Origin of the sequence: Brevundimonas sp. VNH65 (assembly GCF_049445955.1) — a bacterium.
Classification (GTDB): domain Bacteria; phylum Pseudomonadota; class Alphaproteobacteria; order Caulobacterales; family Caulobacteraceae; genus Brevundimonas.
Genome location: NZ_JBMSDX010000013.1, coordinates 1 through 53000 on the forward strand (window position 1 = coordinate 1; position 53000 = coordinate 53000).

Consider the following 53000-nt stretch of genomic DNA (forward strand, 5'->3'; position numbering starts at 1 on the left):
CCGGCCTCCTGCTCCCGCAGGATCCCGATGATCTGCTCTTCCGTGAACCGTGACCGCTTCATTCTGTCCGTCCTTTCGAGGGGCGGACTCTAGCTATTCCTGGAGGAGTTTCAGGGGGTCACGTCATAGGCTGCGAGGATCAGGAACGAGCCATGCATGCCGTTCTGGGCGTCGTAGGCAAGCGACGGACCTATTAGGAACCTAATATCCGATCCGCATCCGTCGCCTAACGGCAGGTGCCGACCAAAAAAGAAAAACGAGTCCGATTTCAAGGAGATAGAGATCCGGCCAACAATCTGAAATTGCTTGACTAAATATATTCTTTCACTATGATGTGGCTGCGTCTTAGCAAAGCGGACCTTGAGTCCGTGGCGCAAGCGACTGAGCAGCCGAGCAGCGATGTTCGGCTGTCTCTATTTCACCCGAGCCTTTTGATACCGTCCCGAGACGGGCTAACCAGCGTGTTTCTCAGGCTAGTCGGTATCTCGTCGCAAAGTGTGCCGAGCCGGTATTGCTCTTGCCAAGGCTCCAACTCGTTCCGTTCGGCTTTGATTTTGAGGAACGCCGAGTAAGCGACCAAGTCGGCTATCTGAGTGAAATGACAGTGCTTTGAGTTCTTCTCGTTGGCGTCCTTAAAGAACATACTCAGCGGGAGGTTTTTGGACGAATGGCCCTCGTCCCAGCCATCAGCTTGGCGGCTACCCGTTGGAAGATAGACCTGAGCCTGACGGTATAGCTTTCGGTATTCCGGGTGACCCTGATCGAAGAACGCCATCGCATTCACTTGTCGATTCGCGCTCTGGGTTCTCATCCTTTGCATGAGGGCATAAAGCGCCGCCTCAAGTCGCGTTCGGCCATATAGAGCGGTGGCCTCGCGCCGGGCGGACGTCACCATTATGGAAGCTGGCGGAAGGACCTGATCCAAGTTTCTCAGGATGCTTCGGTATACGCCGCTCGCCTTGGCCCTATCGAAATTGTGGAGACCTTTGTAGAAATTGCCGCGACCAGAAATCAGTTTATTTCCGTGAAGCTCTTTCGATGGCGGAATCTTCACTTCAGCGTTCATCAAACGTCGCCATTCTCTGGCGATGCGTAATCGATCCGGCCAAACTATATGCCATTCGCCTTCAACCATCCGCATCATAGGGATGGTGATGGCGGCGAGCACATACGACCGTTGATCGTTGGACTCGTCGATGTAGAAGACGTCGATGCCGTTTCGGGCCAATTTCATCGTCAAAGGATGAAACCAGATGACCTACGTGTCGAGCGAAACGCAGTTCGACAAATTCCGCGACCCAGCCCGTGAGCTAGAGTGCGACGAAGATGAAGCCGCCGTTGATGAATAAGGTGCGGAAGGTAGCGACCGCGCCGAAGCCGGATTCGGAGCTGGAGAAATGATCGCCCTGGCCGTCGCTGCGGTGCTGGCCCTTCAGAGCGGCGAGTGGACCGCCTTCGGGCAAATGAGTTGCGGTACATGGCTCGCTGGCCGCTCTAGTTCAGAGGCGGAGGCTCGGGCTTATGTCCTAGGCTTTTGGAGCGGTCGGAACTCTGGCCTCGGTCTCAGCGTCGGCCATTCGACCGACACAGACGGCATCGTCGAGGAAGTGCGGGAAACTTGCCGGGCTGAGCCCTCGCTGTCGCTGGTGACGGCCACATGGCGGGCATATGAGCGGTTGCGGTCGGAGGACCGCTGAATCCGCAGGGCTTGCCAAATTCGCATCCGCCCCGGACTTGTCGTGAGAACATAGACGGAACATAATCGGTGATGCCCGCCGCCGTCGTCGCCATCGATCTGGTCTTTTCGCGCCCGGAAACCACCCTGGCCGTCACGCGCGGCGCGGCGCGGCTGATGGTGGACATGGGCTATGCGCCCCTTCTCGAGGTCTGCCTGCCCAACGGGCGGCGCGCCGACGTCATGGCCATCGGGCCGAAGGGCGACTTCGTCATCTGCGAGGTGAAGTCGGGCGTCGAGGACTATCGCGTCGACCGCAAATGGCCCGACTACGCCCCCTATTGCGACGCCTTCTTCTTCGCCGTCGCGCCCGAGTTTCCGCAGGGCCTGCTGCCTGACGAACCGGGCCTGATCGTCGCCGACGCCTTCGGCGGCGCCGTCCTGCGCGACGCGCCGGTCACGCCGCTGGCGCCGGCCCGTCGAAAGGCCCTGACGATCGCCTTCGCGCGCCTCGGGGCGATGCGCGGCATGCGGGACTGAGGTGCGAGTCCCCGATCAGCGCGGGGCGCGCTTGGCCAGGATGCGCTGCAGGGTGCGGCGGTGCATGCCCAGACGGCGCGCCGTCTCCGAGACATTGTGGTCGCACAGCTCATAGACCCGCTGGATATGCTCCCAGCGCACACGGTCCGCGCTCATCGGATTCTCCGGCGGCTCCGGCGCCGCGTCGCCGGTCGCCAGCAGGGCCTTGACCACATCGTCGGCGTCGGCCGGCTTGGACAGATAGTCGACGGCCCCGGCCTTGATCGCGGCCACCGCCGTGGCGATGGCGCCGTAGCCGGTCAGCATGACGATGCGGGCGTCCTCGCGCCGGTCGCGCACCGCCTCGACCACCTTCAGCCCATTGCCGTCGTCCAGTCGCATGTCCAGCACGGCGAAGGCCGGGGCGCCGGACTTCAGCGCCTCGGTGGCCTCGGCGACGGAGGCGACGGCGGTCACCTGAAATCCGCGCGACTCCAGGGCGCGGCCCATGCGGGTGCGCAGCGCCTGGTCATCGTCGAGCAGCAGCAGGCTTCGGTCGGGAAGGGCCGCGATGCGGGCCTCGATGGCGTCCTGAACGTCGGTCATGCCTTTCAAGTCGCCCTCCCGGCGCCCCGGGTCAAGACTCGCGGCGATCTGTCGCGAGTCCGGACAGAAGGGCGACCGCCTCGTCGCCGGCGGCCTCCAGGGCCCCGCGCGGCCAGCGCACCGTGACCCGGGCCCCCCGCGTCGGCCCCGGCGGACCTTCGCCGCCCGCCACCGAGACCCGCCCGCCGCTGCGCTCCAGCAGGGTGCGGGCGATGAAGAAGCCCAGCCCCATGCCGCCCTGGCTGGGCGCGACCGGGATCAGGGGCGCCGCATCGGCGGCCGGGCGACGACCGGGCCGGCGGGCCGCCGCCGTGGCCGCCGCCCGCAGCTGGGCCGCCAACACACGCCGCGCCTTGCCGTGCGGACGACTGGTCACATAGGGCTCGCCCAGACGCGGCAGGATATCGGCGGCGAAGCCCGGACCGTCGTCCAGCACCTCGACCGACAGACCGCGCTCGTCGATCCGCGCCGTGACCGACACCCGGCGGTTGGCGAAATCGGCGGCGTTCTCGACCAGGGCGGACAGGCCGTGGACCACCTCGGGCAACCGCCGCACCTGCAACGCGCCGTCGCCGCCCTCGACCTCGGCCCGGATGTCCAGGTCGAATCCCAGATGCGGCTCGACCACCTCGGCCAGCAGGGCCTTCAACCCGATGGTGCGATACAGGGTGTCGTCGCCTTCCGGCCGTTGCGACAGGCGGGTCAGGATCTCGCGGCACCGATCGGCCTGCTGCAGCAGCAGGGCCGCATCCTCGGCCACCGGGGTGCCGGCCTTGGCCTCGCGCAGCATCTCCTTGGCCACGACCTGGATGGTGGCCAGCGGCGTGCCCAGCTCATGCGCCGCCGCCGCCGCCAGGCCGCCGAGCGCCGCCAGCCTCTGCTCGCGTTGCAGCACGTCCTGGGTGGTGGCCAGGGCCAGTTCCAGCTTCTCCGCATCCGCCGCCACCCGCCAGGCGTAGGCCGAGGTGAAGACCACGCCGGTCACCAGCGCCATGCCGAGGCCCAGGCGATAGAGCCCCGGAAGCACCAGCTCCGTCCCCGCCACCCAGGGCAGGGGCATGGACCAGAAGGACAGCACGCCGGTGGCCAGCAGCACCATCAGTCCCAGCAGGATCGCCTGCCGCCCCGGCAGGGAGGCCGCCGCCACCGTCACCGGCGCCACCAGCAGGATGCAGAAGGGGTTCTCCAGCCCCCCGGTCAGGGCCAGCAAGGTCGACAGCTGCAGAATGTCGAAACCCAGATGCAGGGCCGTCAGCCGGCCGTTCGGCGCATGGCTGTCGGCGCGCCGAAGCTGGAACAGCGAGACCAGGTTCACCGCCGCCCCGACCCCGATGGCGATCATGCATTCCAGCAGCGGCATGGGGAAATGCAGCAGGTCGTGGGCCATGAAGACCGTCAGCGTCTGGCCGAACAGGGCCAGCCACCGCAGGATGATCAGGGTGCGCAGCGACAATCCCCGCCCGCGCCGCGGCAGATCGCGCCAGGCGCGCGCGCCGGCCTCTTGGGTGTCTTCGATCGCCTGCGTCGTCACGTCCGGTCCGTCGTTTCGCGGGGCGCTTCAACCGCGACCCGCTCCGTCCTATAGACCCCCTATAGCCCCCCCGACGCCCCCTGTCCGCGTCGCCGATGTCGCCCTCTTCAGCCCGCGAGCCGTCATGCCCCGTCGTTCGATCCTCCTGTTCGCCGCCGCCTGCGTGATCCTGGCGGCGGTCGTGGCCGTAGGGACAGTCTATGTCGCCGGTCAGCGCGCGCCCGCCGGGGCGCCTGACGCCGTCGCTTCCGGCCAGCCCGCCGTGGGCGGTGATTTCCAGCTGGTCGATCAGGACGGCCGCGCGGTCGACCAGACCCTTCTGAACGGCAAATGGAGCCTGGTCTTCTTCGGCTTCACCTACTGCCCTGACTACTGCCCCACGACCCTGGGCACGCTGGCGGCAGTGCGTGAACAGTTGGGCGATCAGGCTGAGAACCTGCAGATCGTGTTCGTCAGCATCGACCCCGCGCGCGACACGCCCCAGGCGCTGAAGGACTATCTGTCGTCGGACGGGTTTCCGCCGAACGTCATCGGCCTGACCGGAACGGCGGATCAGGTCGCCCAGGCCGCCCGCGCCTATCGAGCCTACTATCAGAAGGTCGGAGAAGGAGAGGGCTATACGATGAACCATTCCCTGACCATCTATCTGATGGGGCCGGACGGTCGCTTCAGGTCCGCCTTGAACCACGACCTTGGACCGGACCGCTCCGCCGAGATCATTCGTCGGGCCATGTCGCGCGGATGACGACGCGATCCCGTCAAATCCCTGTCGTCAAATCGTAAAGCCGGACTGATAACCCTCCGCCCACGGCCGATCGGGCGAGGGGGCGGACAATGGTCAAGACCGGCAAGACGGACAAGCGCCCCCGGCCCCGTCATCAAGGGCCGCTGGCGCAGTCGCCCAGCCACCTCATGCATCGCGCCCTGCAACTGGCGCTCGACATCTATGCCGAGGAAGCCGGTCCGGAAGGTCCGACCCAGCGACAGTTCGCCGTCATGGAGGCGGTGGCGGCGCGCGAAGGCCTGACCCAGACTGATCTGGTCCGCGCCACCGGCATCGATCGCTCCACCCTGGCTGACCTGGTGTCGCGCATGACCACCAAGGGGCTGCTGGCCCGCGAGCGGTCGACGATCGACGCTCGCGCCAAGGCCGTACGCCTCTCGCCTGAAGGACTGGCCCTGCTGGAGGCGGCGCGCCCGCGCGTGGCCCTGGCCGACAAACGCCTGTTGGCCCTGCTGCCCAAGGGGCGGCGCGAGGTGTTCCTGGAACTGCTGTCCGAACTGGCGGCCACGGCGGATGCGGCGCCCGAACTGGCCAAGGCCGAGATCAAGGCGGCCAAGAAGGCGGCCAAGGAAGCCAGAAAGGCCGAGAAACTGGCCCGGCGCGGCGCACCCGCCAAGGAGTCCGGCAAGAAGCCCAAGTCCGGAAAGTCCAGGAAGGACAAGGTCGCGCCCCTCGCCGACGCAGCTCCGCCGGAGTCAGAGCCGGATTCTGGGCCGGAGTCTGGGCCGGGGACTGCCGACGCCTGATCCCTGTACCGCCCGACCTCAGCGGCGCGCCAGGGCGTCAGCCAAAGCCGCCCGGGCGACATCCGGCTGAACCATCGGGAAGAAGTGCGTCCCGTCCGTGACCACCTCGACCCGCCGTCCCTGACGCCAATCGGGTCCGGCGTGACAGGTGGACCCGATCTCTCCCTTGAGGATGCGCACGCGGCCGCCGACCCGATCCAGCGCCTTCCAGGGATCATGACCTTGCACGGCGTAGTTCGACGCCTCCCATTCGGGCGCACAGGCCAGCGTCAGACCGCCCTCTGGGTCCTCAACCAGCCCGTCCTCCAGATAGTCGGCCAGCATGGCGTCCGGCCAGTTCCGGAACGCGCCGCGTCCGCGATAGGCGAGGAAAGCCTGATCCCGGTCGTCAAATCGCCTGCGACGCCTCAGGGCCCCGGTCACCAGGGGAATGCGCTCCGGCAACCGCCGCAGCACAGGCAGGCGGAAGGCCAGGGCCGCGCCCCGGCTCCAGATCACCGGATCCAGCAGGACCAGGTCCGCGACGCGATCGGGCCGTCGCGCCGCCGCCAGCAGGCCCGAGGTGCCGCCCATCGAATGTCCGGCCAGGATCGGCGGCGGGCCGCCGATTGTATCCAGCAGGGCCGCCAGATCCTCGGCATGATCGTCCCAGCCCCGCCGCGCCGCCGTCGAGGTCGACAGGACGGTCCGGCCATGACCGCGCAGGTCGGGGGCGAGAATCCGGTGCGCCTCCGCCAGCGGACGCAACAGCTCCAGATAGGTGCGGGCGTTGAAGCCGTTGGCGTGGACGAAGATCAGGCCGAACGGCCGATCCGGATCGCCCAGATCGAGCGCGGCCATCCGCCCTCCGCGCGCGGGCAGGTCGAACGTGAGCCGTCGGACATCCTCGACCATAGACGGGTCGGCTCAGGCGGCCTGGGCGGGCCGACAGGCCGGGCAACGCCCATGGCCTTCGATGGTCGTCCGCTCCAGCGCATATCCGGCGGCGCCGGCGGCGCGCGTGAAGGCGTCGCCCAGGGGCGCGGCCACCTCCTCCGTCGCCCCGCAGCAGTCGCAGATCAGGAACGCCGCCGCATGGGCATGGGCGTCAGGACCGGTGCAGGCGACATAGGCGCTGATCGACGCGATCCGATGGGCCATGCCCTTGCGTTCAAGGAACTCCAGGGCGCGATAGACCGTCGGGGGCTTGGCCGCCTGCCCATCCTCGCCGAAGCGGGCGATCAGGTCGTAGGCCTTGACCGGCTCACCGGCCGCCAGCAGCAGCTCCAGCACCCGGCGCCGCGGCGCGGTCATGCGATCCCCGTCCTCGGCGCAGCGTCGCTCGGCCGCCTCCAGCGCCTGGCTGACGGCGTCGGCGCCGGGCGAAAGAGGCGGATGGTCGTGGCCGCAGGTCGATCCCATGTCCCACAGCTAAGGGGTCCGGTCCGTCGCCGCAACCGGCTCCGTTTGCCGCCGCGCGCGGCATCGGCTATGGACCCCGACCTTTCGCCTTCACGCGCCGTCCGCAGAGACGCCTCAGAGACCAAAGCTCCATGACCGACGCCACCGCCAATCCGACCGGCCTGACCGGCAATGTCCTGTTCTACGTCCAGCCCGAGCCGGTGACGGCCGAACAGCACGGCGACCTGGGCGTGAACCCGGTCGACCAGCCCTACGCCTTCATGGGCAAGTCGCACCTCGTGCCCCTGACCGTGACCGAATTCGCCCCGGCGGCCCTTTCCTATCCGGTCATCTTCGTCGGCGAGGCCAAACAGCCGGTGGCGGTCATGGGCCTGTCCGACGGCGAGAACTTCTTCGTCGAACCGTCGGGCGCGGTGCGCGGCGACTGCTACATCCCGGCTTACGCCCGTCGCTATCCGTTCGTGTTCGCCAACGACCAGGAACAGGGCCGCATGATCCTGTGCATCGACCGCGCCGCCCCCTTCCTGGCCAAGGGCGGCCAGGTGCCGCTGTTCGAGAACGGCCAGCCGACGGCCTACGTCAACAGCGCGATGGAGTTCTGCAACAACTTCGAGCAGGAACGTCAGCGCACCGAGTCCTTCATCGCCCTGCTCACCGAACTGGACCTGTTCGACACCCGTGAGGCGGTCTTCACGCCCCGCGACGCCAACGGCAATCCCGGACAACCGCAGAAGCTGGCGGACTACATCGCCGTCTCGGAAGACAAGCTGAAGGCCCTGTCGCCCGAGAAGCTGGCCGAACTGCGCGACAACGGCGCCCTGGGCCAGATCTACGCCCATCTGACGTCGCTGCTCGGCTGGGACAAGCTGATCGCCCTGGCCTTCCAGCGGGCCAACGCCACGCCGGCCGGCAACGCCTGAGGTTCAGCAAATCGCGACAATCGAGGCCCCGCCGGCGACGGCGGGGTCTTTCTTTGTTTCAGCGGCGGCTGAACAGCGCCCGGGTCAGGCAGGAAAAGACCAGGCGCCCTCCTTCGTCGAGCAGATCATGCTGGGCGATGACGATGCCCTTTTCGTCGCCGACGGGATCCTTGCCCATCACCGTCATGCGGCCGCGCAGCAGCTCTCCTGCGGGCGGGTTGCGCATGTAACGCAGTCCGTCCACCGCCAGCACCTTGGACTGGGCCCAGCCCGCCGCCTTTTCGACGGCCAGCCGCGACCACAGGGCGTAGATCATGGCGTCGGGCGCGCCATAGGCGACGTCCCAACCGGGGGCGAACCTTTCGGCGAAGGCCTCCAGACCCGCCTCGTCGACGGCGACGGCGCCGAGTTGCAGCACCTGGCCGACCTCGACGTCCTCGAAATGCACGTGCAGGGGTTCGCTCATGGGACCGGCCGAAACTGTTGTGGGCGTCAGGGTTCTTCTGACACGCGCACCAGCAGCTTTCCATCGTGATCGCCGGTGAACAGGCGATTGAGCGACGTCACGGCGCCGTCCAGGCCGTCATCGACATGCACCTTCCACTTCACCCGTCCGTCGGCGAGCCAGGGCCCCATCTCCGCCACCATTTCCTTGGCCCGCGGCGAATAGTCCATGACCAGGAAGCCCTGGACCTGCAGCCGGTGGGTGATCAGACGCGAGAAATCCGGCGACGGCGGGCGTCGCGTGGCGTTGTAGGCCGACACCAGGCCACAGACCGCCATCCGGCCGTGGACCTTCAGCCGGTTGAACACGGCGAACATGATGTCGCCGCCCACATTCTCGAAGTTCAGATCCACACCATCCGGCGCCAGCCGGTCCAGGGCCTCGCCGACGTCTTCGGACTTGTAGTCGATAGCGGCGTCGAACCCGAGCTGGTCCGTCAGCCAGGCGCACTTGGCGGCGCCGCCGGCGATGCCGATGACCCGGGCGCCCCGCTGTTTGGCGATCTGGCCGGCGATGGAGCCCACCGCCCCGGCGGCCGCCGAGATCACCAGGGTCTCGCCGGCCTTGGCCTTCAGCACGTCGGTGACGCCGAAATAGGCGGTCATGCCGGTCATGCCGAGGACCGACATATTGGCGGTCAGCGGCAGGCCCGGGGCACGATGCACACGGCTGGCCGCGACGGCGGGAATGGCGGCGTAGTCGGCCCAGCCGCCTGCGGCCGTGGTCACCAGATCCCCGACCTGAAACCGCTCCGAGTTCGAGGCCTCGACGACGCCCAGCGTCAGTCCCCGCATCACGGAGCCGAGAGCCACGGGCGGAAGATAGCCCTCGGAATCGTTCATCCAGGTGCGATTGGTCGGATCGAGCGACAGATAGATGGTCCGGATCAGGATTTCGCCGTCCCCGGCGGTGGGAACGGCCGTCTCGACCAGTTCCAGGTCGCCGTCCTGGATCAGGCCTTGCGGCCGGGCGCGCAGCACCCACTGACGATTGACGGCGGCCATGTTCATCTCCCTGACGGCTCGGTCCTTATTGAAGACCCACATTGGCGACTGGTCGTGGGCTTGTCGAGCGCACGAAAAAGGGCGGACCCTGAGGTCCGCCCGAAGTCGCATCATCGAGAATGAGGCGCGGAGGCGACAGATCGGCGGGGGAGCCGATCAAGTCGGGGGCGTCGCCGCCTCCGCATCTGGGTAACGTCGTCGCGTGACGACCGTTCCCGTGACGCGCGAAGATTTCGCGACGACCGCTTCCGTCAGGCCGCCTCGCGCTGGCGCGACGGATGGAAGAACAGGGCCTGGCTGATCGCCGCCTTCACCGTCTCCGGCTGGAAGGGTTTGGTGATCAGGAAGGTCGGCTCGGGACGTTCACCGGTCAGCAGTCGCTCGGGGAAGGCGGTGATGAAGATCACCGGCACGTCGAACTGCTTGAGGATGTCCTTCACCGCGTCGATGCCCGACGATCCGTCGGCCAGCTGGATGTCGGCCAGCACCAGGCCGGGACGATGCCGCTGGACGGCCTCGACCGCCTCATCATGGGTGGTCGCCGTCGCGCTGACATTATGGCCGAGGTCGCGAACCAGGCTCTCGATATCGGCCGAGATGATCGCCTCGTCCTCGATGATCAGAACGTCGGTCGCCAGTTCGGCGTCGATTTCGGCCTGCGCCGAGGCGATCAGCGTCTCCACCTCGCTGACCGGCGCCGACAGGATCTGCGCCGCCTCCGAGGCCGTGAATCCCTCCAGCGCCGTCAACAGGAAAGCCTGGCGCGAACGGGGCGCGATCTTCAGCAGCCGCAGGGTCGGATCGCCCGTTTGGGCGCGCGTCTCTCCTCCCGACGCATCCTCAAGGCGCGCGCCGGAGGTCGACCAGATGGCGTGAAACACCTGATACAGGGCCACGCGAGGCGTAAGCTCCGACGACAGCTGCATCTCTCCGGCCGCCAGGGCCTCGAGAGCGACACGCACATAGTTGTCGCCGGTCGCCTGATCTCCGGTGAGGGCGCGCGCGTAGCGGCGCACATAGGGCAGGTGCGGCGCGAGTCTGGCCAATAGGCTCATGTCTAGTTTTCCCCGACAAAATAGGGTCCGCGGCCGCCGAAACGGCGACGCTGACCTGTGCGAAACGTGGAGTTTGCGTCTCGGTTCCCGCCGGGACGATCAACCTTCGCCATAAAATGCGTCCCGTTTCGGAACCGACCGGCGGCGACGTCGTTGTTTGGCCTTAGAATGCGGCGGCGAGCGACGACCTGTTCGGCGTTTCTCAACCCCGCGCAACGGGTGGCGACTGAAAGATTCCATGATCGATTCCCCTGGCCCCACGTCCCGGCGCAAGGCGACGACGCCCGACGCCCCGGCGGATGAGGAGACACGCCTGCGTCAGCAGGCCATCGGCGTGAAACTGCGCCACATGTTCGACGAGGTGGTCAACGAACCCATCCCGGACGAGTTCCTCGATATCCTCAGGCGCGCCGACGCCAAGTCCGTCGACGGCGAGAGCGAGGCCTGATGCGTTCGACCTCTGCGGCGCCCAAGCCGCCGTCCGAAGACGATGACCGGTTCAAGCGCGAATTGACCGTCCTGATCCCCCATATGCGCGCCTTCGCCCGCACCCTCACCGGCGACCCCACGGCGGCGGACGACCTGGCGCAGGACGCCCTGATGAAGGCGTGGGACGCCCGCGCCAGCTATCAGATGGGCACCAATATGAAGGCCTGGACCTTCATGATCCTGCGCAACCAGTTCTATTCGGAGAAGCGGCGGTCCTGGCGCATGTCCCAACTCGATCAGGAGGCGGCCGAGCGCACCCTCGTGGCCGTGGACGACCCCGAGGCGCCGGTCGCGCTCGACGAACTCCGCCAGGCGTTGAACAGCCTGCCGGAAGAGCAACGCGAGGCCCTCATCCTGGTCGGCGCCGGCGGCTTCGCCTATGAGGAGGCGGCCGAAATCTGCCAATGCGCCGTCGGTACGGTCAAAAGCCGCGTCAGCCGCGCCCGACGGGCGGTGCAGGCCCTGCTGGAGCAGGGTGACTACGGTCGCGACGGCCGCGCCGCAGGCGACGCCATGAGCTCCATCCTCGCCGCCGCCGATCGCCTCAGCTCCGCCGCACGGCAGGACTGAGGTGGCCGAACCCGCGCGACGCCCGGGCGGCGGCCTCGCGCGCCGGATCAAGCGCGCCCTGTTCGGCCGCCGCCGGGATGAGGCTCGTGTGCAGGGCGTCCGGTTCCGCCTCGGCCTGGCCATGGCCCTGGCCCTGCTGCCGATCCTGTTCCTGGGCGTCGTACAGGCCCAGAGCGACTTCCGGCGGCAGGCGGCGGATCGCCAGTCGGACCTGCAACTCGCCGCCGCGCGCGCAGCGGTGGCCGCCAAGGCGCGGATCGACGGGGCCGCCGTCCTGCTCGAGGCCCTGAGTCCCGACGCCCTGGGCCCCTATTGCGCGCCCCGGTTGTCGGCCCTGATCGCCCGGTTGGAGGATTATGACGCCCTCATCCGCCTGTCGGCGGACGGGCACACGGTCTGCACCTCGCGCGAGGCCTCGCTTCCTCCGGCCGACCCCGCTGTGATCCGCTCACGCGCCTGGTTCAATCGTGTGCGCGCCGGCGAGAACCTGGCGGTCGAGCGGTCCATTTCGGCCAACGTCACGGAACCGGCCCTGGTCGTGGCCGTGCGCGCTCAGCGCCCGCTCGGCCGGTTCGACGGCGCCATGACCGCGCTCATTCCCCTGTCCAGCCTGCGCCCCGACGTCGGGGACAAGGCCCTCCCGCCCGGCTCAGAAGCAGCGCTGACGGATGCACAGGGTGTTATCCTGACGGCCACCGATCCTCGCGCATTTGACCTCAAGGACGGGGGGTCCATCCGCGGCTGGGTCGAGCGGGCCCGTGTCGAGGGGTCGTCCCTGTTCGAAGCCGGCGACGCCTCGGGACAGCATCGGGTCTACGCCGGCGCGGCCCTGGCCGGGCGCGACGTCTATGTGCTGCTGTCGGCCCCGGCGCCGGGACTGTTGTCATGGGCCCGCCTGAATCCCATCAGCGCGGTCCTTATGCCGCTCGCCGCCTGGTTCACCGCCTTCGCCGCGGTCATGCTGGTGTCCGAGCGCATCGTGGTCCGCTGGTTGAACTACCTGGAACGGATCGCGGCGATCTTCGCCCGGGGCCGGTTCAATGTGCGGCCGGTCCAGGCCCGGCACGCCCCGGCGGAAATCCGCCGTCTGGCGGCGACGCTGGACGATCTGGCCGACAACATCACCGCCCGCGACCGCACGATCCGCGACGCCCTGGATGAAAAGGACGCGCTGATGCGCGAGATCCATCACCGGGTGAAGAACAACCTGCAGATCATATCGTCCATGCTGTCGATGCAGCAGCGGGCGGTGTCTGACGAGGGGGCCAGGGCGGCGCTCAGCGACACGCGGCAGCGGATTTCGGCCCTCGCCCTGATCTATCGCACCCTGTACCAGTCCGAGAACGTGCGCTACGCCGACGCGCGGGACTTCCTCAACGATCTGGTGGGACAGCTGGTCTCCGCCGGCATGGCGCGCGGACCGGTGGTGGCCAGTTCGGTGCGGTCCGACAGTCTGGTCATCGATCCCGACAAGCTGGCGCCCATCGCCCTGTGGCTGGTGGAGGCGGTGTCCAACGCCCAGAAACACGCCTTCGCCGAGCGCGGCGGACGACTGGAAGTCAGGTTTCGGGTCGACGGCGACACCAGCGTCCTGGAGGTCGAGGATGACGGCCCCGGCGTGGCCGAGGGCGAGGCGTCGGCCGGCGTCGGACGCACCCTCATGGGCGCCTTCGCCAAACAGCTGCGCGGCGTCGCCGAACTCGTCCCCGCGCCCGACGGCGGCTCGATCGCCCGCCTGACGTTCGCGACGCCCGAGGCCGTGGTTCCGGCCGATCCGTCCGACCTCGTCGGCGGGGTGTGACCGGGAACCCGCCGACGCGCCTGACGTTCTGGCACCACGGGCGCATCTCACGCGCCGTCTGACTTCATTCGGAGCCTTTCAAATGCGCAAGACCCTCGTTCTACTGGCCGCCGGCCTGGCCCTGACCACCGCCGCCTGCAACACCGTCGCCGGCGTCGGCCGCGACACCCAGGCCGCCGGCCAGGCCGTCACCGACGCGGCCAACGACGCCGCCAACTGATCCGCCGTACGAGCGGACACTGGAGACCCCCGTCGCCCCGCGGCGGGGGTTTTTGGCGTCCCGCGTCCAAGGTCCGTGTTCACCTGGACACCGAGGCCGGCGCTCGCCCGGCAAACGACTGCTTTCGCCTTCGCCGGCCGCTCGCTAAGCTCCGCTGACAGGGTCGCGCAGACGGCCCGCGCATGGCGCGCAGGGGGAACAGATGTCGATCGATAACCACAAGTCTGGCCAGGACGCGTCCGGCCCCGCGAAGGGCGAGCCCTCGCTGCGCACCGTCGTCGGGGCCTCGGCGGCCGGCACGGCCTTCGAATGGTACGACTTCTTCATCTTCGGGTCTCTAACCACCATCATCGCCCGCCACTTCTACGCCGATGTCGGAGAGGCGACCGGCTACATCCTGGCCCTGCTGACCTTCGGGGTCGGCTTCGTGGTCCGCCCCCTCGGCGCCCTTGTGTTCGGCTGGTTCGGCGACCGGGTCGGGCGCAAGACAACCTTCCTGTCCACCATCATCCTCATGGGGGTGGCGACAGTGGCGATCGGCCTCCTGCCCGACTATGACGCCATCGGCATCCTGGCCCCCATCCTGCTGTTGTTCATGCGGGTGTTGCAGGGCTTCGCCCTGGGCGGGGAGTACGGCGGCGCCGCCATCTATGTCGCCGAGCATGCGCCGGACCATCAACGCGGCTACCTGACCAGCTGGATCAACACCACGGCGGCGCTGGGGCTGATCGGCGCCCTGGCGGTGATCCTGGGCGTCCGGGCGATCGTCGGCGTGGAGGCGTTCGACGCCTGGGGCTGGCGCATTCCCTTCCTGCTGTCGGCCTTCCTGCTGGCCATCTCGCTGTGGATCCGGCTCAAGCTGCACGAGAGCCCGGCCTTCAAGCGGATGGAGGCGGAAGGCGCCGGCCGACGCGCGCCCTTCCGCGAGGCCTTCCTGACCTGGAAGAACGGCCGGTTCGTTCTGATCGCCCTGGTCTGCATCATGTTCGCCCAGGGCGCCGTCTGGTACGCGGGCTATTTCTACACCCGCTTCTTCATGGAGCGGGTGCTGAAGGTCGATGTCGGCACGGTCGACCAGTTGATCCTGGCCATCACCGTCGCCTCGGCCGGCTTCTACGTCTTCTTCGGCTGGTTGTCGGACCGGGTCGGGCGCAAGTCGGTCATGGTCGGCGGCATGGTGCTGGCGCTGATCGCCTTCTTCCCCGGCTTTCAGGCCCTGACCCGCGCCGCCAACCCGGCCCTGGCCGAGGCGCAGGCGCGGGCGCCCGTCGTGGTGATCGCCGATCCCTCGGCTTGTGCGGTGCAGTTCGATCCGGTCGGCAAGGCCGCCTTCGCCTCCTCCTGCGACATCGCCAAGTCGGTGCTGTCCAACGCAGGCGTCAGCTATGAGAACCGGGCGGCCGAGCCCGGCTCCATCGCCCTGGTCCGCATCGGATCCACCGAAGTCGCATCCGTCGAAGGCGCGGGCCTGGCTCCCGCCGAGCTGAAGGCGGCGCGGACAGGCGTCGAGACACGGCTCAAGGCGGCGCTTGTCGCGGCGGGCTATCCGGAAAAGGCGGATCCCGCACGTCTGAACTGGTGGGCGACGTTCGGCGTCCTGATGATCTTCATCATCGCCGCGACCGCCCTCTACGGCCCGCAGGCCGCAGCCCTTGTCGAGCTCTTTCCGACGCGGGTGCGGTATACGGCGATGAGCCTGCCCTACAACATCGGCACGGGCTGGGTCGGGGGGCTGCTCCCCGCCGCCTCCTTCGCCCTCGTGGCCTGGTCCGGGAACATCTATTTCGGCCTCTGGTACGCTGTCGCCTTCACCGGCGTGGCGGCCATCGCGGCCCTGATCTTTCTGCCGGAAACGAAGGGACGGAATCTGGATGCGATCGGCGAGGACGCCTGATCCTCGCCTGACGTCTTTTTGCGTGACCTGACGCGGCGTCAGGGCGTTATGCCTTGGCTGACCGCTCGCCGAGGACGACCCGATGAACACCGCCGCCCGTGACGCCGGACTGAAGCTGCTGAAGGAACACGCCCTGATCGCGGGCGAGGCCGTTCCGGCCTCCGGCGCCCGGATCGCCGTGGACGATCCCGCGACCGGCGAGGTGATCGGCCACGTCCCCGACCTCGGCGCCGCCGAGACCGAGCGCGCGGTGCGGGCCGCTCACGACGCCTTTCCCGACTGGTCACGCTCCGACCCGCACCGGCGCGCCGCCTTCCTGCGCGAATGGGCGCGTCTGATCGACGACAACACCGAGGGGCTCGGCGCCCTGATGGCGCTGGAGAACGGCAAGCCGTTCGAGGAGGCCAAGGGCGAGGTCGCCTACGCCAACAGTTTCCTGAAATGGTTCGCGGGCGAGGCCGAGCGGCTGATCGGCGAGACCCAGGACAGTCCGCTGGGCCATGTCATCCTGACCTTCAGACAGGCGGTCGGTCCCTGCGCCCTCATCACCCCGTGGAACTTCCCGGCGGCCATGCTGACCAGGAAACTCGGCCCTGCCTTCGCCGCCGGCTGCACCGCCGTGGTCAAGCCGGCCAGCCAGACCCCCTTCACCGCCATCGCCCTGGCCGAACTGGCCTATCAGGCGGGCCTGCCCAGAGGGGCGCTGAGCGTCATCACCGGCGATGCGGCCACCATCGGCGGCGTCCTGACCGCCTCGCCCCTGATCCGCAAACTGTCCTTCACCGGCTCGACCCCGATCGGGCGGTTGCTGGCCGAACAGTCGGCGGGGACGTTGAAGCGGGTGTCGATGGAGCTGGGCGGGGCGGCTCCCCTGATCGTCTTCGCCGACGCCGACCTCGACCTGGCCGTGGCCGAGACCATCAAGGGCAAGTTCCGCAACTCGGGCCAGACCTGCGTCTGCCCCAACCGCGTCTATGTCGAGGCTTCGGTCGCCGAGGCCTATGCGACCCGACTGGCCGCCGAGGTGGCGAAGATACCAGTCGGCCCGGCCTTCGAACCCGGCGTCAAGGTCGGCCCCCTGATCGAGGACAAGGCCATCGCCAAGGTCGAGGACCATCTGCAGAAGGTCCAGGCCTCGGGCGGCCGCATCCTGACCGGCGGGGCGCGCCATGATCTCGGCGGCCGTTTCTTCCAGCCGACGGTGACCCTGGGCGGCGACGATGAACTGTTCCGGCGCGAGGAGACCTTCGGACCCCTGATCCCCGTCTTCCCGTTCGAAACCGAGGCCGAGGTCATGGACAAGGCCAACGACAGCGAGTTCGGCCTGGCTTCCTATCTGTTCACCCGCGACCTCGACCGCGCCATGCGGATCGGCCGCCACATCGAGGCCGGGATGATCGGCGTCAACACCGGCCTGATCTCCACGGCCGTCGCTCCCTTCGGCGGCGTCAAGTCGTCCGGCTACGGCCGCGAGGGCTCGATCCACGGCATCGACGAATATGTCGATGTCAAACAGGTGACCCTGGCCCTGAAGTAGAGAGCGTCAATCCGCCGTCTCCAGATCGGTCTTCAGCCGGTCCAGCAGGCCGACCGCCCGCGCCGCGTGCGGACCGATCCAGCGGTCGTGGATGTGCTTGATCGGCAGCGGATTCAGATGGTTCCACCGCTCCCGTCCCTGGCGCTGGACGATGATCAGGGCGGCGCCCTCCAGCACCTTCAGATGCTGCATGACCGTGCACCGATCCAGCGGCTGAAACTGCGCGCACAGGGCGCCGGTGGTCTTCGGCGCATCCTTCAAGGCGTCAAGCATGGCGCGGCGCACTCCCGCCGACAGGGCCTTGAACACCCGGTCCTGATTAGCCTCGCTTGACATGTTATAAGATTATAACATTATGCGGCCCGAACAAGGAGCCCTGACCGATGGAACTCAAGTTCAAGGTGTCCGCCCGCGTCGCCCGCCCGGTGCATGAGGTCTTCGAGGCCGTGGCCGATCCGGCGAAACTGTCGGGCTATTTCACCACCGGCGGCGCCGTCGGCCGACTGGAGACGGGCGCCACCGTCCAGTGGGAGTTCGCTGACTTCCCCGGCGCCTTTCCGGTGAAGGTGGTGGAAGTCGAGACCGACCGACGCATCGTGCTCGAGTGGGAAGCCAACGACGGCCCACCGCAAGACGGCGCAGCCACGGCGGGCGCCGCCTACATGACCACGGTGGTCATGACCTTCGAGCCACTGGACGGCGACAGCCGCACCCTGGTCACGATCGAGGAGAGCGGCTGGCGTGAGACGGAGACCGGGCTGAAGGCCGCCTTCGGCAACTGCATGGGCTGGTCCCAGATGCTCGCAGCCATGAAGGCCTGGGTCGAGCATGGCCTCAACCTGGCCGAAGGCATGTACGTCTGAGGCCTAGACCGGCAACGCCCCACGCTTCACCACCGTCCGCATGGCCACGCTGGACGACACCCGCGTCACCCCGGGGATGCGGGTCAGTTCGCGCGAGTGGACCCGCTCCAGATCATCGACGTCCCGCACCACCAGCCGCAGCAGATAGTCCGAGCCGCCGGTCATCAGATAGCATTCCACCACCTCGGGCACGGTGGCGATGGCGGTCTCGAAGGCGGTGAGGGCGCTCTCGGCCTGGCTGGACAGGGTGACGGTGACGAAGACGCTGATCGGCAGGCCCACGGCCCGCTCGTTTATGATGGCGGCATAGCGGCTGATGACCCCGGTCTGCTCCAGGGCGCGCAACCGGCGCAGACAGGCGCTTTCCGACAGATTGACCGTGCGGGCCAGGTCCGCGTTCGACATCCGGCCGTCACCCTGAAGAGCGCGAAGCATCTTCCGGTCGGTGATGTCGAGCTGAACGGCGGAAACGGTCTTCATGGGCAAACCTGACGCAATATTCTGCACATTTACGCCGATCACTCGCCGAAAAGAACAGGAACCTGCAATCTGATCATCGCTAGAAGTCGCTCAACCCTCACATCGCCCGCCCATCGGCGCGGCCGGACCGGAGACCTCTGATGCGTGTCGGCGTTCCCAAGGAAATCAAGACCAACGAACACCGGGTCGGCCTGACCCCCACAGCGGTGCGCGAGTATGTCGCTCACGGTCACCAGGTGCAGGTGCAGACCGGCGCCGGCCTGGGCGCCGGCTTCACCGACGACGATTTCAAGCGCGCGGGCGCCGAGATCGTCGCTGACGCCGCCTCCATCTTCGCGACCAACGACATGATCGTGAAGGTCAAGGAGCCCCAGAAGGTCGAGTGGGAGATGCTGCGCGAGGACCAGATCCTCTACACCTACCTGCACCTCGCCCCCGATCCGGAACAGACCAAAGGCCTGATCGCCTCGAAATGCGCCGCCGTCGCCTATGAGACGGTCACCGATGCGCGCGGCGGCCTGCCCTTGCTGGCGCCGATGTCGGAAGTGGCGGGACGGATCGCTGTCTTCTCGGCCGCCGAGACCCTGCTGAAGCACAACGGCGGCATGGGCCTGCTGTTCTGCGGCGTGCCGGGCGTGGCGCCGGCGCGGGTTCTGGTGCTGGGCGGCGGCGTCGTCGGCCTGAACGCGGCGCGCATGGCCATGGGCCTGGGCGCCGAGGTCGTGGTGCTGGAGCGGTCGATCCCGCGCATGGCCTATATCGACGAACTGACCGGGGGCCGGGTCATCACCCGCTATTCCTCGATCGGGGCCATCGAGGAGGAGATCGTCAAGGCCGACGTGGTGATCGGCGCGGTCCTGGTGCCCGGCGCCGAGGCCCCCAAGCTGGTCAAACGCGAGCACCTGAAGAAGATGAAGCCGGGCTCGGTCCTGGTGGACGTGGCCATCGACCAGGGCGGCTGTTTCGAGACCTCGAAGCCGACGACCCACGAAGACCCGACCTATGTGATCGACGGCGTGGTGCACTACTGCGTGGCCAACATGCCGGGCGCGGCGCCGCGCACCAGCTCGGAAGCCCTGAACAACGCCACCCTCCCCTTCGGCCTGGCCCTGGCCGACCATGGGCTGGAGGCGCTGAAGAAGGACCCGCATCTGGCGCGCGGCCTGAACGTGCTGCGCGGCGAACTGACCTATCCTGCGGTCGCCGAAGCCTTGGGCCTGCCCTGGAGCGATCCGTTCGGCGTCTGGGCGCGCGGCTGAGCTTGATCCCCTGCGAGACGGCGGATAGGTCGGCGGCATGCTGATCCTCGCCGCCGTCATCGCCGTCGCCTCGCAGACCGCATCAGAGCCTCCGGTCGAGTGGGCGCGGCGGCCGCCGATCGAATATCCCGCGCGCGCGCTCAGCCGGGATGTGCGGCGCGGGCACGTGCGGCTGTCCTGCCGGTTCGAGGCGTCCATCGCCACGGAGTGCACGATCGTGGAGGAAACGCCGCAGGGCGAGGGCTTCGGGCCCGAAGCCCTGCGCGCCGTTCGCCGGGGCGTCGCCGCTCCGGGGACGGAGGGCGTCCGCGCCGTCCGCCTCGACTTCGTCCTGGGCTAAACCGGGATCAGTCCGCGCCCACGGCGTGCAACGCCGCGCCGTGGCGACGCAACCAGGCGCGGAACGGCCGATGGTCGCCGACCAGACGCTCCACCACGCTCCAATAGGCCGGGCTGTGGTCGCCGTGGACCAGATGCGCCACCTCATGGGCGGCCAGATAGTCGAGCACGGCGGGCGGAGCCAGGACGACACGCCACGAATAGCGGATCGAGCGATTGTGCGGGCTGCAGGAACCCCATCGGCTGCGCGTGTCGACGATCGACAGACGGACCGGGCGCTGGCCCAGCGTCCGCAAATGGACCTCCGTCCGCTCCGTCAGGGTCTGGCGGGCCAGCCGCTTCAGCAGGTTCTCGACCCGACGCGCGAAGGCCTCGCCCTCGCCGCCCGAGCGGATCACGGGGCCGTCGGCCGCCTCGACCAGCCGGGCCGCGCCGGAGGTCCCGGTCGCCTCCAGGCGAGTGGGCCGCCCCTGAACCGGGATCACCGCGCCCGGGGCCAGCGGCATGCCCTCGACGCGCGCCGACAGCCGTTCGGAGATCCAGTCGGCCCGGCTCCGGGCGAAATCGACGGCCTGGGCCAGCATCCGCTCGCGCGGCGCCACAATGACCGCCTCGCCTGCCCGGGCGTCGATACGGACCGAGATACGCCGGGCGCGCGGGTTCACCGAAAGGCGCAACGCCCCGGCTTTTCCCGGCGACAGGGCCTCAAGCGGCAGTCTTTGGCCGTGCCGATACGAGCTGTTCATTCTTGGCGATGAAGTCGGTGACGCGGGGATAGATCTCCTCGCGGAAGCGGCGGCCGTTGAAGACGCCGTAATGGCCGACGCCCGGTTGCACATAGAGCAGACGCTGGTCCTCCGGAACATTGGGACACAGGCCGTGGGCGGCCTGGGTCTGGCCGACCCCGGAGATGTCGTCCTTCTCGCCCTCGACGGTGCACAGGCCGATGTCGCTGATGGCCGACAGATCGACGGGCCTGCCGCGATGCTCCAGCTCGCCCTTGGCCAGGGCGTATTTCTGGAACACCAGGTCGATGGTCTGGAGGTAGAATTCCTCGGTCAGATCCAGAACGGCCAGATACTCGTCGTAGAACTGCTCGTGCTTCTCGACCCCGTCGCCGTCGCCGGCGACCAGATGACGGAAGTACTCGTGATGGGCGTCGCGGTGCCGCTCCTCGTTCATCGACATGAAGCTGTAGAGCTGCACGAACCCCGGATAGACCCGCCGCCCGACGCCCGGATAGGGCAGGGGCACGGTGTGGATCATGTTCGAGCTGAACCAGGCGAACGGCTTCTGCTCGGCCAGTTCATTGGTCACCGTCGGCGACAGCCGCGCGTCGATCGGCGACCCCATGAAGGTCATGGAGGCCGGACGGTTTGGATCGTTCTCGGCCGCCATCACGGCGGCGGCGGCCAGGACCGGCGGCCCGGGCTGGCACACGGCCACCACATGGGCGCGCGGACCGATCTGGCCCAGCATCTCGCGCACATAATCGACATAGTCGTAGAAGTCGAACCGGCCTTCCAGAACCGGCACCTGACGGGCGTTCTCCCAGTCCGTCACATAGACGTCGTGGTCCTGGATGAAAGCCTCGACCGTGCCGCGCAGCAGGGTGGCGTAGTGGCCCGACAAGGGCGCCACGATCAGCACCGAGGGCGCAGAAGACGGTTTTCCCGCCCGCTTGAGATCGCCGACATGGCGGGCGAACCGCACCAGCTTGACCCACGGGCTCTGCCAGACCACCTGCTGGACGGTGCGAACGGGCTTGCCGTTCACCGTCACGACCTCCAGACCCCAGTCCGGCTTGCCGTAGCGCCGCGTCACGCTCTCGAACAGCTCCGCCGAGGCGTAGGCCGTGCGGCCGATGGCGGTCTGGGACAGCGGATTGAATGGCGAGGTCCAGAACTGGCGAGCGGCCTGGGCGCCCAGGCGCCAGGGCTGGGCCGAAACATAGGCGAGTTCGTGAAGGGCGTAGAGCATGACGATCCGGAACGCCGCCCCGAAACGGGGCCTGAACGTCGATCATACATGATGACGCATGTGCGAAAGATCAATTTCGTAGGGATTGATTCCCGCACGCCTGGGCGTCCCTCTAGTCCCGTCTCGCGCGCCGTCGCGCCAGCCGGTCGGCCAGGGCCTCGGCATGACGTAATGTGAAGGTCAGGGCGGCGGGCGAGCCGCGCCGGGCCCCGACATTGTCCGCAACCTGGGCGCCGCGTTCACCGATCGGCATGGCCGGGCCGGTCGTGGTGTCGATCGCCGTCTGACGCTCGATCTCGGCGTTCAACTCCGCGCCCATCAGGATGATCTGCACGGAGATCCACATCCACAGCAGAAAACCCATGAAGGCCGCCAGCGGGCCGTAGGAATCCGTCCGCACGAAGGTGGTCAGGAACCAGCTGAACACGAACGACACCGCCACGCTGGCCGCCGCCGCGAACAGGGCGCCGGGCGTCAGCCACCGCCAGCGCGCCTTCTGCCGGCACGGCCCGAAGCGATAGATCAGGGTCAGGGCGGCGGTGTAGCCCACGAACAGGACCGGCCACCTCAGCCAGTCGAACAGGATCCAGTCGTTCGTCAGCCCGAAGACGGCCAGCACCACCGGCACCCCGACCACCAGCGTGCTGGTCAGCAGCACCGCCGTCAGGCCCGACAGGGTGAAGGCCAGGCACAGCAGGTTGTAGTGGACCAGATTGCGCCGCTCGACCTCGTGGTAGGCGACGTTCAGCCCGTAGAACAGGGTCTTGATCCCGCCGTTGGCCGTCCACAGCGACAGCAGCAGGGTCCAGGCCAGGGTGAAGGTCATCTGGCCGGTCGAATTCTCGGCCAGTCGCTGCATCTGCGCGCCGAGGAACTCGGCCACCCCCTGGGGCAGGACGGAATAGAGGAACTGCAGCCGCGCCCAGGCCTCGTTCGGATCGGCGAACAGCCCATAGATGGTGACGAAGGCCGCCAGGGTCGGGAACATCGACAGCAGCAGAAAAAAGGTCACCCCGCCGGCGAAGAAGCCCACCCGGTCGCCGAAATAGGCGCCGCCCGTCCGCCACAGGATGTCGGTCCAGCCCTTGCGCGGAATCTGCTCCGGCCTCTGGGCCATCCGCCCCCGCCCCGGCTCCCGCGCTTCGTAATCCTCGGGCGCCGGCGGTTTGGGCGGCAGGATTTCCGGCCGCTCGGGCCTCAGCTCCACCCCGAATTTGTGTCCCTGACTATAGAGCAGATGCGCCGCCGTCGCCCCGGCCGCCAGCCCACCCAGGCCGGCCGCCAACCAACGCCAGCCGGGAATGCGCAGGGTCGTTTTCCGAGAGGATCGCATGGCCCGAGAACGGCTCAGCTTCATCCCCGTTCCCCTGTTGTCGTGCACGATCCGACAAGGATCGCATCCAACGGCGCGACCTGATAGTCAGCGCCCCATGACCGACCCCATCACGCCGAAATCGGGCGACGGCCCGACCCTGCTGACCGTATGGAAGGGTGCCCAGGCCCGGCTCAAGACCGGCAAGATCGACAGCCCCTCCATCGACGCCCGTCTGCTGGTCGAGGCGGCGACCGGTGCCACGCGCATGGACATCCTCACCGACCCTTACCGTGCGGTGACGCCCGATCAGTCGGCGACGCTGGACGCCTATGTCGAGCGCCGCCTGCGTCGCGAGCCCGTGTCGCGCATCCTGGGCCGCAAGGGGTTCTGGAAGATCATGCTGAACGTCACGCCCGACGTCCTCAGCCCCCGCCCCGACACCGAGACCCTGATCGACGTGGCCGTCCTGGCCCACACGAAGAACGAGGCCTTCACCGTCGCCGACCTGGGCACGGGCTCGGGCGCCATCCTGCTGGCCATCCTGGCCGAGCGTCCCGCAGCCACCGGCGTGGGCACCGATATCTCGTTCGAAGCCATCGCCGTCGCACGCGACAACGCCGCAGAGTTGGAGCTGGACAATCGCGCCACCTTCCTGCGCACCGAATGGGCGACCGGTTTCGGCGACGGCAGCTTCGACCTGGTCGTCTCCAACCCGCCCTACATCCCGTCCGCCGACATCCCCGGCCTGGATCCGGAGGTGCGCGACCACGACCCGCACCTGGCCCTGGACGGCGGCCCCGACGGACTGGAGGCCTATCGCCAGCTGGCCCCGGAGATCGCCCGCGTGCTCAAACCCGGCGGCGTCTTCGCCGTGGAGATCGGCTGGGATCAGGGTCCGCAGGTCAAGGCCCTGTTCGAGGCCCAGGGCTTCACGGGCGTCAAGGTCGTCAAGGACCTGGGCGACCGCGACCGCGTGGTCACCAACGGCCCGGACCCGCGCGTCAATCCGATTCCCCAGGACTAGGGACGCTACCGCTTGCGACGCGGCCGCCCGCTGCCTGAGCGTCGAAACCACGCTCGGCTTCAAGGGCAACAAACCCCTTGGAATGGGGCGTGAGGCGCGCTATGGCAGGTCGTCTCCCACCCAAGCGCAATCGATTCAGGCAGATCGCCTGACGTTTCCGCGTCCTGGACAGTGACGGTCGGCGCTCAGTTCCTGCGCCGGCGGACCACAGGGCGACGACAGGTTCCGAACAATCGCACCGGGGATAGGCCCCGAACGAACGGAATGACGAACAGGGCCCGGTCCTCCTCCCGACGGCCGCCCCGCACCAGCACGGTAAGCTCGCATGAGAGATTTCAAGGGCATGAAGCGTCAGCGCGGACGCAACCGGAACAAGTCCGGCGGCGCCAACGCGAACAACGCCAACCCCAACCGGTCCTGGGACTCGCAAGGTCCCGAGAACATCAAGGTCCGGGGCAACGCCCAGACCGTCTATGAACGCTATTTGCAACTGTGGCGCGACGCGTCCAGCTCGGGCGACCGCGTTCTGGCCGAGAACTATCTGCAGCACGCCGAACACTATTTCCGCGTTCTGCGGGCGCTCCAGCCGGCCCGGCCGGTGTCCGAGATCGCCGCGCGCGAACTGTCGAACCAGGGTTTCGACATCGATTTCGAGGATGAATCGGGCGCCCAGGCCGCCGCCTTCCTCGCCGCACAGCAGGCCGCTGAGCGCACCGCCCAGCAGCAGCAGGAGGCGCGGGAGGCCCGCGAAGCCCGGGAGGCGTCCCGCGAGGCCGGCCGCGAAGCTTCGCGCGGCGAAGGCGACGACCGGGACGCGCGCGCCGAGGGCGACGAAACCCAGGGCGACGGTCGTCGCCGCGAAACCCGCCGCGAACGCTGGGAACGTCGTCGCGAGGAGCGCAATCGCCGCTTCGAGACCGAGGCCGGCGGCTCGGATGGAGCGGACTCCGAGGACGGCGCCGAGACGTCCGAGACAAAGGATGCGACCGCCGCGGATGAAGCTCCCCGGGTCGAGGCCGACGCCCCGCCGGCCCGCACCGAGCGTCCCCGCCGCAGCCGCATGCCGCGCGAAGGCGATGCGGACGACGAGGCGCCGGCCGCCCTGCCGGGTTTCCTGACCCGCTCCACCGCGCCTGAAGCCCCTGCCGAAGACGGCGACGCCTCGCCTGCCCCCCGTCGCCGCACAACGCGCAAGAAGGCCGAGGCTGCGCCGACCGAAGACTGAGGCGGTGACACAACTTTAGGTTTAACCGGCGCGCAATCTTTGCGGGTCACACTCCTCCCCAGTCTTTGGGGGAGATGAGTTATGACGACCGACCATCAGCCTGTGCGTCCGAAGGCTTGGCCTGGAGCGCCCGAGCCCTGGCGACAGGAAGAGGCGCAGGCGTTCCGAACCCCTCTGAACGCCGTGATCGTCCTGGCTGACACGCTGCTGTCTGACGCCGACCAACCGTTGACGGACAGGCAGGCGGAAGCCGTCGCGGCAATCCGCACCGCCGGCCTCCGCCTCCTGGGTCTGGTCGAAACGCCCCAAGACGAGTCCGATCCGGATTTCGGCACCTCGGCTTCGGACCTTGCGCCCGAAATCGTCGACCCGGCCCGGATGATCCGGCGCCTCCACGACATCCTGCGGGCGCGGATCGAGGCGCGAGGAGCGACGCTCTGCGAGCCCGTCGTCCTCACCGACGACTGCGCCGCCGCCGACCGAACCCTGCTTCGCCGCATCGTCTACGCCCAGACGGCCCGTGTCCTTGCGGCGTGCCGCCGGGGGGCCGAGATCGCCACGGAGGTGCGGCGCGGCCGCGACTTCATCGAGATCGCGATCGCGGCGCGACAGCCGACGTCGCCCCGGCGGTCGGCCTCATCCAGCGCCCCGTTCACATCGACCGTCCCCGACGAGGCGCCGCCCTTGCGCGGAATCGGTCTCTCGGCCGCACGACGGCTGGCCCTGAGCCTGAACGGTCGACTGGAACACGGCCGTCTCTCCAGCCATGTCCATGGCGACTTCGACCCTGGCCTGGTGCTGATGTTGCCGCCGGCCACGCGACCTGCCGCTCCCACCCGACCAGGAGCCCAAGGACGTCAACGCCCCCTGATTCTCTACATCGAAGATCACCCGGCCAATGTTCTCGTGATGCGACGGGTGCTGGACGCCCTCTGCCCTTGCGACCTCTATGTCGGCGAAACCGGATCCCTGGGTCTGGCCATGGCCGGGGATCTGCGTCCGGACGTCATCCTGCTCGACCTCAATCTCCCGGATCTCGACGGCTTTCAGGTGAAGTCGCGCCTGTCCGGCGATCCCGCCACCCGAGACATTCCCGTCATCGCGGTGACGGCCAATGCGGGACCTGATGATCTGAAGGCGGGGCTGCACGCCGGCTTCCTCGACTATGTGACCAAGCCGATCGACATCGCCGCCCTGGTCGCCGCCCTCGCCCTGGCGCTCGGGCCGGATCGCATCGGGCGGCGGCGGGCGGCCTGACGGAACCTTTCCGGCCCGTCGCATCGCTTCGCGTCTCGCCGCTTTCGTCCTAGTGTCTGAACATGCCCTTCGTTCCGACCCCGCTTCCCGTCCGCACGCTTCTGGCCGCGACCCTCGCCGTCACCGCCCTCTCCGCCTGCGCGACGGCCGTCGAGGCGCCGCCGCCGCCCCCTCCGCCGCCCGGAGCCGGCGCGGTCGATCGCCTGGACTGGCGCGGCATCATCACCGCCATCGATCGCGACCGGTATCAGCGGCGCGACGCCGCCTGGACCCTGGCGCTTGAACAGGCGCAGCGCCAGCGCGGCTCCGGCGACCTCGCCTCCGTCGGCGATCTCATCCGCCCGCGCGCGACGCGCGGTCGCGTCGCCCCGCCGCCGGGCGACTATCGCTGTCGCACCGTCAAACTGGGCTCCCAGGGCGGGGAAGACGGCCTGGGCTATGTGGTCTACGGCTGGTTCGCCTGCCGCATCGAACAGACGCCGCGCGGCCTGAAATTCTCCAAGCTCACGGGATCGCAGCGCCCCTCTGGCCTGCTGTTCCCCGAAGACGACCGCCACATGATCCTGCTGGGGTCGCTGGCCCTCGCCGCCGAACCGCCGGCCAATTCCTACGGTCGAACCCCGGATCGCGACCTGGTCGCCGTTCTGGAGCGTATCGGCGAGGCCCGCTGGCGTCTGGTCCTGCCCTGGCCGCAGAATGAGTCGAACCTCGATCTGATCGAGCTGGTCCCGGCCTGATGCAGGCGCAGGCCGCTTGACCCGGAACATCGCCGTCGTCGGGGCCGGCCCCGCCGGACTGGCTGTCGCCCTGATGCTGGCGCGTCGGGGACGGCGACCCGTCATCTTCGAGCGATTTGACGCCCCCCGACCGGTCGGCGCCGGCTTCCTGCTGCAACCGACGGGACTGGACGTGCTCGACGGCCTGGGACTGACATCGACGATCGCAGCGCTGGGTCAGCCCGTCGGACGGCTGTTCGGACGGGAGGCGCGGCGCGGCCGGGTTGTTCTGGACGTCCGCTACGACGCTCTCAGGCGCCCGCGTCCGGCGCTCGGCGTGCTGCGTTCGGCCCTGTTCCAGACGCTGTACGACGCTGTGATCGCCGAAGGGGTCGAAATCCGGTCGTCGCACGACATCGCCTCGGCCGACGACGGTCGGCTGTCCGATGCGCGCGGCCGCGACCTGGGCCGGTTCGACCTGGTGATCGACGCGTCCGGCGCGCGGTCGGCGATCGCCAAGACCCTGCCTTGCCGGGGCCTGATCGGCGCGCGACGCGACCTGGCCTGGGGCGCCCTGTGGACCACCACCCCCTGGCCGGGCGCCGATTTCGACCCCGGCGCCCTGGAACAGGTCTACCGCGCCGCCGACCGGATGATCGGCGTCCTGCCCAGCGGCCGACGCCCCGACGACGCGGCCCCGACCGCCACCTTCTTCTGGAGCCTGAAGCCGGATGACTACGCCCGCTGGCGGTCGGACGGTCTGGACGCCTGGAAGTCGGAAGTGCGGACGCTCTGGCCGCGCACCGAACCGGTCCTCGACGCCATCATCGATCCAGAGGCCCTGACCCTGGCGCGCTACGGCCACCACACCCTGACCCAGCCGATCGGGCGACGCCTCGCGGTGGTCGGCGATGCGGCCCACTCGACCAGCCCTCAGCTCGGACAGGGGGTCAATATGGCTTTGCTGGACGCCCGCGCCCTGGTCGAAGCCCTGGACCGGGCGCCGGACCTCGATACGGCCCTGAGCGCCTATGCCGGCGCGCGCCGTCTGCACCTCGCCCTCTATCAGGCGCTCAGCCTGGTCTTCACGCCGTTCTACCAGAATGACGGCCGGGTCCTGCCCTGGGTGCGCGACCATCTGCTGGGTCGTGTCGCGCGCCTGCCGACGGCCGACCGGCTGCTGGCGGCGACGGTGTCGGGCCTGTTGCTGGACCCACGCTTGAAGCTCGATCGGCCTGCCTTCGCGAGAAGCTGAAACCGCGACGCTCCGTCGCACGTTCTGTCCACGGACGCCGCGTCACGGAGATCGCCATGCCCTCACGCCTGCTCATCCTTTCGGCCGCTGCGGTCCTGCCTCTGCTCGTCGCTTGCGGCGAGGGCGGAAACGCCCCTTCGGAACGGACCTCGCCCGCTGTGACCGCCCCGGCGGCCGCCGAACGGGAGACGGCCGCCGACGAAGCGGCGTCCGCGCCGAACAGGCCCGGTCCGGAATCCCCCGTCTCTCCGCCCCCGCCCGTCGCCCCGGCTCCAGGCGAACAGGGTGGGACGGACGATTGGCGACAGGTGGCGAACGACGCGGACAAGGCGCGTCTGGATCGGCTGGACGCGGCCTGGAGGCAGGCCTTGCGCGACGCCCGCCAGGCCGGGTTCCGGGACGATGTGCGCGGCCTCGGCGCCCTCGCGGACCCCGACGCTGGCCTCTCGGGCCGCCTTCAGCCGCCGCCCGGCGAATATCGCTGCCGCACGATCAAGATGGGTCGGATCGGTGAATACGGCGGCTATGTCGCCTACCCCGGCTTTCGTTGCGTGGTCGAACTCACGCCCGGCGGCGACCTGATCCTCACCAAGGTCACCGGCTCGCAGCGGACACGCGGCCTGATCTATCCGGATACGGATGATCGCCTTGTCTTCCTGGGCGCACAGGCCTGGGGCTCCGGCGAAACCGGCTATCCGGCCTATGGACAGCAGGGCGAGCGGGACCAGATCGGGGTCATCGAACGCATCGGCGACAACCGCTGGCGGCTGGTCCTTCCCTGGCCGAAGCAGGAATCCAAGCTGGACCTCCTCGAGCTCGTTCGCTGATCGGGCGTCCGTGATCACGCCGACTTTGGCGTCGGACGGTCTCGCCTGTTAGAAGACGGCGTCTTCGTCCTCACGGGACGTCCGGATCCGCCGATGCCCGACAGCCGCCCCTTCCACGTCCCCGCAACACACGGCTTCGTCCGCGTGGTCGCCGCCACGCCCGTCGTCCATCCGGCCGACCCGGTCGCAAATGCGGCCGAACACATCACCCTGATCCGACGAGCGGCGGAACAGGGCGCGGACCTGATCGTCTTCCCGGAGCTGAGCCTCAGCGGCTACGCCATCGACGACCTCCACATGCAGGAGGCCCTGCTGGACGAGGTAGACCGGCAGATCGAAATCCTCACGGCCGTCGCCGACGACGCCGGATTAGTCGCCGTGATCGGCGCTCCGGTCCGCAGCGGCGACGCCCTGTTCAACTGCGCCGTCGTGATCGGCGGCGGAGAGGTTCTGGGCGTGGTCCCAAAGACCTATCTGCCCAACTATCGCGAATACTATGAGAAACGCTGGTTCGCCCCCGCCCCTGCGCGGACCGAGGACAGCGTCGTCCTGAACGGCGAAACGGTCGATTTCGCACCCGGCCTGATCTTCGAGGCGGTCAACCGGCCGGGGTTCGTCTTCGCGGTCGAGATTTGCGAGGATTTCTGGGCGCCCCAGCCGCCCTCGACCCGCGCGGCGCTCGCCGGCGCGCGCATCCTCCTGAACCTGTCGGCTTCCAACATCGTCATCGGCAAGGCCGACGAGCGGGCGATGCTGAGCGCCAGCCAGTCCTCGCGAACGATCTCGGCCTATGTCTTCACCGCCTCGGGCTGGGGCGAAAGCACCACCGACCTGGCCTGGGACGGTCAGGCGACGATCCACGAACTGGGCGCGAGACTGGCCGAGGGCGAACGGTTCGCCCTGACCTCGCACCTGACCGTCGCCGACATCGACGTGGACCGGATCGGCCTGGACCGGCTCAGGAACGGCACCTTCGCCGAATGTGTCCGCAGCGAAGGCGAGGCGGCGACGGTGATTCCCTTCGCGGCCCGCGAAAACGCAACGGCGCCGACGAGCCTTCGCCGCCCGCTCGACCGCTTTCCCTTCGTGCCGGATGATCCGGCCCGGCTGGACCAGGACTGCTTCGAGGCGTTCAACATCCAGGTTCAGGGCCTGATGCGGCGGATGACCGCGACCGGCGCCAGGACCCTGGTCATCGGCGTTTCGGGCGGACTGGATTCGACCCAGGCCCTGCTGGTCGCCTGCCGCGCCTTCGACCGCTTGGACCTGCCACGCAGCGCCATCCGCGCCTATACGATGCCGGGCTTCGCCACCTCGGAGGGCACCAGGGCCAACGCCTGGGCCCTGATGAACGCCCTCGGCGTCACGGGCGAGGAGATCGACATCCGCCCGGCGGCGACCACCATGCTGCGCGACATCGGCCACCCCTTCGCTGACGGTCAGCCAGTGCATGACGTGACGTTCGAGAATGTCCAGGCGGGCCTGCGCACCGACTATCTGTTCCGGCTGGCCAACCAGACCGGCGGCTTCGTGCTCGGCACCGGCGACCTGTCGGAACTGGCGCTGGGCTGGTGCACCTATGGCGTCGGCGACCATATGAGCCACTACAACGTCAACGGCGGGGTGGCGAAGACGCTGATCCGCCACCTGATCCGCTGGGTGGCCGATCGCGAGCTCGTGGGGGCCGAGGCGGTCTCGACCCTGCACGCCGTTCTGGAAACCGAGATTTCGCCCGAGCTCGTGCCCGCCGGCGCGGACGGCAAGCTTCAGTCGACCGAGGCGACAGTGGGGCCCTATGCCCTGAACGACTTCTTCCTGTTCTACATCAGCCGCTTCGGCCTCAAGCCGTCCAAGGTCGCCTATCTGGCCCTGCAGGCCTGGGGCGACGCCTCACGCGGCGAGTGGCCGGTGAACACCCCGGAGGCCGAAAAGGTCGCCTACGACCTGGCGACGATCAAACACTGGCTGAGGAAGTTCCTCCTCCGCTTCTTCCAGACCAGCCAGTTCAAGCGATCGGCCCTGCCGAACGGCCCGAAGGTCGTCACCGGCGGCTCCCTGTCGCCGCGCGGCGACTGGCGCGCGCCGTCGGACGCCTCGGCCAGGGTCTGGCTGGACGAGCTGGAGGCCAACGTCCCGGACGCCTGACGCAACGCTGTTGAATTCCCGCGCGGGCGCTCGGGCCTCCGTCAAGCCGCGAGGGCGGCGGGCAGGACGGCGGGCTGGGCCGCCTCGGCAAAGCCGATCTCCCGGCTGACCTCGGCCAGGGCCTTTTCGGCGTCCTCGACCTCCTTCTCGCCCTCCGGTCCCTTCGCCCTGGCCGCCTCGGCGACCTTCTCCAGGATTTCCTTCAGAACCTTCTGCAGCGCGCGCGCCTGTTTCAGGAAGTCTGCGGCGTCGGCCGCGTCGGACTCCTGCTTCTGACGATCCCGCGCCCGAGCCTCGGCTTCCGGCGCGTTCTGCATCCGTCGATACAGCTCAGCGGCGCGCTCCGCGGCCGTCGGAGGTTGCGCCTCCGCCTTCACCTCTTCGGCGGCGGAACCCTCGCCGTTCGCCTCCGCAGGGCCGGCCTCCGCGCCGGTGGTTTCGGAACCGGCCACCGCTTCGGCCGAAGCCTCGGCTGTGCCGGACGCCGCCTGCGCTCCCGCTGTGCCCCCGCCCGCGACCGCGCCGACGCCGGCCGTCGACCCGCCCGCCGACGCATAGGCCTTCACCGCCGACGCCAGCTCCCGTGACAGCCGGGCGATCTCCCGCGCCGCGCCGCGCGGATCCATCGACGCCGTCTGCTTCAGCAGGCGAATGCGCTCCTTGATCTGCTCCAGCTTGCGCCGCGCCATCTCCTTCTGGACCTCGCCCACGTCCACACGGGCGTGTTTCAGGACCTCGATCGCCTGCTTGGCCGCCTTCAGCCGGTCCTCGCGCCGCTTCTCGGCCGCCTCGGCGCGCGCGTCCGACGCCGCGCGAAGATCGGCGGAAACAAGGGCGGCGCTGGCGTCGATGCGGATCACGCGATGACCTCCGGTATCCGCCGGATTGTGCCCGGTCCTCCTTAGGCGGTCGTAAACGCGCTTCCCGCAGGCCACGCCTGTAAATCGCCGCTCTTTTTCGGCATAAGCCGCCGATGAAGTTCCTCGACCAGGCCAAGATCTACATCCGCTCCGGCAATGGCGGCGGCGGCGCCGTCTCGTTCCGGCGCGAGAAATTCATTCCGAACGGCGGCCCCGACGGCGGCGACGGCGGCACGGGCGGACACGTCTGGATCGAAGCGGTCGAGGGGCTGAACACCCTGATCGACTATCGCTACCAGCAGCATTTCAAGGCCCAGACGGGCGGCCACGGCATGGGCCGCAACATGCACGGCGCCAAGGGCGAGGATGTCGTGCTCAAGGTGCCGGTCGGCACCCAGGTTCTGGACGAGGACAAGGAAACCGTCCTTCTGGACATGGACGAGGCCGGCAAGATCGAGCTGTTGCTGCGGGGCGGCAACGGCGGCTGGGGCAACAACCGCTTCAAGGGCCCGATCAACCAGGCGCCCAAACACGCCAATCCGGGCCAGGACGGTCAGGAGCGCGCCATCTGGCTGCGGCTCAAGCTGATCGCCGACATCGGGCTGGCCGGCCTGCCGAACGCCGGAAAATCGACCTTCCTGGCCGCCGCCTCGGCCGCACGCCCCAAGATCGCCGACTATCCCTTCACCACCCTGGCGCCCAACCTGGGCATGGTGGACCTGAGCCCCAGCGAGCGGTTCGTCATCGCCGACATTCCCGGCCTGATCGAGGGCGCCTCCGAAGGCGCCGGCCTGGGCACCCGCTTCCTGGGCCATGTCGAACGCTCGGCCAGCCTGATCCATCTGATCGACGGAACCCAGGCGGACGTGGTCGAGGCCTGGCGCATCATCCGCCATGAACTGGACGCCTATGGCGAAGGCCTGGCTGACAAGACCGAACTTCTGGCCCTCAACAAGATCGACGCCCTGTCCGACGAGGAGCGTCAGGAGAAGGCCGCCGCCCTGGAGGCCGCGTCCGGCAAACGCCCCTGGCTGGTTTCGGGCGTGTCCGGAGAAGGCGTGCCGGAGCTGCTGCGCGCCGCCTGGGCCGAGGTGCGCAAGACCCGCGGCGAGATCGATGACGCCGGCGACGACGTCCAGCCGGCGGGCGCCTGGACGCCCTGATCGCCGGAACCTCCGTCGCAAATATTGTCAGGACAAGGCCGGTCGCCCGTGATAGGGCGCCGCTGAGCAAAACCCGTCCACGCCGAGCGCCGCCCGCCTTGCCCTTCTTCCACGCCGGTCCAGCGCCCAAGGGTTCGGGCCCCCGCCGGGGCGCGCTGCGTGACGGCCTGGACCTGACGCCGGGCATGTCGGTGGGTCTGTTCGGGGGATCGTTCAACCCGGCGCATGACGGCCATCTGCACGTCGCCGAGACGGCGCTGAACCGCCTGGGCCTGGATCGCGTGGTCTGGCTGGTCTCGCCGCAGAACCCGCTGAAGGGCCGGCACGAGACCGCTCCGCTGGCGGAACGGATGGCCACGGCCCGCGAATGGGCGCGCTCGCCGTCGATGATCGTGTCGGACGTCGAGACCCGCATGGGAACCCAATGGACGATCGACACCCTGCGCGTGCTGAAGGCGCGGCATCCGGGCGTGCGTTTCGTCTGGCTGATGGGTTCGGACAATCTCGCCGGCTTCCACCGCTGGCGCGGCTGGACCGACATCATGCGGATGATGCCGGTGGCTGTGATCGCCCGGCCCGGCTCCATGCTGGAGAGCCGCTCGGCCCCGGCCGCCCGACGCTTCGCCGGCTGGCGCATCCCCCAGGATCAGGCGCGCCTGCTGGCCCACCTGGACGCCCCCGCCTGGACGTATCTGACGGCGCCGCTGAACCGCAGTTCCTCGACCGCCCTGCGCGCCGCCGCCCGTCGCGCGAAGTCGTGATCCACGGCCAAGGATGACGTTCGGGGTCATCCATGCTATAGGGCCGCTCCAGATAACCACCCCGGAGCCCTCCGCTGACCCCCTCGCCCGCGTATGACGCGCAAGATCAAGCCGTTTCCAACACGGCTCACGAGCAGGACCTGATCGCCCCGCTGCACGACGAGGACGGAGACTCCGCCGGAGGTTTTGACGGCCCCCGTGCGCCTCTTCCCGCCGGTTCGACCGCACTCGAGACCGCCATCCTGGCCAAGCTGGACGACGACAAGGCCCAGGACATCGTCCTGATCGACCTGCGCGGCAAGTCGCCCATGTCCGACACCATGATCGTCGCCTCGGGCCGCTCGCACCGCCACGTCGGCGCCCTGGCCGATCACCTGCTGCGGACGCTCAAGGACCACGGCCTGGGCAAGGTCAAGGTCGAGGGCCTGCCCCATTGCGACTGGGTGCTGATCGATGCGGGGGATGTCATCATCCACCTGTTCCGCCCCGAGGTGCGCGTCTTCTACAATATCGAGAAGATCTGGGCCGTGGACAGCGGCGGTCACCGCGGCGCCGGCGCGGCCTGATCCGCGCCGTCCCGCTTCGTCCCGTTTGAGGATGGGATGAAACTCACGATCCTCGCCATCGGAAAGCCGGGTCGCGGGCCCGAGGCCCAGCTGGCCGACGACTACGCCCGGCGCGCCTCGCTCGCGGGGCGGGCCCTGGGCCTCGGCCCGCTCGACCTGATCGATCTGGAACCCCGAAAGCCCGGCAAGGCGCCGGAGGCCGATCTGCTGCTGGCCGCCGCCGAGGGCGCGCATCTGATCGCCTGCGACGAACGCGGCAGGACCTACGCCAGCCGCGCCTTCGCCGATCACCTGGCGACGCTGCGGGATCAGGGCGAGCGTCGGCTGGTGTTCGCGATCGGCGGCGCCGACGGCCTGGACCGGCGCGTCCTGGACGCGGCCGGATCGACCCTCGCCTTCGGTCCGCAGACCTGGCCCCACGCCCTGGCCCGCGCCATGCTGGCCGAGCAGTTGTATCGCGCCGTGACCATACTGGCCGGTTCGCCCTATCACCGTGATTGATGAAGAAGACGCTGATCGCGCTCGGACTGATGGGGCTCGCGGCCGGACCGGCGGCGGGACGGCAGACGCCCGGCCAGACCGCGGAACTGCCGGGACTCCAGGCCGAATACCGCGATGAACTGGCCCGCGCCCGCCGTCTGCGCGCCGACGCCCAGGAGGCCCAGGCCGAGCTGGCGAACCTGCAACGACGTCTGGACGGGCTCGAGCGGGCCCGCGACGCCGACGACGCCCAGATCGAGGCCCAGCGCGCCCGACTGGATCAACTGAACCGCCGCGACGCCGAGCTGGCGGTCCGGCTCTCGCGCGCCCGCGCCGGCCAGACCCGCCTGCTGTCGGCCCTGCAGATGATGAGCCGCCGTCCGCCCCCGCCCCTGCTGATCCCGGCCGACCAGGCCACGGACACCGTGCGGGCCGCGATCATGCTCCGGGCCATGACGCCGGAGCTCCAGGCGCGCGCCCGCGCCGTCGAGACCGAACAGGAAGAGGCCGCCCGTGTGCGCCGTTTGGCGGTGCTGGCGTCGGAACGGCTGCTGACCACCGAAAGCGCCCAGACCGACCGGCGCGCCGAGATCGAACAACTCAGCCGTCGCAAGGCCGCCCTGACCGCCGTGCTGCGCGCGGACGCCGAACGCGCCGAACGCGCGGCCCAGGCGCTGGAGGCCCGCATCCGGGCCCTGGGCGGGCGACCCGCGCGCCTGACGGACGCGGAAGAGGCCGCGATGGCCACCCGCCTACCGGGCGGGCGGTCCCGACTGTCGCCGCCGGTCTCCGGCCCGTCCGAGCGCCGATCGAACGGCGTGGCCTGGCGCCCCGGCGCGCGCGCCGTCGCCGCACCGGCCGAGGCCACGGTCGACTACGCCGGTCCGCTCAGCGGCTGGGGCCAGGTGGTGATCCTGGATCTCGGTCCCGGCTGGCGCGCCGTGGTCGCGGGCCTGGACAGCGTGGCGGTCGAGGCCGGCGCGCGCGTGGCCGACGGCCAGACGCTCGGGCGAGGCGCCGAAGAGGGCGAGGTCTATTTCGAACTGCGCCGGGCGGACCGGCCGATCGACCCCCGCCCGTTCCTCGACTGACGTCCGGAGACATCCGGATTCAGCGCAGGGTCAGATAGCCCCGCTCGACCATGCGACGCAGACCTTCATAGGCCTCGGACAGCTCCTCGAAGGCGACGCGCGCGGCCGTCAGACGCGCGATCACGTCCGGGGTGGCCGGAGAGCCGGATTCCGACAGACGCAGGGCCTCGGACACCCACCGGGTCCGCGCCGTGGCGACGGCGACGGCCATCCGCTGAAAGGCGCCGGTGTCCACGGTCTTGAGCGCCGGCGCGATGACCTCGCGGTTGGAGACGTAGGCGGTGTAGTCGATCTGCTCCAGCAGGCCGCGCAGACGGCGCTGTTCCTGGGGATCGATGTCCTGGGGCTCGAAATGGTCGCGCGAGCGTCGCACAGAGTTGGTCATGATGGTCGACATCGGAGCGCGGCCTCCCTGCCGGTACGACGATCCGAAGCCGAGGGTGCGCCTCTGCGGTTAACGATCGGTTCAGACCGTCCTCAACGCTGAGGGACGCCGTGCAGGGCCTTCCATCCGAAGTCCAGCAACGGCCGGATGTCGCGGGCGAACCGCGCGATCAGACCGGGCAGGTCGGGCGAACCGATCTCCGCGCCGGTGAGCCCGCGCCGCACCAGCCAGCGGGTGCGTTTCAGATCCGCTTCCAACGGTCCCCCGGCCTGGGCCTCATGGCCCTTGGGCATCCGCTTCACCGGATCGCCGGCGCCCAGGCTCAGACCGGCCTTCGACAGTCCGGCGATGACGGCGGCCCATGCCTCGGGATCGGCGACGATGGCGGCGCGGAAGGCGTCGATGTTGGGTCGCTCGGACAAATAGAAGCCGCCGCCGAGAAACGGGCCGTGCCCGAACGGCGAGCCCTCGGCGTCCGCGCCGACCGCTTCCGACGGCGGCAGGGTCGAGGGGTCGAGCGGATCGATGCTGTCGGGATCAAAGGCCGGCCGCGACCCGCCCTCGGGCTCGATGTGGACATAGACCATGCCCGGCGACAGCTTGCGCCATTCGCCGTCCGGTCCGGTGCGGGTCAGGGTGGCCGAGACGTGGGTCTTGTACGGCCGCTTGTCGTGCGAGAACCGGGTGTCGCGGTGGATGCGGAACAGGCTCTTCTTCGGATTGCCCGCCAGGGGAACGCCGACGGCGGCCATCGCCGCCGTCGTATCCGCCACCAGCGCCTCCAGCGTCGGCTTCAGCCGTTCGTCATAAACCCCGCGATGCGCGGTGAACCAGTCACGATCGTTGTTCAGCGCCAGCTGGCGCAGGAACTCCAGGTCGGCGGGATCGAAGCCTTTGAAGGCGGTCACGCGGCCATCTCCCGTGATCGTCCGGCGAGAGCCGGAAGCAACAACTGCTCGCCCAGGGCGCGCACGACCGGCGTCGCCACCGCGTCGCCCATCAGCTTCAGAGCCGCGCTTTCGCTGCGGGGCAGGCGATAGGCGTCGTCCAGCCCCATCAGCCGCGCCGCCTCTCGCCCCGTCAGCCGGCGGGCGCGCAGGCGGCCGTGCTCGGCGACCAGCACATACTGCCGCGACGACCCTCCGGCCGGAGTGCGCAGGCATCCGGCCAGGCCGTCCAGCCGCACCTCCAGCCGCTGAACCTTGCGTCCGTCTTCGACCCGCACCCGTCGGAAGGCGGCCGCCACGCGGCGCTCTCCCGACGCCAGGGCGGCGTCCAGCCGCTGCCTGTGCAGGGGCGACGTCATCGCCAGCAGATTCTGCGTCTGCGCCTCGTCCAGCCAGTCACACTGGGCGTCCGGCGACAGCAGGGCGTCCAGATCGAGGTTCCGGCGCGGCGGCGGCGTCATCCGCCACCACGCCCAGGCGGCCCGGACCGCCTCCGGAAGCGCGGCCTGGGCGGCGATCAGTCGGGGCGTATGGAACGGCGCGGCAGGCGCCGACGCCTCCGGTCCCGCCACCCCCTTCATGGCGACGACGAACAGCCGAGGACGCGACTGGGGCAGCCATTGCGCGGCGTCCAGTTCCAGCGCGCCGACGCGATACCCGGCCTCGACCATGGCCTCGCAGACGGCGGCGAAATCGGCGCCGCCCGACGAACTGAGCAGGCCCGAGACGTTCTCCAGCACCACGACCGGCGGGCCGCGCCCCTCGGCCTGCAGCCCCTGCACCAGACTCCAGAACCCCCAGAACGCCCCCGATCTTCGCGCCTTCAACCCCCCGCGCGCCCCGGCGAGGCTCAGGTCCTGACAGGGCGACGAGGCCCAGCAGACGGCGGGCGCCACGGCCGGAAGGTCGGCGGGGCTCAGGCCCCAGACATCACCCTGAACAAAGGAAACCCCGGGATGGTTGGCGCGAAAGCTGGCGGACTTCGCCGCGTCGATGTCGTTGGCGAAGGCCGTCGCGAACCCCGCCTGCGCCAGGCCCATCCCCGCCAGGCCGCCGCCGGCGAAGAACTCGAACACGGCCGGCGCCCGTCCGCCCCGGCTCATTGCCTGTGTCGCCGCCTGTTCCGAGCGAATCGCCATGGCCCTATCCTAGCGATCGGCGCAGGCTGGGGCGACGTCCGCCCTTGACCCCGCGCCTGCGAAGGCGCGAGGGTCCGCCGATCCACTTTTCCCAGCGTGAGGCCCCGTCATGAGCCCCGTCCTCAGAGCCGTCCTCCCCGCCGCAGCCCTGGTCCTGGCGGCCTGCTCCGAGGGCACGACCGAGAGCGCCCCGCCGCCCGCCGATGCCCCGCCCGCCGCCGTCCTGTCCGGAACCGACCTCAACCAGCCCCTGCGCGTTCTGGGAACCGAACCCTTCTGGGGCCTCGACGTCACAGCGGAGGGCCTGAGCTGGAGCGGCGTGGACGAAACCCCGCTGACCGCCCCCAATCCCGGGCCCGGCATGATGGGCGCCATGGCGGTGTGGCGCACGCAGACGACGGACGGCCAGCCCCTGGTCCTGACCCTCATCGCCACCGAATGCTCGGATGGGATGAGCGACCGCATCTACCCCCTGACGGCCAGGGTCGAGCTGGGCGAGCGCGATTTCCAGGGCTGCGCAGCCTCGCGCGCCTTCATCGAGAGCCAGCCCGCGCCTTAACGGTTCCCAAAGCGTGAGCCCCTAGGGTGCCGGTTCGAACCGGACCCGAAGGGACAACTCATGGTCGCGCAGAATGCGGAACTTCGAGCCTCGCTCGCCCCGCGCCCGGACTCCCATCTGACCGATGCGGCGGGCGCCCCGACCGACCTGCGGGCCCTGACCTCCCTGCGTTTCCTGGCCGCCATGTGGGTGGCCGTCTACGCCCTGTGGGACCACCTCGCCGTGGATTTCCGGCCCGGCCTCGTGGCCAAGGGCTATCTGGGCGTTGAGCTGTTCTTCGTCCTGTCCGGCTTCATCCTCTGCCACGTCTATCTGGCGGCGGCGGGCGAGAAACGGTTCAGCTATCGCGACTTCCTGTGGGCGCGGGTTGCGCGGGTCTACCCCCTGCATGTCGCCACCCTGGTCGGGGTCGGCGTGCTGGCTTTCGGCGCTGTGGCGGCCGGAATGGCGGTGGACGACGGCATCCTCGGCTGGTCCTCCCTGCCCGCCAATCTGACCATGACCCACGCCTGGGGCCTGGCCCCGGAGTCGGCCTGGAACCACCGGTCCTGGTCGATCTCGGCCGAATGGTTCGCCTATCTGCTGTTTCCCGCCTTCGCCTGGGCCGCCTGGCGCGTGAAGGATCGGCCCTGGGCGGCCACGGCGTCCGGGGTCTTCTTCCTCTTCGCCCTTTATCTGGTGTTCCCGCGCCTGGCCGGCTTCCACCTGACCGAGGCGACGATCGCCTGGGGCGCGCTGCGGATCGTGCCGTGTTTCGCCCTGGGATGCGCCCTGTATCTGGTCTTCCGACGTCGCCCGTTGCCCCGGCCGATGCTGGTGTCGACGGTCGCCGCCTTGCTTATGACCGGCGCGGCGTGGCTGAACCTTTGGGACGGCGTCATCGTCGCCCTGGCCGGCGCTCTGATCCTCGGACTGGCGTCGCTGCCCAACGCCCGCGCGGGACTGATGGCCTCGAAGGCCGGCGTCTACCTCGGTGAGATCAGCTATTCAGTCTATATGGTCCTGGTGCCCTGGCAATTGCTTGCGGTGAACCTTGCGGCCAGGCTCACCGGGGCGGACGACAAGCGTCTTCACGTTTTCGTGTGGTTGGCGATCCTCGCCGGCCTGCCGGTCGTGGCCGCCGTCTCCTACCATCTGGTGGAATTCCCGGCCCGACGGGCGCTTCGCCGCCTGGGCGAACGGTTCCCGCGCCGCGAAAAGGCCCTTCGCACTGCACAAACGGCGTTATGAGGTCAGGGGTTCAACCCTCGGGCGAGAGCGGTTATGGCTGCTCTGGGCGTAACAGTCGGAAACACTCCAGCATGACGAAACGGTTCACCGCCGCCGTGGTTGCGGCGTCGCTCGGATTTTTCGCCGTGGGCTCCGGGCCCGCTGCGGCCGACGCGCCCTACTGGCAGTGCGTGACCTTCGCCCGGATGCTGTCGGGCATCCAGATCTTCGGCGACGCCTGGACCTGGTGGGGCCAGGCCACCCGCAAGTTCCGCACCGGCGAACGGCCGGAGACCGGCTCCGTCATGGTGTTCCGTCCGGTCGGTCGGATGACCCGCGGGCATGTCGCGGTGGTGTCCAACATCATCACGGACCGGGCCATCCAGATCACCCACGCCAACTGGGGCGGCAGCCGCGGCAAGGTCGAAGAGAACGTCACCGTGGTGGACGTGTCCGACGCCAATGACTGGAGCCGGGTCAAGGTCTGGTACAATCCGATCAACGACCTCGGCACGACCGTCTATCCGACCTACGGCTTCATCTACAAAGGCCAGGCCGACACCGCCGCAGACGCGCTCCAGACGGCGTCGACCGACACATCCGAGATCGCCTCACGCTGATCCGTCGCCCTTGCCCGCCGGTCAGGCGGCCGGCGCCGGGCGGAACAGCAGCACCACGATCTTGCCTTCGGCGTTGAGGGCGATGACCCATTGGGTCGCCTGATTGGCGAACTGCGCCATGAACAGCTCCGCGCCGTTCTCGGCGCCGACATGGGCCAGGACGGTCAGTGCGCCGAAGCTCTGGATCAGTGGAGTGATGGCGCTGGACTGTTCGCGGACCTTGACGGCCAGGTTCTCGGACATGTCGCCATAGTTCGGCGCTCCGGCCTGCATGGCGGCCACGGTCTTGCGCAGCATCGCCTCGGCGGCGGCGACCTGCGCCGGGTCCGAAGGCGTCGCGGCCGGAGCCGTCGTCTGGGCCGTCGCCTGGGCGGGCGCAGCGGCGGCGGGACGGGCGGCCGGACGGGCCGCAGGCGGGCCGTCAAAGGTGTTGGGTATCGTCGCGACCGCTGCGGCGCCGCCCGGCGGCGTCAGCTGGCTTCGGCCCTGCCCGGCTGATTGGGCGAGCGCCGGGGCGGCGGCCAGGGCCAGGACGGCGGCGACGGCGGAAATGGCGAGACGGCTCATGAAACACTCCGGCATCAACGGGACACGGACGCCCCGCCAGGGATCAGACCTGGGTGACTGACCAAATCGACAGAACAAGGGCGCCGATCGCGGCGCAGGTTGCGATCACGATACAAGCCGCCAACCATCGCGGCGTTCCCGTCTCGCGAATAACCACCGTCTCGGGGCGGGGCGGATCCTGCACCAGACGGGCAGTGGCGCGCGCCGTGCCGATCAACTCCTTCAGCGCGTCCCGGACCTGGGCGCGAGGCCCCAGTTCGCGCGCGATCCAGCGCTCCACCACCGGCCGGGCGGCCGCCCACAGGTCATGGTCGGGGTTGAGACGCCGCGCCACGCCCTCGACCGACACCATGGTCTTCTGCAGCAGGATCAGTTCCGGCCGCAGATGCATGTCGAACAGGGCGGTGATCTCGAACAACTGGCCCAGCAGCCGCCCCATCGACACCTCGGACGCCTGCTTGCCGATGACAGGCTCCCCGACCGCACGCAGGGCCTGGGCGAAGGCGTCCACCGAATGGTTGGGCGGCACATAGCCGGCCTCGAAATGCACGCGGGCGATGCGCGGATAGTCGCGGGTCAGGAAGCCCCACAGGATTTCCGCCAGATAGCGGCGCTCCCCCTCGCCCAACCGCCCCACGATGCCGAAGTCGACCGCGATCAGTTCCGCCGGGGCCGAGGCGAACAGATTGCCCTCATGCAGGTCCGCGTGAAACACGCCGTGGTCCAGCGCCTGGCCCAGAAAGGCGCGCACCACATTGTCGGCCAGGGCGTCCTTGTCCAGGCCGGGCTGCTCGGCGCAGGCCGGGTCGGTCATGGCCACGCCCCCGGCCCATTCCAGCGTCAGCACCCGTTTGCCGACCCCGTCCCAGATCACGCCCGGCGCCCGCATGTGGCCGAACCCTTCGGCGGCGGACCGGTCCATCACCTCCTTCAGCTCGGAGGCGGCGGCGGCCTCCAGCCGAAGATCCAGCTCCATCCGCATCGACTGGGCCACGGTCTCCACGAAGGCGCGAGGCTCCAGCCGTCGCGCCGGCGGGACCAGACGATTGACCAGACGCGCGCCCAGCCGCATCGCGTCCAGACCCCTGGCCACCCGCCGCTCGATTCCGGGCCTCAAGACCTTGACCGCCACCTTGCGTCCGTCCGCCAGACGGGCCGGATGGGCCTGGGCCAGGGAGGCGGCGGCCACCGCCTCGCCGAACTCCACGAACAGGGCCTCGGCCGGCCGCCCCAGGGAGCGCTCGATTTCGCGCCGCGCCTGGTCGATCGGAAACGGCGGCAAACGATCCTTCAGTCGCCCCAGGTCGGTGGCGAACTCCGTGCCGAAGATGTCGGCCCGTGTGGCCAGCACCTGCCCCAGCTTGACCGCCACCGGTCCCAGATGCTCGAAGGCGCGGCCCAGCCTCTGGCCCGGCCGTCCGTCGCGGCCCTCACGACCGGAGAACAGATGCAGGAAGGCGGCGAACGGCCGCGCCCAGCCCGGCAGCACAGGCGTCACCTCCCTCGGCAGCAGGGCGTCGTGGCGCACCAGCACCCACATCCAGCCGATCAACCGCCAGGCCGCGCTCAGCGGATCGCGAACCGGCTCGGCCCGGGGCGGCTTGGGCGCGATGCGATAGGACATCCGCCGGGACTCCATGGCGTCGCTCAGATCGCCCACCCGAAATGGATCGCCGCGACCCCGCCGGACAGATTGGTCACCGCCACATTGCGGAATCCGGCCGCCTCGATCATCGCCTTGAAGGCGATCTGGTCGGGAAAGCGCCGTATGCTCTCGACCAGATACTGATAGCTGTCGCGATCCCTGGCCACCCACTGGCCGATGGCCGGGATGGCGTTGAAGGACCAGGCGTCATAGGCCCGCCGCACCGGACCGGTCGTCGGCCGCGAAAACTCCAGGCACAGGAACCGACCGCCCGGCTTGAGCACGCGCCGCGCCTCTCGCAGCGCCTGATCGATATGGGCGACGTTGCGGATGCCGAAGCTGATCGAATAGGCGTCGATCGAGGCGTCCGGCAGCGGCAGGTTCATCGCATCCCCGACCGACCAGCTGACTTCGGGCTCGCCCGTGCCTTTCTGCTGGTCCTTGTGCAGACCGGCCAGCACCATCTCGGCGTTATAGTCCATGACGATAACCGAGGCGTCCTCGCCGCCGCGCCGCTGCTGGGCGCGACGAGCCATACGGGCGTATCGCCGGGCCATGTCGCCCGTGCCGCCCGCGACGTCGAGGATGACCTCGCCCGGACGAGGATTCAGCCTGGCCGCCGCCGCGTCCTTCCACAGCCGGTGGACGCCGCCGCTCATCAGGTCGTTCATCAGGTCGTAGCTGGACGCGACGCTGTCGAACACGCCGCGCACCAGCCGGACCTTCTCCTTGTCCCCGACGTCGCGGAAACCGAAGGAGGAGGCCTGATCCTCGGGACGGGAGTGCGGCTGGGAGGCGCTCATGTCAGGGGTTTAGCGGGTCTGGACGCCGCCGTCACCGTCGCCTTGCCGTGTCAGGCCGATCGCGCTACCCCAAGGCCTCAGGGAGTGACACGTCATGGCGCAAGCTGTTGTTGACCTTACGGAAATCCTGAAAGACCTGCCCAGGTGGTCCTCGGCGCCCGGCGATCGTCCGGCGATCGCCCGCTCGCTGACCTTCGCCGATTTCAACACCGCCTTCGCCTTCATGACCCGCGTGGCCCTGCTGGCGGAAAAGATGGATCACCATCCGGAATGGTCCAACGTCTACAATCGCGTCGAGGTGCTGCTGACGACGCATGACGCCGGCGGCGTGACCGAGCTGGATCTGAAGATGGCCCGTTTCATCGACGAGGCTGCGACCGCCCTCGGCGGAAACTGAACGACATCGACAAGGGAGGGACGCCATGGCCGATCGGCTGAAGGGCAAGACGGGTCTGATCACCGGCGCCGCCGGGGGACTGGGCGAGGCGATGGCGCATCGGATGGCCGAGGCGGGCGCGCGCCTGGCCCTGACCGACATCGACACGGCCCGGGCCGAGGCCCTGGCGGCGGCGGTCAATGCGCGCACGCCCGGCGCCGCCGTCGCCTATGGCCATGACGTGGCGTCCGAGGATCAGTGGCGCGACGTGATCGCGCGCGCCGTCGCCGACCTCGGCGGCCTGTCCATCCTGGTCAACAACGCCGGCGTCGGCGGCGCCCTCAGCTGGGTCGAGGAAGACACCGCCGAGAACTGGCAGCGCCAGTACGAGATCAACCTTCGCTCGGTGATGTTCGGCTGCAAGCACGCCATGCCGCACCTGAGGGCCGCCGCGCCTGCCTCGATCATCAACATTTCATCCATCGCCGGTCTGGCCGGGGCGCCGGGCATGGGCGCCTATAACGCCACCAAGGCCGGGGTCTGGATGTACACCAAGACCGTCGCCCTGGAGACCGCCAAGGCCGGGTGGAATGTCCGCTGCAACTCCGTGCATCCGGTCTTCATCAAGACGCCGATCCTGGACCCCTTCATCGCCATGGCCGGCGGCGACGAGGCCAAGGGGCATGAGCGCCTCGCGCGGGGCATCCCCCTGAAACGCATCGGCGAACCCGACGACGTCGCCTGGGCCGTGGTCTATCTGGCGTCGGACGAATCCAAGTTCATCACCGGCTCCGAGTTCAAGATCGACGGCGGCATGACGGCGCAATAGTTGGCGAAGCCGCCTGTTTCTTGTTTGGTGGGCCGCGGTCGTCGGCCCCTCGGGACCTCCCGACCCGACGCGGCCTGGCGCTTCCGCGCGAACCCTCTGGAACCGAGACGATTGCGCTCATGTCGTGAGGCTCCGCGAGCCCAACATAGCGCGGCGCGCCAGCGCCCATTCAATCCGGCGCCATCACCAGACAGGTCGAGGTGGCGCTGGCGTACAGGACGCCATCTACGCCCCGCAGCTCCGCCTGGGAGAAGGCCGCCCGCCGGCCCATCTGCACGATGGTCCCAACCGCGCGCACCGGCGTGTCGGCCCTCAGCGCCTTGTGAAAGACGGTCTTCAGCTCCAGCGTCGTATAGTTCCAGCCGGGCTTGAGCAGGCTGTGGACCGCGCAACCGCAGGCGGAGTCCAGAATGGTCGCCATCCAGCCGCCGTGAACAGTGCCCAGCGGATTATAGACCGCGCGCGTCGGCAGGCCTTCAAAGACCACCCGACTCTCCTCGACCTCGACCAGTTCGAAGCCGACCGTGCGCGCGATGGGCGCCATCGGCGCTTCACCCGACAGACCCAGCCGAAGTTGCTCCACGCCGGACAGCGCGGCGAAATCAATGGTCAGGGCGCCGGTGAGATCAGCGTCGGCCATGGAAGGGTCCCCTGCGAACAGTCAGTTCACAATAAGGACGGACCTGAAATTGGCAAGCGCCGCAGGTGATCCGGCGTGGATCAGAGTCCCGGCAGCTTGATGCCGCGCGACTGGCGCGGCTGGATCACGATGCCCTGGCGCCCGGTCAGGGCCTCGAGCCGCGCCGCCTCGCTGGCCGCGTCGATGACGAGGGGACCGGTCGAAGTCTGGGTCGTGGTCGACGCCTGGCTGGAGGCGTCGTCGCGGCGCCAGAACATGATCCGGTCGGCCCAGCTCTGCTCCTTGTGCGCCAGGCCGCCGAACTCGTCGTCCACGACATAGCGGGCCAGGGGATCGGCGCGGTCGCCGCCGGCGGCCGCCACCAGAGCCTGTTCTCCGCTGGTGCGGGTGATCGCCTGGCGCTGGCCCAGCAGGATCTGACGCGCGGCGCTTTCCGGGGCCAGTTCCTGCGGGCGGGGCTCGCCCGGGTTCGGCGGACGCAGCCCGTACTCCGGCGGGACCGCCAGCGGCGCGGAGGCGACGGTGACGAACTCATTCGGCACCACCTTGGTCAGGCCGATGGCCTCGCGCGTGCCCTGGCAGGCGCCGAGCGAAAGGGCCGACACGGCCACGGCGCCCAGCAGGGCCTTCTGAAGCAAGGGACGAACAGTCATGGCGAACTCGGCTCCGGCGGCGCGCCGCCGCGGGCGCGCGCATCGATCGTCAGGGAACGTCCCTGAAAGCGGCTGATTACGACTTTTCGTGGGCCACGCCAACCTTGGCGCGGCGTTCCGACAGGACGGCGTCGAGGATCAGCAGGGCGACCCCGACGTTGATGGCCGCATCGGCGACGTTGAAAACCCAGGGGAAGAGGCCCGTCTGGGAAAAATCGACGAAGTCGACCACAAAGCCGAAGCGGATGCGATCGATGGCGTTGCCCAGCGCCCCGCCGATGATCAGCCCCACGGCCGAAATCAGCAGCCGCCGGTCGATCCGCGTCGCCCACCAGGCCAGACCGCCCGCCACCAGAACGGCGAAGGCGCTCAACAGCCAGCGCCCTTCGCCCCCGCCGAACAGGCCGAAACTCACCCCCTTGTTCTGGACCATGGTGAAGTCCAGCACCCCGGGAATGACCGAGGCGAAATGGTAACCGACCGGGATGTCGGGAATGGCCGCCATTCCGGCCATGTCCGTGACCGCGACCTTGGTCAGTTGATCAAGGAAGATCACCAGCAGGGCGAAGCCGTAGGCGGCGCAGGCGATTCGCGGAATGGAAAAGCTGTTCTTCATGCGGCGGCCTCGTTAGCAGGCCCTCCGACGATCGCCAAACCCGTCACGGCTGCAGATCGACGGGCAGGATCTGGCTGGACAGAAGACGCCGCATAGACGCCCAGTGATCCGGCCCCTGACGCTCCACCCAGGCCTGAACCAGATCCCGTCCCAGGCCGTAGTTGATGACATAGGAACGATAGGTGTCGATGAAACGCAGGCGCTGCGCCGCCTTGTCCGGCGCGGTCAGGCTGTATTTCGACAGCCGGGCGATCGTCTCCTCCCGCCCGACCCGTCCGGCCAGATAATCGTCGGCGATGGTGTATTCGGCGCGGGCCAGCTGGCGCATCAGGCCCAGAAGCCGGGCCTTCTTCGCCACATCCGCCGGAGCCAGACCGGCCAGGGGCATCAGGACGTCGCGCTCATAGGCGATCGCCTCCTCGCCCGGAAACGCCAGGTCGATGCCATAGTTGGCGCTGCCTTCGGCGATCAGGGACATGGGCGAGAACAGCGGATAGGCGCTCATCTCCACCCAGCCCTTCTCGCGCACGAAGGTCTGCTCCAGCAGGGCGTTGTAGACGTGATGCCCCGGGTACCCTTCGTGACAGCCCAGGTCGATCGCCCGCTCCGTGTGGATCGGAAAGTCGGCGTTGATCTCGATCTTGGACGCCGCCCCGCCCTGATAATAGTTATAGCCCGACCACGGCTTGTCGCCGACGAAGGCCAGGGTGAAGCTTTCATGTTCAGGCAGACGGATGTGCCTGGCCGTGCGCGCGCGGCACTCGGCGATGGCGGCGCGCATCACGACGTCCAGCCGGTCCTTCGGAATGACGAAGGCCTGCCGGAACGCGGTCACACGATCCAGCAGCGGCCCCTCGCCGGGAACCAGGGCGTCGATCCGGGCCAGAACGGCGTCATACTCGGTCAGGGGCCGCAGGTCCGGCCGTATGCCGAACAGGGCCTCGGCCTCGTCGGCGAAACTCAACTTCTCGCCCGACAGCATCCGCAAGCGCGCCGAGGCGGCGTCGACATGGGCCGTCAGATAGGCGCGCCTCTGGCGGTCTTCGGCGTTCAGCGCCTCCGCGTCCACCGCCTCCAGTCGGGCGCCCAGCGCCGCCGCGCCCTCGGCGAGCTGCGACAGGTCGCGCGGCGCGGCCTTGGCCGCCGCCTGCCATTCCGCCGGCCCGTAATAGGCGTCGACATAGCCCGGCTCCCGCTCGCCGATCTCCAGCGTCAAGGCCACATAGTCGCGGGCGATCGCGTCCAGCCCTTCGCCCGTATCGGCGACCTTGGGCGCGGAGGCGCAGGCGGCGATCGACACGGCCAGTCCGGCGGCCAGACCCAGCACCTTCAGCTTCATTGCGCCCTCCATCGGTTCACGTCGGGTTTGCGCTTCCCTTCCGGCCCCGATTGGCTTACCAACCCGGTCCCGGAACGCACCCGTAGCTCAGCTGGATAGAGCGTTGCCCTCCGAAGGCTGCTGTCAACGGGTGATGGGCGGTAAGAGATGAAAAAAAGGAGTTGATTTACAACGGCTTGCAGGAGGCATCGGTAGAGCTTCCAACTCACAGGTTTTCCGCGTAAGCACCGCGTAAGCAACAGGCACCCATAGCTCAGCTGGATAGAGCGCTACCCTCCGAAGGTAGAGGCCTCAGGTTCGAATCCTGATGGGTGCGCCATCTCCCAAGGCGAGATGGCCTTCGACGACCATTACATCACCTGCATAGGCGCAGGGCAGCTCGCTGGAGCGCCTATCGCGTAACGACGTTCGCAGCGGAGCGTTCGTAACCTGAGCCTTCAAGCTGCGTGGGGCCTGATCCCTTAGCCGATCCGGACTTAGCGTGGCAGGCATCAACCCACCTTGCGTTCGTGATGTCCGCCAAACGCGCTGGACTGATCTTGATCGCAGCATCGATGTCACCAGCCGCCGGCAGAACCAACGGGTGCGCCTGCAGGGAGACATCACAGTAGATGTCGAGCGGCGACGGCAGGCCGAACGGACACACGCCGCCAACCGGGTGGCCGGTCAGCGCCTCCACCTCCTCGCGGGGCAGCATTCTCGTCCGACCACCAAAAGCATTCTTCGCCTTTCCGTTGTCTAGGCGAGCGTCTCCCGCGGCGACGAGCAGGAACGCTCGGCCGCCGGCTTCAAGCGTGAGCGTCTTCGCGATCTGTGATGGCGAAACGCCATGCACGCGGGCAGCTTCCTCGACAGTAGCCGTATTCGCCCGTGTTCGGATGACCTCGATATCCGGCGCCGCTTGACGCAAAAACTCCCGAACGCCCTCGACGCTCACTAGAGGCCGCCCGCCACGCGCAATACCGTAGCGTTCACATAGGAAGCCTCGTCGGACAACAACCAGAGAACCGCAGCCGCGATCTCGCTAGCCTCGCCCGGGCGGCCGACCGGTATCCGGGCTGCGACGCGTGCGGGTCGATCGGGCTCCCCCGCCGCTGCATGGATTTCCGTTAGCACCGTCCCTGGCGAGACAGCGTTGATACGGATTCCCTTCGGAGCGAGCTCCTTGCCGAGGCCGACCGTAAATGCCTCCACACCCGCTTTAGTCGCCGCGTAGTGCACATACTCGCCTGGTGCGCCAAGGGTCGCGGCGATCGAAGAGATATTGACCATTCGCCCCGGGGTTCCGCGGGCCAGCCAGCGTCTTGCCGCCTCTTGGGCAAGCCACATCGTCCCTAGAAGATTGACGTCCAACGTGCGCTTCAGCGTGTCCGACGTCGCATCGACGAAAGCGCCTAGAGGTCCGGTGACACCGGCATTGTTGACTACCATCGTGACTTGGCCGAGCTGCTTCTCGGCCTCGTCCATAAATCTGCTTGCCGCTCCGGGATCGGCAACGTCACAGCGTACGGCGATGACACGGTGCTCGTGCTTCAGGCCGGAGACAAGCCTGTTGGCCGCCTCATCGTCGGCTTGGTACGAGAAAGCCACTGCGATGCCGCGCATGGCCGCACCTCGCACGATCTCGGCACCGATGCCGCGCCCTCCACCTGTTACGATCAACGCATGCTGGGTCATGGGATGCCTCAGATGATCACTTCTTCGGGTTCGGTGCGCAGCGTCGCCACGGTTCGCAGCGCCTTCTCGAGATCGTCCCGGCTCGTTGTGGCCATGATGGAGAGCCTGATCCCGCCTCCGCTCTCGCCACCGACATAGGATGCGTCAGGCGGCGTGAGGCGGACGCCATGATCGCTCGACAAGCGCGCGAGCTTCGCAGCCTGGATCGCAGGCATGGGGAGCCACAGGTGCGGTGCGCCGCCGGGCATGGGGACGGAATCGAGCGCCAAGACGCGCTGCGCGAGTTGGAGGCGCGCTTTGGCCTCCGTGCGCAGGATCGAAGCTACGGTCGTGTCCGCACCAACTTCGATGAGCGCGCATCCCATCTCCATTCCATGGGGAGAGGCCCCCCATACGACGGCGCCGACAGCTTTAGCTATGCTTGCTCGCCGCTGCTCAGGCGGCGCGATCACTCCCACGCGGAGCAGCGGCGTCAGGCACTTCGACAGGCTGTTCAGATAGTATGTGCGCGAAGGCGCAAGTTCCTTGAACGTCGGCCCGCCTTTCGCCGCGTAAACCGAATAGATGTCGTCTTCGACGATCCACGCATCATGCTTTTCGGCTACGGCCAGAACAGCTCTGCGGCGGCTTTCGTCCATCTCGAAACCGAGAGGATTGTGGCAGACCGGAGTTAGATAGATGATCTTGGCGCCGCTGGTCGCGAGCGTGCGGTCCAGGTCATCAGGATCGATGCCGTTGTCATCATGCAGGACCGGCAGCATCTCCATGTCGAGCGCGCGCGCCGCCGCCAGGGCGCCGGGATAGGTAGCGCCTTCGGTCGCGATCAGGCGTGACGTATGCCGCAGGTCCTGAAACGCCAGAAAGATGCCGTGCTGGACGCCGACGGTGGCGATCAGCTCATCTTCATCGAGCTTCAGGCGAGTTCGGGTGAGCCATCCAGCGAAGGTTCGCCGCTGCTCCGCCGTTCCGCGCTGCGCCGCGTAGCCCCCATGAGGAAGGGCAAGAGACCGGCGCATCGCCCGCTCTGCCGCTTCACGGAACTTCTCCTCGGGAATGACCGGCGGCGGTCCGTTGACTGCAAGGTCGATGACGCCGTTGCTGACCGGTGCGATGCGTACATCATTTACGAAGGTGCCGCGGCCGACTTCGCCCCGCAGGATGCCGCGCCCGCTGAGAAGATCGAGCGCCTTCGTAACCGTTCCGATCGCGACTCCAGCCTGTTGCGCCAATTCTCGATGCGTAGGCAAGCGGTCGCCAGGCTGGTAGCGCCGAGCGCCAATAAGTTGCTCGACGGCGATCGCAAGCCGCTCGTGCAGAGCTCCTGGCACATCCGGAAGCTGGATTTTCGGGGTCTGAGCGCTAGCCACAAAATCTCGCAATACAATTTTCGGAATTGTACTACATCGCAGCTTGGGGAAGCAAGGCATAGCCCCAATCGGCAAGGCAGGTCCTGCGGGACCCGTTGGAGGGAGCATCCTTACGCTAGGCACCGACCTTCTCCCGAAGCCGACGGGCGTCGAAGACAGATGCGACTGCTGCCATATCGGCGCCGGACTCTCCCGCGCTGACGATCTCGTCGAACAAATCGAAGCAGGCATGGAGTAAAGGCGATGTCGCTCCGACCTGCGAGATGGCGTCGTCGATGAGCTTAATGTTCTTCAGCACGTCCGCAGTTGTGGCCTGCGGTGTCCAATCACGGCTCGCGAGTTTTCCAGCTTTGACGCGGGAAACGCTGCTGGCCATCGGCGTCGCGTCGAGCACGTCGCGGAATGCGGCTGGATCTAGGCCAGCCGCATCTGCAAAGTGAAATGCCTCGGCCAGACCCGATACCATGACGATCATGAAGTGGTTGACCGCCAGCTTCATCGTCAGACCGCCGGGTATAGCCCCGCAATCGAACGTCTCACGACAGATTGGCTGTAAGATCCCTCGCGCTTCGGCGACGTCGGCAGGGCTTCCTGCGACCATCGCCACAAGCTGCTTGTCTTGCGCCTGCTGCTTCGAGCCGGAGACCGGCGCTTCGACGTATCGCCCACCTGCGCGCTCGATTGCTTGCGCGAGCCGGGCTGAGTAGACTGGCGAAGCCGTCCCGGTGCTGATGACGAGCTTTCCACCGACCATTTTGGCGAAGGC

At 68.5% G+C, this 53000-nt stretch carries 58 protein-coding genes and 1 tRNA gene (1 of these 59 running past the window's edge); 31 read left to right on the forward strand and 28 right to left on the reverse strand.

Annotated features, from left to right (window positions below; all coding sequences use genetic code 11):
- Positions 1-418: 418 nt before the first annotated feature.
- A complete protein-coding gene (locus ACO2Q1_RS15695) occupies positions 419-1234 on the reverse strand; it encodes a DUF3800 domain-containing protein (protein WP_423330484.1) in 816 nt (271 codons plus the stop codon).
- A gap of 534 nt (positions 1235-1768) precedes the next feature.
- On the opposite strand from ACO2Q1_RS15695, the gene mmcB reads away from it, so the two are divergent.
- A complete protein-coding gene (gene mmcB / locus ACO2Q1_RS15700; RefSeq protein WP_423330431.1) occupies positions 1769-2215 on the forward strand; it encodes a DNA repair putative endonuclease MmcB in 447 nt (148 codons plus the stop codon).
- Between the two features lie 15 nt (positions 2216-2230).
- Here the strand turns inward: mmcB and ACO2Q1_RS15705 are convergent, their stop codons facing one another.
- Together ACO2Q1_RS15705 and ACO2Q1_RS15710 are read right to left on the reverse strand one after the other, a co-directional pair.
- Positions 2231-2800 (reverse strand): ActR/PrrA/RegA family redox response regulator transcription factor, encoded by a 570-nt coding sequence (locus ACO2Q1_RS15705; protein WP_423330432.1) that lies wholly within the window; start codon positions 2798-2800, stop codon positions 2231-2233.
- 31 nt (positions 2801-2831) lie between these two features.
- Positions 2832-4331: an ActS/PrrB/RegB family redox-sensitive histidine kinase gene (locus tag ACO2Q1_RS15710; protein WP_423330433.1), complete on the reverse strand. Its 1500-nt coding sequence runs from the start codon at positions 4329-4331 to the stop codon at positions 2832-2834.
- 124 nt (positions 4332-4455) lie between these two features.
- On the opposite strand from ACO2Q1_RS15710, the gene ACO2Q1_RS15715 reads away from it, so the two are divergent.
- Both ACO2Q1_RS15715 and ACO2Q1_RS15720 read left to right on the forward strand, forming a co-directional pair.
- Positions 4456-5076: an SCO family protein gene (locus tag ACO2Q1_RS15715; protein ID WP_423330434.1), complete on the forward strand. Its 621-nt coding sequence runs from the start codon at positions 4456-4458 to the stop codon at positions 5074-5076.
- A gap of 89 nt (positions 5077-5165) precedes the next feature.
- Positions 5166-5861, forward strand: coding sequence for a MarR family winged helix-turn-helix transcriptional regulator (locus ACO2Q1_RS15720; protein ID WP_423330435.1), 696 nt, complete (start codon positions 5166-5168; stop codon positions 5859-5861).
- An 18-nt stretch (positions 5862-5879) separates the two neighbouring features.
- On the opposite strand, the gene ACO2Q1_RS15725 is transcribed toward ACO2Q1_RS15720, so the two are convergent.
- Together ACO2Q1_RS15725 and ACO2Q1_RS15730 are read right to left on the reverse strand one after the other, a co-directional pair.
- Positions 5880-6701 carry an alpha/beta fold hydrolase gene (locus ACO2Q1_RS15725; RefSeq protein ID WP_423330436.1) on the reverse strand — a complete coding sequence of 274 codons (822 nt, stop codon included), beginning with the start codon at positions 6699-6701 and terminating at the stop codon, positions 5880-5882.
- 66 nt (positions 6702-6767) lie between these two features.
- Positions 6768-7262 carry a Fur family transcriptional regulator gene (locus tag ACO2Q1_RS15730; RefSeq protein ID WP_423330437.1) on the reverse strand — a complete coding sequence of 165 codons (495 nt, stop codon included), beginning with the start codon at positions 7260-7262 and terminating at the stop codon, positions 6768-6770.
- A gap of 131 nt (positions 7263-7393) precedes the next feature.
- Between ACO2Q1_RS15730 and ACO2Q1_RS15735 the strand changes: the two genes are divergently transcribed.
- Positions 7394-8182, forward strand: a complete 789-nt coding sequence (locus ACO2Q1_RS15735; protein ID WP_423330438.1) for a SapC family protein — start codon at positions 7394-7396, stop codon at positions 8180-8182.
- Positions 8183-8240: 58 nt separating this feature from the next.
- Here ACO2Q1_RS15735 and ACO2Q1_RS15740 read toward each other — a convergent pair whose 3' ends face one another.
- From ACO2Q1_RS15740 to ACO2Q1_RS15750, 3 genes are all read right to left on the reverse strand, one after another.
- On the reverse strand, positions 8241-8648 hold the full coding sequence (locus ACO2Q1_RS15740) for a MaoC family dehydratase (RefSeq protein ID WP_423330439.1): 408 nt from the start codon (positions 8646-8648) through the stop codon (positions 8241-8243).
- Positions 8649-8674: 26 nt separating this feature from the next.
- Entirely contained in the window at positions 8675-9691 is a 1017-nt protein-coding gene (locus ACO2Q1_RS15745; RefSeq protein WP_423330440.1) for an NADP-dependent oxidoreductase, read from the reverse strand.
- A 251-nt stretch (positions 9692-9942) separates the two neighbouring features.
- Positions 9943-10746, reverse strand: coding sequence for a response regulator (locus ACO2Q1_RS15750; protein ID WP_423330441.1), 804 nt, complete (start codon positions 10744-10746; stop codon positions 9943-9945).
- A gap of 238 nt (positions 10747-10984) precedes the next feature.
- Between ACO2Q1_RS15750 and ACO2Q1_RS15755 the strand changes: the two genes are divergently transcribed.
- The 6 genes from ACO2Q1_RS15755 to ACO2Q1_RS15780 all read left to right on the forward strand — a co-directional run bounded on the left by ACO2Q1_RS15755 (position 10985) and on the right by ACO2Q1_RS15780 (position 17257).
- On the forward strand, positions 10985-11194 hold the full coding sequence (locus tag ACO2Q1_RS15755; RefSeq protein WP_423330442.1) for a NepR family anti-sigma factor: 210 nt from the start codon (positions 10985-10987) through the stop codon (positions 11192-11194).
- The gene (locus ACO2Q1_RS15760; RefSeq protein ID WP_423330443.1) at positions 11194-11805 is read left to right on the forward strand and encodes a sigma-70 family RNA polymerase sigma factor; all 612 of its coding nucleotides are present in this window, start codon (positions 11194-11196) and stop codon (positions 11803-11805) included. The genes ACO2Q1_RS15755 and ACO2Q1_RS15760 overlap by 1 nt, the downstream gene beginning before the upstream one ends.
- Before the next feature lie 121 nt (positions 11806-11926).
- The gene (locus tag ACO2Q1_RS15765; protein WP_423330485.1) at positions 11927-13606 is read left to right on the forward strand and encodes a sensor histidine kinase; all 1680 of its coding nucleotides are present in this window, start codon (positions 11927-11929) and stop codon (positions 13604-13606) included.
- Between the two features lie 82 nt (positions 13607-13688).
- Positions 13689-13826, forward strand: a complete 138-nt coding sequence (locus ACO2Q1_RS15770) for an entericidin A/B family lipoprotein (protein ID WP_423330444.1) — start codon at positions 13689-13691, stop codon at positions 13824-13826.
- Positions 13827-14028: 202 nt separating this feature from the next.
- Positions 14029-15720, forward strand: a complete 1692-nt coding sequence (locus ACO2Q1_RS15775) for an MFS transporter (protein WP_423330445.1) — start codon at positions 14029-14031, stop codon at positions 15718-15720.
- 82 nt (positions 15721-15802) lie between these two features.
- Positions 15803-17257, forward strand: coding sequence for an NAD-dependent succinate-semialdehyde dehydrogenase (locus ACO2Q1_RS15780; RefSeq protein WP_423330446.1), 1455 nt, complete (start codon positions 15803-15805; stop codon positions 17255-17257).
- Positions 17258-17263: 6 nt separating this feature from the next.
- Here the strand turns inward: ACO2Q1_RS15780 and ACO2Q1_RS15785 are convergent, their stop codons facing one another.
- A complete protein-coding gene (locus tag ACO2Q1_RS15785; protein WP_423330447.1) occupies positions 17264-17593 on the reverse strand; it encodes an ArsR/SmtB family transcription factor in 330 nt (109 codons plus the stop codon).
- 47 nt (positions 17594-17640) lie between these two features.
- Here ACO2Q1_RS15785 and ACO2Q1_RS15790 point away from each other — a divergent pair, with 47 nt between their 5' ends.
- The gene (locus ACO2Q1_RS15790) at positions 17641-18120 is read left to right on the forward strand and encodes an SRPBCC family protein (RefSeq protein WP_423330448.1); all 480 of its coding nucleotides are present in this window, start codon (positions 17641-17643) and stop codon (positions 18118-18120) included.
- Positions 18121-18123: 3 nt separating this feature from the next.
- Here ACO2Q1_RS15790 and ACO2Q1_RS15795 read toward each other — a convergent pair whose 3' ends face one another.
- The gene (locus ACO2Q1_RS15795; RefSeq protein ID WP_423330449.1) at positions 18124-18600 is read right to left on the reverse strand and encodes an Lrp/AsnC family transcriptional regulator; all 477 of its coding nucleotides are present in this window, start codon (positions 18598-18600) and stop codon (positions 18124-18126) included.
- Between the two features lie 140 nt (positions 18601-18740).
- On the opposite strand from ACO2Q1_RS15795, the gene ald reads away from it, so the two are divergent.
- On the forward strand, positions 18741-19859 hold the full coding sequence (gene ald / locus ACO2Q1_RS15800) for an alanine dehydrogenase (RefSeq protein ID WP_423330450.1): 1119 nt from the start codon (positions 18741-18743) through the stop codon (positions 19857-19859).
- Between the two features lie 37 nt (positions 19860-19896).
- Entirely contained in the window at positions 19897-20199 is a 303-nt protein-coding gene (locus ACO2Q1_RS15805) for a hypothetical protein (RefSeq protein ID WP_423330451.1), read from the forward strand.
- Positions 20200-20206: 7 nt separating this feature from the next.
- Here the strand turns inward: ACO2Q1_RS15805 and ACO2Q1_RS15810 are convergent, their stop codons facing one another.
- From ACO2Q1_RS15810 to ACO2Q1_RS15820, 3 genes are all read right to left on the reverse strand, one after another.
- A complete protein-coding gene (locus ACO2Q1_RS15810) occupies positions 20207-20944 on the reverse strand; it encodes a M48 family metallopeptidase (RefSeq protein ID WP_423330452.1) in 738 nt (245 codons plus the stop codon).
- Positions 20904-22178 carry a polyhydroxyalkanoate depolymerase gene (locus tag ACO2Q1_RS15815; RefSeq protein WP_423330453.1) on the reverse strand — a complete coding sequence of 425 codons (1275 nt, stop codon included), beginning with the start codon at positions 22176-22178 and terminating at the stop codon, positions 20904-20906. Before ACO2Q1_RS15815 ends, ACO2Q1_RS15810 begins: the two co-directional genes overlap by 41 nt.
- Positions 22179-22290: 112 nt before the next feature.
- Positions 22291-23511 (reverse strand): YihY/virulence factor BrkB family protein, encoded by a 1221-nt coding sequence (locus ACO2Q1_RS15820; protein WP_423330454.1) that lies wholly within the window; start codon positions 23509-23511, stop codon positions 22291-22293.
- A 97-nt stretch (positions 23512-23608) separates the two neighbouring features.
- Between ACO2Q1_RS15820 and prmC the strand changes: the two genes are divergently transcribed.
- The 7 genes from prmC to ACO2Q1_RS15855 all read left to right on the forward strand — a co-directional run bounded on the left by prmC (position 23609) and on the right by ACO2Q1_RS15855 (position 31942).
- On the forward strand, positions 23609-24517 hold the full coding sequence (prmC, locus tag ACO2Q1_RS15825) for a peptide chain release factor N(5)-glutamine methyltransferase (protein WP_423330455.1): 909 nt from the start codon (positions 23609-23611) through the stop codon (positions 24515-24517).
- A gap of 325 nt (positions 24518-24842) precedes the next feature.
- Complete coding sequence (locus tag ACO2Q1_RS15830; protein WP_423330456.1) at positions 24843-25742, forward strand: DUF4167 domain-containing protein; 900 nt, start codon at positions 24843-24845, stop codon at positions 25740-25742.
- An 81-nt stretch (positions 25743-25823) separates the two neighbouring features.
- Complete coding sequence (locus tag ACO2Q1_RS15835) at positions 25824-26999, forward strand: response regulator (RefSeq protein ID WP_423330457.1); 1176 nt, start codon at positions 25824-25826, stop codon at positions 26997-26999.
- Positions 27000-27061: 62 nt separating this feature from the next.
- Positions 27062-27736 (forward strand): DUF4893 domain-containing protein, encoded by a 675-nt coding sequence (locus ACO2Q1_RS15840; RefSeq protein WP_423330458.1) that lies wholly within the window; start codon positions 27062-27064, stop codon positions 27734-27736.
- Between the two features lie 16 nt (positions 27737-27752).
- Complete coding sequence (locus tag ACO2Q1_RS15845; RefSeq protein WP_423330459.1) at positions 27753-28970, forward strand: FAD-dependent oxidoreductase; 1218 nt, start codon at positions 27753-27755, stop codon at positions 28968-28970.
- A 56-nt stretch (positions 28971-29026) separates the two neighbouring features.
- Complete coding sequence (locus ACO2Q1_RS15850; protein ID WP_423330460.1) at positions 29027-29797, forward strand: DUF4893 domain-containing protein; 771 nt, start codon at positions 29027-29029, stop codon at positions 29795-29797.
- Between the two features lie 93 nt (positions 29798-29890).
- On the forward strand, positions 29891-31942 hold the full coding sequence (locus tag ACO2Q1_RS15855; RefSeq protein WP_423330461.1) for an NAD(+) synthase: 2052 nt from the start codon (positions 29891-29893) through the stop codon (positions 31940-31942).
- Between the two features lie 41 nt (positions 31943-31983).
- On the opposite strand, the gene ACO2Q1_RS15860 is transcribed toward ACO2Q1_RS15855, so the two are convergent.
- Entirely contained in the window at positions 31984-32802 is an 819-nt protein-coding gene (locus tag ACO2Q1_RS15860; RefSeq protein WP_423330462.1) for a hypothetical protein, read from the reverse strand.
- A gap of 113 nt (positions 32803-32915) precedes the next feature.
- Here ACO2Q1_RS15860 and obgE point away from each other — a divergent pair, with 113 nt between their 5' ends.
- The 5 genes from obgE to ACO2Q1_RS15885 all read left to right on the forward strand — a co-directional run bounded on the left by obgE (position 32916) and on the right by ACO2Q1_RS15885 (position 36863).
- Complete coding sequence (obgE, locus tag ACO2Q1_RS15865) at positions 32916-33965, forward strand: GTPase ObgE (RefSeq protein WP_423330463.1); 1050 nt, start codon at positions 32916-32918, stop codon at positions 33963-33965.
- Between the two features lie 98 nt (positions 33966-34063).
- A complete protein-coding gene (locus tag ACO2Q1_RS15870) occupies positions 34064-34726 on the forward strand; it encodes a nicotinate-nucleotide adenylyltransferase (RefSeq protein ID WP_423330464.1) in 663 nt (220 codons plus the stop codon).
- A gap of 140 nt (positions 34727-34866) precedes the next feature.
- On the forward strand, positions 34867-35292 hold the full coding sequence (gene rsfS, locus ACO2Q1_RS15875) for a ribosome silencing factor (RefSeq protein ID WP_423330486.1): 426 nt from the start codon (positions 34867-34869) through the stop codon (positions 35290-35292).
- Between the two features lie 36 nt (positions 35293-35328).
- On the forward strand, positions 35329-35793 hold the full coding sequence (gene rlmH / locus ACO2Q1_RS15880; protein ID WP_423330465.1) for a 23S rRNA (pseudouridine(1915)-N(3))-methyltransferase RlmH: 465 nt from the start codon (positions 35329-35331) through the stop codon (positions 35791-35793).
- The gene (locus tag ACO2Q1_RS15885) at positions 35793-36863 is read left to right on the forward strand and encodes a murein hydrolase activator EnvC family protein (RefSeq protein ID WP_423330466.1); all 1071 of its coding nucleotides are present in this window, start codon (positions 35793-35795) and stop codon (positions 36861-36863) included. The genes rlmH and ACO2Q1_RS15885 overlap by 1 nt, the downstream gene beginning before the upstream one ends.
- Before the next feature lie 19 nt (positions 36864-36882).
- Here ACO2Q1_RS15885 and ACO2Q1_RS15890 read toward each other — a convergent pair whose 3' ends face one another.
- The 3 genes from ACO2Q1_RS15890 to ACO2Q1_RS15900 all read right to left on the reverse strand — a co-directional run bounded on the left by ACO2Q1_RS15890 (position 36883) and on the right by ACO2Q1_RS15900 (position 39334).
- Complete coding sequence (locus ACO2Q1_RS15890; RefSeq protein ID WP_423330467.1) at positions 36883-37260, reverse strand: hypothetical protein; 378 nt, start codon at positions 37258-37260, stop codon at positions 36883-36885.
- An 80-nt stretch (positions 37261-37340) separates the two neighbouring features.
- The gene (locus ACO2Q1_RS15895) at positions 37341-38156 is read right to left on the reverse strand and encodes a DUF2461 domain-containing protein (RefSeq protein ID WP_423330468.1); all 816 of its coding nucleotides are present in this window, start codon (positions 38154-38156) and stop codon (positions 37341-37343) included.
- Positions 38153-39334, reverse strand: a complete 1182-nt coding sequence (locus ACO2Q1_RS15900) for a DNA cytosine methyltransferase (RefSeq protein ID WP_423330469.1) — start codon at positions 39332-39334, stop codon at positions 38153-38155. The genes ACO2Q1_RS15895 and ACO2Q1_RS15900 overlap by 4 nt, the downstream gene beginning before the upstream one ends.
- A 109-nt stretch (positions 39335-39443) precedes the next feature.
- Between ACO2Q1_RS15900 and ACO2Q1_RS15905 the strand changes: the two genes are divergently transcribed.
- The 3 genes from ACO2Q1_RS15905 to ACO2Q1_RS15915 all read left to right on the forward strand — a co-directional run bounded on the left by ACO2Q1_RS15905 (position 39444) and on the right by ACO2Q1_RS15915 (position 41722).
- Complete coding sequence (locus ACO2Q1_RS15905; RefSeq protein WP_423330470.1) at positions 39444-39893, forward strand: COG3650 family protein; 450 nt, start codon at positions 39444-39446, stop codon at positions 39891-39893.
- A 60-nt stretch (positions 39894-39953) separates the two neighbouring features.
- Complete coding sequence (locus tag ACO2Q1_RS15910) at positions 39954-41123, forward strand: acyltransferase family protein (protein WP_423330471.1); 1170 nt, start codon at positions 39954-39956, stop codon at positions 41121-41123.
- Positions 41124-41194: 71 nt separating this feature from the next.
- On the forward strand, positions 41195-41722 hold the full coding sequence (locus ACO2Q1_RS15915; RefSeq protein WP_423330472.1) for a CHAP domain-containing protein: 528 nt from the start codon (positions 41195-41197) through the stop codon (positions 41720-41722).
- A gap of 21 nt (positions 41723-41743) precedes the next feature.
- Here the strand turns inward: ACO2Q1_RS15915 and ACO2Q1_RS15920 are convergent, their stop codons facing one another.
- Genes ACO2Q1_RS15920 through ACO2Q1_RS15930 form a run of 3 tightly spaced genes read right to left on the reverse strand, consistent with a single transcriptional unit; the run spans position 41744 to position 44737 of the window.
- Positions 41744-42289, reverse strand: a complete 546-nt coding sequence (locus ACO2Q1_RS15920) for a hypothetical protein (RefSeq protein WP_423330473.1) — start codon at positions 42287-42289, stop codon at positions 41744-41746.
- Between the two features lie 43 nt (positions 42290-42332).
- Positions 42333-43913, reverse strand: coding sequence for a 2-polyprenylphenol 6-hydroxylase (gene ubiB, locus ACO2Q1_RS15925; RefSeq protein WP_423330474.1), 1581 nt, complete (start codon positions 43911-43913; stop codon positions 42333-42335).
- Positions 43914-43936: 23 nt separating this feature from the next.
- Complete coding sequence (locus tag ACO2Q1_RS15930; RefSeq protein ID WP_423330475.1) at positions 43937-44737, reverse strand: class I SAM-dependent methyltransferase; 801 nt, start codon at positions 44735-44737, stop codon at positions 43937-43939.
- A 94-nt stretch (positions 44738-44831) separates the two neighbouring features.
- On the opposite strand from ACO2Q1_RS15930, the gene ACO2Q1_RS15935 reads away from it, so the two are divergent.
- Both ACO2Q1_RS15935 and ACO2Q1_RS15940 read left to right on the forward strand, forming a co-directional pair.
- Entirely contained in the window at positions 44832-45134 is a 303-nt protein-coding gene (locus tag ACO2Q1_RS15935; RefSeq protein WP_423330476.1) for a 4a-hydroxytetrahydrobiopterin dehydratase, read from the forward strand.
- Positions 45135-45159: 25 nt separating this feature from the next.
- The gene (locus ACO2Q1_RS15940; protein ID WP_423330477.1) at positions 45160-45942 is read left to right on the forward strand and encodes an SDR family oxidoreductase; all 783 of its coding nucleotides are present in this window, start codon (positions 45160-45162) and stop codon (positions 45940-45942) included.
- Between the two features lie 169 nt (positions 45943-46111).
- Here ACO2Q1_RS15940 and ACO2Q1_RS15945 read toward each other — a convergent pair whose 3' ends face one another.
- The 4 genes from ACO2Q1_RS15945 to ACO2Q1_RS15960 form a co-directional block, all read right to left on the reverse strand.
- Positions 46112-46582, reverse strand: a complete 471-nt coding sequence (locus tag ACO2Q1_RS15945; protein ID WP_423330478.1) for a PaaI family thioesterase — start codon at positions 46580-46582, stop codon at positions 46112-46114.
- Between the two features lie 80 nt (positions 46583-46662).
- Complete coding sequence (locus ACO2Q1_RS15950; protein ID WP_423330479.1) at positions 46663-47235, reverse strand: DUF3035 domain-containing protein; 573 nt, start codon at positions 47233-47235, stop codon at positions 46663-46665.
- Positions 47236-47311: 76 nt separating this feature from the next.
- Positions 47312-47851, reverse strand: coding sequence for a signal peptidase II (lspA, locus tag ACO2Q1_RS15955; protein WP_423330480.1), 540 nt, complete (start codon positions 47849-47851; stop codon positions 47312-47314).
- A gap of 43 nt (positions 47852-47894) precedes the next feature.
- Positions 47895-49190, reverse strand: a complete 1296-nt coding sequence (locus ACO2Q1_RS15960) for a hypothetical protein (protein WP_423330481.1) — start codon at positions 49188-49190, stop codon at positions 47895-47897.
- Between the two features lie 242 nt (positions 49191-49432).
- Here ACO2Q1_RS15960 and ACO2Q1_RS15965 point away from each other — a divergent pair.
- Positions 49433-49509, forward strand: a tRNA-Arg gene (locus ACO2Q1_RS15965).
- A gap of 72 nt (positions 49510-49581) precedes the next feature.
- On the opposite strand, the gene ACO2Q1_RS15970 is transcribed toward ACO2Q1_RS15965, so the two are convergent.
- The 4 genes from ACO2Q1_RS15970 to ACO2Q1_RS15985 form a co-directional block, all read right to left on the reverse strand.
- Entirely contained in the window at positions 49582-50127 is a 546-nt protein-coding gene (locus ACO2Q1_RS15970; protein ID WP_086490862.1) for a YbaK/EbsC family protein, read from the reverse strand.
- Positions 50127-50867, reverse strand: coding sequence for an SDR family NAD(P)-dependent oxidoreductase (locus ACO2Q1_RS15975; RefSeq protein WP_086490861.1), 741 nt, complete (start codon positions 50865-50867; stop codon positions 50127-50129). Before ACO2Q1_RS15975 ends, ACO2Q1_RS15970 begins: the two co-directional genes overlap by 1 nt.
- Positions 50868-50875: 8 nt before the next feature.
- Positions 50876-52234 carry a PLP-dependent aminotransferase family protein gene (locus ACO2Q1_RS15980; RefSeq protein ID WP_167381820.1) on the reverse strand — a complete coding sequence of 453 codons (1359 nt, stop codon included), beginning with the start codon at positions 52232-52234 and terminating at the stop codon, positions 50876-50878.
- A gap of 115 nt (positions 52235-52349) precedes the next feature.
- Positions 52350-53000, reverse strand: the 3' portion of a protein-coding gene (locus tag ACO2Q1_RS15985; RefSeq protein WP_423330482.1) for an NAD(P)-dependent oxidoreductase. The gene runs 240 nt beyond the window's last position; only the last 651 of its 891 coding nucleotides appear in the window; its start codon lies beyond the right edge, outside the window — the gene reads right to left on this strand; it ends in the stop codon at positions 52350-52352.

Excerpts from the sequence above, each read along its gene's own strand:
- ACO2Q1_RS15695 (WP_423330484.1), bottom strand. The coding sequence starts at position 1,234 with ATGAAATTGGCCCGAAACGGCATCGACGTCTTCTACATCGACGAGTCC.
- mmcB (WP_423330431.1), top strand. The coding sequence starts at position 1,769 with ATGCCCGCCGCCGTCGTCGCCATCGATCTGGTCTTTTCGCGCCCGGAA.
- ACO2Q1_RS15705 (WP_423330432.1), bottom strand. The coding sequence starts at position 2,800 with ATGACCGACGTTCAGGACGCCATCGAGGCCCGCATCGCGGCCCTTCCC.
- ACO2Q1_RS15715 (WP_423330434.1), top strand. The coding sequence starts at position 4,456 with ATGCCCCGTCGTTCGATCCTCCTGTTCGCCGCCGCCTGCGTGATCCTG.
- ACO2Q1_RS15720 (WP_423330435.1), top strand. The coding sequence starts at position 5,166 with ATGGTCAAGACCGGCAAGACGGACAAGCGCCCCCGGCCCCGTCATCAA.
- ACO2Q1_RS15725 (WP_423330436.1), bottom strand. The coding sequence starts at position 6,701 with ATGGCCGCGCTCGATCTGGGCGATCCGGATCGGCCGTTCGGCCTGATC.
- ACO2Q1_RS15730 (WP_423330437.1), bottom strand. The coding sequence starts at position 7,262 with ATGGGATCGACCTGCGGCCACGACCATCCGCCTCTTTCGCCCGGCGCC.
- ACO2Q1_RS15735 (WP_423330438.1), top strand. The coding sequence starts at position 7,394 with ATGACCGACGCCACCGCCAATCCGACCGGCCTGACCGGCAATGTCCTG.
- ACO2Q1_RS15740 (WP_423330439.1), bottom strand. The coding sequence starts at position 8,648 with ATGAGCGAACCCCTGCACGTGCATTTCGAGGACGTCGAGGTCGGCCAG.
- ACO2Q1_RS15745 (WP_423330440.1), bottom strand. The coding sequence starts at position 9,691 with ATGGCCGCCGTCAATCGTCAGTGGGTGCTGCGCGCCCGGCCGCAAGGC.
- ACO2Q1_RS15750 (WP_423330441.1), bottom strand. The coding sequence starts at position 10,746 with ATGAGCCTATTGGCCAGACTCGCGCCGCACCTGCCCTATGTGCGCCGC.
- ACO2Q1_RS15755 (WP_423330442.1), top strand. The coding sequence starts at position 10,985 with ATGATCGATTCCCCTGGCCCCACGTCCCGGCGCAAGGCGACGACGCCC.
- ACO2Q1_RS15760 (WP_423330443.1), top strand. The coding sequence starts at position 11,194 with ATGCGTTCGACCTCTGCGGCGCCCAAGCCGCCGTCCGAAGACGATGAC.
- ACO2Q1_RS15765 (WP_423330485.1), top strand. The coding sequence starts at position 11,927 with ATGGCCCTGGCCCTGCTGCCGATCCTGTTCCTGGGCGTCGTACAGGCC.
- ACO2Q1_RS15770 (WP_423330444.1), top strand. The coding sequence starts at position 13,689 with ATGCGCAAGACCCTCGTTCTACTGGCCGCCGGCCTGGCCCTGACCACC.
- ACO2Q1_RS15775 (WP_423330445.1), top strand. The coding sequence starts at position 14,029 with ATGTCGATCGATAACCACAAGTCTGGCCAGGACGCGTCCGGCCCCGCG.
- ACO2Q1_RS15780 (WP_423330446.1), top strand. The coding sequence starts at position 15,803 with ATGAACACCGCCGCCCGTGACGCCGGACTGAAGCTGCTGAAGGAACAC.
- ACO2Q1_RS15785 (WP_423330447.1), bottom strand. The coding sequence starts at position 17,593 with ATGTCAAGCGAGGCTAATCAGGACCGGGTGTTCAAGGCCCTGTCGGCG.
- ACO2Q1_RS15790 (WP_423330448.1), top strand. The coding sequence starts at position 17,641 with ATGGAACTCAAGTTCAAGGTGTCCGCCCGCGTCGCCCGCCCGGTGCAT.
- ACO2Q1_RS15795 (WP_423330449.1), bottom strand. The coding sequence starts at position 18,600 with ATGAAGACCGTTTCCGCCGTTCAGCTCGACATCACCGACCGGAAGATG.
- ald (WP_423330450.1), top strand. The coding sequence starts at position 18,741 with ATGCGTGTCGGCGTTCCCAAGGAAATCAAGACCAACGAACACCGGGTC.
- ACO2Q1_RS15805 (WP_423330451.1), top strand. The coding sequence starts at position 19,897 with ATGCTGATCCTCGCCGCCGTCATCGCCGTCGCCTCGCAGACCGCATCA.
- ACO2Q1_RS15810 (WP_423330452.1), bottom strand. The coding sequence starts at position 20,944 with ATGAACAGCTCGTATCGGCACGGCCAAAGACTGCCGCTTGAGGCCCTG.
- ACO2Q1_RS15815 (WP_423330453.1), bottom strand. The coding sequence starts at position 22,178 with ATGCTCTACGCCCTTCACGAACTCGCCTATGTTTCGGCCCAGCCCTGG.
- ACO2Q1_RS15820 (WP_423330454.1), bottom strand. The coding sequence starts at position 23,511 with ATGCGATCCTCTCGGAAAACGACCCTGCGCATTCCCGGCTGGCGTTGG.
- prmC (WP_423330455.1), top strand. The coding sequence starts at position 23,609 with ATGACCGACCCCATCACGCCGAAATCGGGCGACGGCCCGACCCTGCTG.
- ACO2Q1_RS15830 (WP_423330456.1), top strand. The coding sequence starts at position 24,843 with ATGAGAGATTTCAAGGGCATGAAGCGTCAGCGCGGACGCAACCGGAAC.
- ACO2Q1_RS15835 (WP_423330457.1), top strand. The coding sequence starts at position 25,824 with ATGACGACCGACCATCAGCCTGTGCGTCCGAAGGCTTGGCCTGGAGCG.
- ACO2Q1_RS15840 (WP_423330458.1), top strand. The coding sequence starts at position 27,062 with ATGCCCTTCGTTCCGACCCCGCTTCCCGTCCGCACGCTTCTGGCCGCG.
- ACO2Q1_RS15850 (WP_423330460.1), top strand. The coding sequence starts at position 29,027 with ATGCCCTCACGCCTGCTCATCCTTTCGGCCGCTGCGGTCCTGCCTCTG.
- ACO2Q1_RS15855 (WP_423330461.1), top strand. The coding sequence starts at position 29,891 with ATGCCCGACAGCCGCCCCTTCCACGTCCCCGCAACACACGGCTTCGTC.
- obgE (WP_423330463.1), top strand. The coding sequence starts at position 32,916 with ATGAAGTTCCTCGACCAGGCCAAGATCTACATCCGCTCCGGCAATGGC.
- rlmH (WP_423330465.1), top strand. The coding sequence starts at position 35,329 with ATGAAACTCACGATCCTCGCCATCGGAAAGCCGGGTCGCGGGCCCGAG.
- ACO2Q1_RS15885 (WP_423330466.1), top strand. The coding sequence starts at position 35,793 with ATGAAGAAGACGCTGATCGCGCTCGGACTGATGGGGCTCGCGGCCGGA.
- ACO2Q1_RS15890 (WP_423330467.1), bottom strand. The coding sequence starts at position 37,260 with ATGTCGACCATCATGACCAACTCTGTGCGACGCTCGCGCGACCATTTC.
- ACO2Q1_RS15900 (WP_423330469.1), bottom strand. The coding sequence starts at position 39,334 with ATGGCGATTCGCTCGGAACAGGCGGCGACACAGGCAATGAGCCGGGGC.
- ACO2Q1_RS15905 (WP_423330470.1), top strand. The coding sequence starts at position 39,444 with ATGAGCCCCGTCCTCAGAGCCGTCCTCCCCGCCGCAGCCCTGGTCCTG.
- ACO2Q1_RS15910 (WP_423330471.1), top strand. The coding sequence starts at position 39,954 with ATGGTCGCGCAGAATGCGGAACTTCGAGCCTCGCTCGCCCCGCGCCCG.
- ACO2Q1_RS15915 (WP_423330472.1), top strand. The coding sequence starts at position 41,195 with ATGACGAAACGGTTCACCGCCGCCGTGGTTGCGGCGTCGCTCGGATTT.
- ACO2Q1_RS15920 (WP_423330473.1), bottom strand. The coding sequence starts at position 42,289 with ATGAGCCGTCTCGCCATTTCCGCCGTCGCCGCCGTCCTGGCCCTGGCC.
- ubiB (WP_423330474.1), bottom strand. The coding sequence starts at position 43,913 with ATGTCCTATCGCATCGCGCCCAAGCCGCCCCGGGCCGAGCCGGTTCGC.
- ACO2Q1_RS15930 (WP_423330475.1), bottom strand. The coding sequence starts at position 44,737 with ATGAGCGCCTCCCAGCCGCACTCCCGTCCCGAGGATCAGGCCTCCTCC.
- ACO2Q1_RS15935 (WP_423330476.1), top strand. The coding sequence starts at position 44,832 with ATGGCGCAAGCTGTTGTTGACCTTACGGAAATCCTGAAAGACCTGCCC.
- ACO2Q1_RS15940 (WP_423330477.1), top strand. The coding sequence starts at position 45,160 with ATGGCCGATCGGCTGAAGGGCAAGACGGGTCTGATCACCGGCGCCGCC.
- ACO2Q1_RS15945 (WP_423330478.1), bottom strand. The coding sequence starts at position 46,582 with ATGGCCGACGCTGATCTCACCGGCGCCCTGACCATTGATTTCGCCGCG.
- ACO2Q1_RS15950 (WP_423330479.1), bottom strand. The coding sequence starts at position 47,235 with ATGACTGTTCGTCCCTTGCTTCAGAAGGCCCTGCTGGGCGCCGTGGCC.
- lspA (WP_423330480.1), bottom strand. The coding sequence starts at position 47,851 with ATGAAGAACAGCTTTTCCATTCCGCGAATCGCCTGCGCCGCCTACGGC.
- ACO2Q1_RS15960 (WP_423330481.1), bottom strand. The coding sequence starts at position 49,190 with ATGAAGCTGAAGGTGCTGGGTCTGGCCGCCGGACTGGCCGTGTCGATC.
- ACO2Q1_RS15975 (WP_086490861.1), bottom strand. The coding sequence starts at position 50,867 with ATGACCCAGCATGCGTTGATCGTAACAGGTGGAGGGCGCGGCATCGGT.